Origin of the sequence: Streptomyces sp. NPDC090499, from assembly GCF_044769305.1 — a bacterium.
Taxonomy (GTDB): domain Bacteria; phylum Actinomycetota; class Actinomycetes; order Streptomycetales; family Streptomycetaceae; genus Streptomyces.
In genome coordinates this window covers 1-55841 of record NZ_JBIVXP010000021.1, presented here as the reverse complement: position 1 = coordinate 55841, position 55841 = coordinate 1, and the positions used below count along the sequence as shown (strand labels likewise).

49 protein-coding genes, 2 tRNA genes and 2 pseudogenes (1 of these 53 running past the window's edge) are annotated in these 55841 nt (G+C 73.3%); 34 read left to right on the top strand and 19 right to left on the bottom strand.

Translation table 11 applies throughout. The features are described from left to right. A protein-coding gene (locus ACIQVL_RS43570; protein WP_403478252.1) for an AAA family ATPase crosses the window boundary here: on the top strand, nt 1-1565 show its 3' portion. Its footprint begins 250 nt before the window's first position; 1565 of the gene's 1815 nt are visible here — the last part of the coding sequence; its start codon lies off the left edge, out of view; the stop codon is at nt 1563-1565. A 4-nt stretch (nt 1566-1569) separates the two neighbouring features. On the opposite strand, the gene ACIQVL_RS43565 is transcribed toward ACIQVL_RS43570, so the two are convergent. From ACIQVL_RS43565 to ACIQVL_RS43545, 5 genes are all read right to left on the bottom strand, one after another. Next, nucleotides 1570-2757, bottom strand: coding sequence for a ribonuclease inhibitor (locus ACIQVL_RS43565; RefSeq protein ID WP_403478251.1), 1188 nt, complete (start codon nt 2755-2757; stop codon nt 1570-1572). Further along, the gene (locus ACIQVL_RS43560; protein ID WP_403435568.1) at nt 2754-4082 is read right to left on the bottom strand and encodes an SDR family NAD(P)-dependent oxidoreductase; all 1329 of its coding nucleotides are present in this window, start codon (nt 4080-4082) and stop codon (nt 2754-2756) included. Before ACIQVL_RS43560 ends, ACIQVL_RS43565 begins: the two co-directional genes overlap by 4 nt. 27 nt (nt 4083-4109) lie before the next feature. Next, nucleotides 4110-4181 (bottom strand) — tRNA-Ala (locus ACIQVL_RS43555). An 11-nt stretch (nt 4182-4192) separates the two neighbouring features. Continuing rightward, nucleotides 4193-4264, bottom strand: a tRNA-Gly gene (locus tag ACIQVL_RS43550). 66 nt (nt 4265-4330) lie between these two features. Then, nucleotides 4331-4585 carry a WhiB family transcriptional regulator gene (locus ACIQVL_RS43545; protein ID WP_403478250.1) on the bottom strand — a complete coding sequence of 85 codons (255 nt, stop codon included), beginning with the start codon at nt 4583-4585 and terminating at the stop codon, nt 4331-4333. A gap of 259 nt (nt 4586-4844) precedes the next feature. Here ACIQVL_RS43545 and ACIQVL_RS43540 point away from each other — a divergent pair, with 259 nt between their 5' ends. Further along, nucleotides 4845-5636, top strand: coding sequence for a VOC family protein (locus ACIQVL_RS43540; protein WP_403436024.1), 792 nt, complete (start codon nt 4845-4847; stop codon nt 5634-5636). Nucleotides 5637-5654: 18 nt separating this feature from the next. On the opposite strand, the gene ACIQVL_RS43535 is transcribed toward ACIQVL_RS43540, so the two are convergent. From ACIQVL_RS43535 to ACIQVL_RS43525, 3 genes are all read right to left on the bottom strand, one after another. Further along, complete coding sequence (locus tag ACIQVL_RS43535) at nt 5655-6683, bottom strand: LacI family DNA-binding transcriptional regulator (protein WP_403435566.1); 1029 nt, start codon at nt 6681-6683, stop codon at nt 5655-5657. A gap of 121 nt (nt 6684-6804) precedes the next feature. Next, nucleotides 6805-7824 carry a non-homologous end-joining DNA ligase gene (ligD, locus tag ACIQVL_RS43530; RefSeq protein ID WP_403435564.1) on the bottom strand — a complete coding sequence of 340 codons (1020 nt, stop codon included), beginning with the start codon at nt 7822-7824 and terminating at the stop codon, nt 6805-6807. A gap of 482 nt (nt 7825-8306) precedes the next feature. Next, on the bottom strand, nt 8307-8801 hold the full coding sequence (locus ACIQVL_RS43525; protein ID WP_403478249.1) for a transposase: 495 nt from the start codon (nt 8799-8801) through the stop codon (nt 8307-8309). An 18-nt stretch (nt 8802-8819) separates the two neighbouring features. On the opposite strand from ACIQVL_RS43525, the gene ACIQVL_RS43520 reads away from it, so the two are divergent. From ACIQVL_RS43520 to ACIQVL_RS43485, 8 genes are all read left to right on the top strand, one after another. After that, entirely contained in the window at nt 8820-9380 is a 561-nt protein-coding gene (locus tag ACIQVL_RS43520; protein WP_403435560.1) for an RNA polymerase sigma factor, read from the top strand. Further along, nucleotides 9377-10219, top strand: coding sequence for a zf-HC2 domain-containing protein (locus ACIQVL_RS43515; protein ID WP_403435558.1), 843 nt, complete (start codon nt 9377-9379; stop codon nt 10217-10219). Before ACIQVL_RS43520 ends, ACIQVL_RS43515 begins: the two co-directional genes overlap by 4 nt. Nucleotides 10220-10239: 20 nt before the next feature. Beyond that, nucleotides 10240-11049 carry an ABC transporter ATP-binding protein gene (locus ACIQVL_RS43510; RefSeq protein WP_403436022.1) on the top strand — a complete coding sequence of 270 codons (810 nt, stop codon included), beginning with the start codon at nt 10240-10242 and terminating at the stop codon, nt 11047-11049. Continuing rightward, nucleotides 11046-12443 carry a hypothetical protein gene (locus ACIQVL_RS43505; protein WP_403435556.1) on the top strand — a complete coding sequence of 466 codons (1398 nt, stop codon included), beginning with the start codon at nt 11046-11048 and terminating at the stop codon, nt 12441-12443. The genes ACIQVL_RS43510 and ACIQVL_RS43505 overlap by 4 nt, the downstream gene beginning before the upstream one ends. Beyond that, on the top strand, nt 12440-13015 hold the full coding sequence (locus tag ACIQVL_RS43500) for a hypothetical protein (protein WP_403478248.1): 576 nt from the start codon (nt 12440-12442) through the stop codon (nt 13013-13015). Before ACIQVL_RS43505 ends, ACIQVL_RS43500 begins: the two co-directional genes overlap by 4 nt. A gap of 240 nt (nt 13016-13255) precedes the next feature. Further along, nucleotides 13256-13744 carry a transposase gene (locus ACIQVL_RS43495; protein WP_403478247.1) on the top strand — a complete coding sequence of 163 codons (489 nt, stop codon included), beginning with the start codon at nt 13256-13258 and terminating at the stop codon, nt 13742-13744. 9 nt (nt 13745-13753) lie between these two features. Continuing rightward, complete coding sequence (locus ACIQVL_RS43490; protein WP_403478246.1) at nt 13754-14818, top strand: ATP-dependent DNA ligase; 1065 nt, start codon at nt 13754-13756, stop codon at nt 14816-14818. 100 nt (nt 14819-14918) lie between these two features. After that, on the top strand, nt 14919-15920 hold the full coding sequence (locus ACIQVL_RS43485; protein ID WP_403435550.1) for a DUF3048 domain-containing protein: 1002 nt from the start codon (nt 14919-14921) through the stop codon (nt 15918-15920). 87 nt (nt 15921-16007) lie between these two features. Here the strand turns inward: ACIQVL_RS43485 and ACIQVL_RS43480 are convergent, their stop codons facing one another. Continuing rightward, nucleotides 16008-16472, bottom strand: a complete 465-nt coding sequence (locus ACIQVL_RS43480; protein WP_403435549.1) for a MarR family winged helix-turn-helix transcriptional regulator — start codon at nt 16470-16472, stop codon at nt 16008-16010. Between the two features lie 184 nt (nt 16473-16656). Between ACIQVL_RS43480 and ACIQVL_RS43475 the strand changes: the two are divergent. The 6 genes and pseudogenes from ACIQVL_RS43475 to ACIQVL_RS43450 form a co-directional block, all read left to right on the top strand. Further along, nucleotides 16657-16746, top strand: a pseudogene (locus ACIQVL_RS43475) (succinyl-CoA--3-ketoacid-CoA transferase); the annotation flags it as partial. 197 nt (nt 16747-16943) lie between these two features. Beyond that, nucleotides 16944-17717, top strand: a complete 774-nt coding sequence (gene pcaH, locus ACIQVL_RS43470; RefSeq protein ID WP_403435547.1) for a protocatechuate 3,4-dioxygenase subunit beta — start codon at nt 16944-16946, stop codon at nt 17715-17717. Nucleotides 17718-17723: 6 nt separating this feature from the next. Beyond that, complete coding sequence (pcaG, locus tag ACIQVL_RS43465; RefSeq protein WP_403435545.1) at nt 17724-18326, top strand: protocatechuate 3,4-dioxygenase subunit alpha; 603 nt, start codon at nt 17724-17726, stop codon at nt 18324-18326. Next, nucleotides 18323-19666 carry a 3-carboxy-cis,cis-muconate cycloisomerase gene (pcaB, locus tag ACIQVL_RS43460; protein WP_403478245.1) on the top strand — a complete coding sequence of 448 codons (1344 nt, stop codon included), beginning with the start codon at nt 18323-18325 and terminating at the stop codon, nt 19664-19666. Before pcaG ends, pcaB begins: the two co-directional genes overlap by 4 nt. Beyond that, nucleotides 19663-20781: a 3-oxoadipate enol-lactonase gene (gene pcaD, locus ACIQVL_RS43455; RefSeq protein ID WP_403478244.1), complete on the top strand. Its 1119-nt coding sequence runs from the start codon at nt 19663-19665 to the stop codon at nt 20779-20781. Before pcaB ends, pcaD begins: the two co-directional genes overlap by 4 nt. Before the next feature lie 49 nt (nt 20782-20830). Continuing rightward, the gene (locus ACIQVL_RS43450) at nt 20831-21622 is read left to right on the top strand and encodes an SDR family NAD(P)-dependent oxidoreductase (RefSeq protein WP_403478243.1); all 792 of its coding nucleotides are present in this window, start codon (nt 20831-20833) and stop codon (nt 21620-21622) included. 58 nt (nt 21623-21680) lie between these two features. Here the strand turns inward: ACIQVL_RS43450 and ACIQVL_RS43445 are convergent, their stop codons facing one another. Next, nucleotides 21681-24362 (bottom strand): ATP-binding protein, encoded by a 2682-nt coding sequence (locus tag ACIQVL_RS43445; protein ID WP_403435538.1) that lies wholly within the window; start codon nt 24360-24362, stop codon nt 21681-21683. Nucleotides 24363-24543: 181 nt separating this feature from the next. Here ACIQVL_RS43445 and ACIQVL_RS43440 point away from each other — a divergent pair, with 181 nt between their 5' ends. From ACIQVL_RS43440 to ACIQVL_RS43430, 3 genes are all read left to right on the top strand, one after another. Further along, a complete protein-coding gene (locus tag ACIQVL_RS43440; protein WP_403478242.1) occupies nt 24544-25824 on the top strand; it encodes an MFS transporter in 1281 nt (426 codons plus the stop codon). Nucleotides 25825-25840: 16 nt separating this feature from the next. Further along, the gene (locus tag ACIQVL_RS43435; protein ID WP_403478241.1) at nt 25841-26983 is read left to right on the top strand and encodes an anhydro-N-acetylmuramic acid kinase; all 1143 of its coding nucleotides are present in this window, start codon (nt 25841-25843) and stop codon (nt 26981-26983) included. A gap of 126 nt (nt 26984-27109) precedes the next feature. Further along, nucleotides 27110-28186 (top strand): DUF2510 domain-containing protein, encoded by a 1077-nt coding sequence (locus ACIQVL_RS43430; RefSeq protein ID WP_403435533.1) that lies wholly within the window; start codon nt 27110-27112, stop codon nt 28184-28186. Nucleotides 28187-28338: 152 nt separating this feature from the next. On the opposite strand, the gene ACIQVL_RS43425 is transcribed toward ACIQVL_RS43430, so the two are convergent. Next, nucleotides 28339-28953 carry a TetR/AcrR family transcriptional regulator C-terminal ligand-binding domain-containing protein gene (locus ACIQVL_RS43425; RefSeq protein ID WP_403435532.1) on the bottom strand — a complete coding sequence of 205 codons (615 nt, stop codon included), beginning with the start codon at nt 28951-28953 and terminating at the stop codon, nt 28339-28341. Nucleotides 28954-29177: 224 nt separating this feature from the next. On the opposite strand from ACIQVL_RS43425, the gene ACIQVL_RS43420 reads away from it, so the two are divergent. Further along, nucleotides 29178-30011: a phosphatase PAP2 family protein gene (locus ACIQVL_RS43420; protein ID WP_403478240.1), complete on the top strand. Its 834-nt coding sequence runs from the start codon at nt 29178-29180 to the stop codon at nt 30009-30011. After that, complete coding sequence (locus tag ACIQVL_RS43415) at nt 30008-30940, top strand: hypothetical protein (RefSeq protein WP_403435528.1); 933 nt, start codon at nt 30008-30010, stop codon at nt 30938-30940. Before ACIQVL_RS43420 ends, ACIQVL_RS43415 begins: the two co-directional genes overlap by 4 nt. 92 nt (nt 30941-31032) lie before the next feature. Here the strand turns inward: ACIQVL_RS43415 and ACIQVL_RS43410 are convergent, their stop codons facing one another. The 3 genes from ACIQVL_RS43410 to ACIQVL_RS43400 all read right to left on the bottom strand — a co-directional run bounded on the left by ACIQVL_RS43410 (nt 31033) and on the right by ACIQVL_RS43400 (nt 34764). Continuing rightward, a complete protein-coding gene (locus tag ACIQVL_RS43410) occupies nt 31033-33081 on the bottom strand; it encodes a phosphocholine-specific phospholipase C (protein WP_403435526.1) in 2049 nt (682 codons plus the stop codon). A gap of 204 nt (nt 33082-33285) precedes the next feature. Further along, complete coding sequence (locus ACIQVL_RS43405) at nt 33286-33741, bottom strand: hypothetical protein (protein ID WP_403435524.1); 456 nt, start codon at nt 33739-33741, stop codon at nt 33286-33288. Between the two features lie 87 nt (nt 33742-33828). Then, the gene (locus tag ACIQVL_RS43400; protein WP_403478239.1) at nt 33829-34764 is read right to left on the bottom strand and encodes a hypothetical protein; all 936 of its coding nucleotides are present in this window, start codon (nt 34762-34764) and stop codon (nt 33829-33831) included. 397 nt (nt 34765-35161) lie between these two features. Between ACIQVL_RS43400 and ACIQVL_RS43395 the strand changes: the two genes are divergently transcribed. From ACIQVL_RS43395 to ACIQVL_RS43380, 4 genes are all read left to right on the top strand, one after another. Next, nucleotides 35162-38200 carry a BTAD domain-containing putative transcriptional regulator gene (locus ACIQVL_RS43395; protein ID WP_403478238.1) on the top strand — a complete coding sequence of 1013 codons (3039 nt, stop codon included), beginning with the start codon at nt 35162-35164 and terminating at the stop codon, nt 38198-38200. 85 nt (nt 38201-38285) lie between these two features. After that, the gene (locus ACIQVL_RS43390; protein WP_403478237.1) at nt 38286-38951 is read left to right on the top strand and encodes a M15 family metallopeptidase; all 666 of its coding nucleotides are present in this window, start codon (nt 38286-38288) and stop codon (nt 38949-38951) included. Between the two features lie 50 nt (nt 38952-39001). After that, entirely contained in the window at nt 39002-39550 is a 549-nt protein-coding gene (locus ACIQVL_RS43385) for an RNA polymerase sigma factor (RefSeq protein ID WP_403478236.1), read from the top strand. A gap of 147 nt (nt 39551-39697) precedes the next feature. Then, nucleotides 39698-40774, top strand: coding sequence for a C40 family peptidase (locus tag ACIQVL_RS43380; protein WP_403436019.1), 1077 nt, complete (start codon nt 39698-39700; stop codon nt 40772-40774). 51 nt (nt 40775-40825) lie between these two features. Here ACIQVL_RS43380 and ACIQVL_RS43375 read toward each other — a convergent pair whose 3' ends face one another. Beyond that, on the bottom strand, nt 40826-41404 hold the full coding sequence (locus ACIQVL_RS43375) for a PadR family transcriptional regulator (RefSeq protein ID WP_403435516.1): 579 nt from the start codon (nt 41402-41404) through the stop codon (nt 40826-40828). A 71-nt stretch (nt 41405-41475) separates the two neighbouring features. On the opposite strand from ACIQVL_RS43375, the gene ACIQVL_RS43370 reads away from it, so the two are divergent. After that, nucleotides 41476-41871, top strand: a complete 396-nt coding sequence (locus ACIQVL_RS43370; RefSeq protein ID WP_403478289.1) for a nuclear transport factor 2 family protein — start codon at nt 41476-41478, stop codon at nt 41869-41871. A 138-nt stretch (nt 41872-42009) separates the two neighbouring features. Here ACIQVL_RS43370 and ACIQVL_RS43365 read toward each other — a convergent pair whose 3' ends face one another. Together ACIQVL_RS43365 and ACIQVL_RS43360 are read right to left on the bottom strand one after the other, a co-directional pair. Next, nucleotides 42010-43740 carry a GAF domain-containing protein gene (locus ACIQVL_RS43365; RefSeq protein ID WP_403435514.1) on the bottom strand — a complete coding sequence of 577 codons (1731 nt, stop codon included), beginning with the start codon at nt 43738-43740 and terminating at the stop codon, nt 42010-42012. Between the two features lie 322 nt (nt 43741-44062). After that, nucleotides 44063-44503 carry a pyridoxamine 5'-phosphate oxidase family protein gene (locus ACIQVL_RS43360; protein ID WP_403478235.1) on the bottom strand — a complete coding sequence of 147 codons (441 nt, stop codon included), beginning with the start codon at nt 44501-44503 and terminating at the stop codon, nt 44063-44065. 312 nt (nt 44504-44815) lie between these two features. Here ACIQVL_RS43360 and ACIQVL_RS43355 point away from each other — a divergent pair, with 312 nt between their 5' ends. Continuing rightward, entirely contained in the window at nt 44816-45196 is a 381-nt protein-coding gene (locus ACIQVL_RS43355; protein ID WP_403435510.1) for an STAS domain-containing protein, read from the top strand. Between the two features lie 22 nt (nt 45197-45218). On the opposite strand, the gene ACIQVL_RS43350 is transcribed toward ACIQVL_RS43355, so the two are convergent. Continuing rightward, nucleotides 45219-47603 carry a phosphoketolase gene (locus ACIQVL_RS43350; protein WP_403478234.1) on the bottom strand — a complete coding sequence of 795 codons (2385 nt, stop codon included), beginning with the start codon at nt 47601-47603 and terminating at the stop codon, nt 45219-45221. A 42-nt stretch (nt 47604-47645) separates the two neighbouring features. On the opposite strand from ACIQVL_RS43350, the gene ppk2 reads away from it, so the two are divergent. From ppk2 to ACIQVL_RS43315, 7 genes and pseudogenes are all read left to right on the top strand, one after another. Continuing rightward, nucleotides 47646-48449 (top strand): polyphosphate kinase 2, encoded by an 804-nt coding sequence (ppk2, locus tag ACIQVL_RS43345; protein ID WP_403440545.1) that lies wholly within the window; start codon nt 47646-47648, stop codon nt 48447-48449. A 321-nt stretch (nt 48450-48770) separates the two neighbouring features. Continuing rightward, entirely contained in the window at nt 48771-50492 is a 1722-nt protein-coding gene (locus ACIQVL_RS43340) for a SulP family inorganic anion transporter (RefSeq protein ID WP_403478233.1), read from the top strand. Nucleotides 50493-50652: 160 nt separating this feature from the next. Then, nucleotides 50653-51117, top strand: a complete 465-nt coding sequence (locus ACIQVL_RS43335; RefSeq protein ID WP_403440539.1) for a cyclic nucleotide-binding domain-containing protein — start codon at nt 50653-50655, stop codon at nt 51115-51117. Nucleotides 51118-51268: 151 nt separating this feature from the next. After that, the gene (locus ACIQVL_RS43330) at nt 51269-51973 is read left to right on the top strand and encodes a response regulator (RefSeq protein ID WP_403478232.1); all 705 of its coding nucleotides are present in this window, start codon (nt 51269-51271) and stop codon (nt 51971-51973) included. Between the two features lie 64 nt (nt 51974-52037). Beyond that, on the top strand, nt 52038-53771 hold the full coding sequence (locus tag ACIQVL_RS43325; protein ID WP_403478231.1) for a xylosidase: 1734 nt from the start codon (nt 52038-52040) through the stop codon (nt 53769-53771). A gap of 89 nt (nt 53772-53860) precedes the next feature. Next, a pseudogene (locus tag ACIQVL_RS43320) lies at nt 53861-53983 on the top strand (IS110 family transposase); the annotation flags it as partial. Between the two features lie 58 nt (nt 53984-54041). Next, nucleotides 54042-54200: a DUF4279 domain-containing protein gene (locus tag ACIQVL_RS43315; RefSeq protein ID WP_403440532.1), complete on the top strand. Its 159-nt coding sequence runs from the start codon at nt 54042-54044 to the stop codon at nt 54198-54200. A 20-nt stretch (nt 54201-54220) separates the two neighbouring features. On the opposite strand, the gene ACIQVL_RS43310 is transcribed toward ACIQVL_RS43315, so the two are convergent. Then, nucleotides 54221-55072 (bottom strand): alpha/beta fold hydrolase, encoded by an 852-nt coding sequence (locus tag ACIQVL_RS43310; protein WP_403478230.1) that lies wholly within the window; start codon nt 55070-55072, stop codon nt 54221-54223. Nucleotides 55073-55841: the final 769 nt, after the last annotated feature.

Below are 55841 nucleotides of genomic sequence, written 5' to 3'. Positions count from 1 at the left end.
CGGGAGAGCTGGTGCTGCGCCAGCTGGTGATGGGCCGGCTCCGGCCGGGCCGGCCGTTCGTGCTGCTCGTCGACGACTCGCTGCAGGCGGGCGACACGATCCAGTCGCAGCTCATGCAGGTCGCCTGCAACTGGACGCTGGGCGAGCACGACCTGCGCGCCCTGGGCTGCGTGGGCGTGTTCCTCACGGACAACGAGTCGCTGTCGGAGACCTCGGCACGCCGTGGTGACCTGGCGCTGCTGGACCGCATGGTGACGATCCGGATCACGGCGAACGACACGTCCTGGCGCCGGCATCTCGCCGCCAAGTACCGCCCCTGGGACCTGCGTCCGGTCTTCTCCCTGTGGACGTCCCTCTCCCCCGCCCTGCGCGAGCTGCTCTCCCCGCGCACCCTGGACCATGTGCTGGCCAACGCGCGCGAGGGCTTCCCGCTGCGCTGGGGCCTGCCGCTGGTCGACGGCGAGCGGCTGCGGCTGGCCGAGCCGGGCCCGGACGGACGGCCGGGGCAGGACCGCACGGCCGAGATCCTCGACCGGATCGCCGCGAGCGTCGGCGTCGCCAACCCCGCGACGGTCGCCGACCCGGTGCGGCAGGTGGTGCGGGCGGCGCTGCGCAACCGCTGGACGGTGCTGCTCCAGGGGCCGCCGGGCTGCGGCAAGACGGAGCTGGTCCGGGAGACCCTGCGCGCCGGGCTCGGCCGCGACGCCCTGTACTTCTCGCTGCCGGTGACGAACGTCGAGGACCTGTGCGCGCCGGTGCCGTCCCCGGACGGCACGCTCGACAACCTCCTCGCCGCGCCCTTCACGGGGCCGGAGCCGAAGGCGATCGTGTGGGACGAGTACAACCGGCCCAAGGACCGGGCCGCGTTCGCCAAGCTGATGGAGGTCACCCAGGAGTGGTCGCTGGCGGGACAGCGGATCGAGAACCTGCGGGCCCAGATAGCCGTGCAGAACCCGCCGTACCACCTGGGGCGCAAGCTGCTGGTGTCGCGGAACAACATCGCCCAGGCGACCCGGTTCACGGCGTCGCTCCTGGTCGAGCCCGAGGACATCCCGGCCAACGAGTGGCTGCTGGCCCGGTACGGCCGGGATGCCGAGACGGTCCTGGAGTGGTGGAAGCACGACATCGACGACGAGGGCCGGGCCTGGATCACCAAGCGGACCCTGGAGCGCCTCGTCAAGCTGCACCGCAAGGGGCTGCCGCTGGAGATGGCCACGGTCTACCTCGGCGACGGCGAGTACGCGCCGGTGCCGCTGACGGCCCTCGTGGACCGTTTCCGGGGCCGCCCGGTCACGGGCCTGCGCGAGCTGGCCCGTGACGTCGACGCCTGGGAGGACCGGCTGCGCAGGGCCGCCGCGCACTCCGGGGAGGGCGGTGACGACAGCGACGTGGTGCACCAGATCCTCGCCAACGCGGAGCTGTCCCAGCTGAAGAGGCACCGGGCGGTGGTGGGCCGCCTGGTGGCCCTGCTTCCGGCCAAGCTGCGCGCGACCTACCTGGTGGGGGCGTCCGAGCGGCAGCAGCGGTACTGGACGGAGGTCTTCACGGACCTGCGCGGGAGCTGACGGGTCAGGCCTGCGGCGGTGCGCTCCGGTGCACGCTGCGTACGGCGGCCACGTCGGCCGGGACCGCGGGGGCCGGGATGCCGGCGCTGAGGCCGGCCAGGCGGCGCTTGACGCTCGCGGCGATGCCGGCGCCGAGGCGGTAGCGGGTGGCGGTGCCGGCGTGGGCCGCGTGGTCGAGGAGGCGGTGGGCCTCGCGGCTGCGCATCCCGGTGTGGGTCAGCACCAGGTGGGCGAGGCGGTGTTCGGAGGCGGACAGGGTCCGGCCGATCGTGTCGGCGGCGGCCAGGTCGATCCGGTTGTCGCCCGCGGCGAGGACGGCCGCCGCGCGTACCCGCCCCAGGTCGAGCAGGGTCACCCCGGCGCCGGCCGCTGCCGTCACCAGGCGGGCGGCGGCCGAGGGTCCGATGCCGTTGCTGGCGACCGCGAGCCGGGTGAGCCGCCCGTACGGCGCCCGGTCCAGGGCGCCGGCCAGCTCCAGCGCGCCCGCATCCCCCAACCGGGCGGCGGACACGTACAGTTCGCCGAGCCCACCGCCGGCGACGACGGCGGCCAGGGCCCGCGCCCCGGCCGCGCCCAGCGGGTTGCCGCCGGCGAAGAGCCGCTCGATCCGGCGTCCGTTGCCGGCCGCCGCGAGCAGCGCGTCGGCGAGCACGGCCGCTCCGTCCGGGTCGAGTCCGGTCTGGACGAGGTCGAGGGTGCGCAGGGAGCGGGCGGATTCGATCAGTTCGGCGGCGGCCCGACCGCCTCCGCCGCCCAGCGGGTTGCGCTTGAGCCACACCCCGGTGACGACCTGCGGCGAGGCCCGCAGCTGGTCGGCGATCCGGCAGGCGCCGCCCGCCGTGATGCCGTTGCAGCCGAGGTAGAGCGTCTCCACCTCGGCACCGGAACCGGCCACGGCTTCGGCGCCCGCGTCGCCGAGGGCGTCCGTGCCGAGCAGCAGGTGCCGTACCGGAGTGGGTCCTTCGCCGAGGGCCTCGGCGATCAGGGCGGCGCCCGCCGGGCCGACGTCCTGCTTGCACAGGTCGAGGCGGCCGTCCGGCAGCGCGGTGCCGGCGGTGAAGTCCAGCCGCTCCCCCGCCGGGCGGCCGGCCCTCAGCCAGTCGAGCAGCGGGGCGAGTTCGGCGGCCGGGCGCGGCACGACGTGCGGGACACCGGCGAAGGTCTGCCGCCGGTCCTGTGGGTCCTCGTTCACCACTCCGCCTCCCGGTAGTCCTTCAGGAACACCCCGGACACCGGGTCCCCGGCCTCGCCGCGCACGATCGGGTCGTAGACACGGGCCGCGCCGTCGACGACGTCCAGGGGCGTGCGAAAGCCGGCGCCGGCCATCCGGGCCTTCTTCGGTGCCGGGTTCTCGTCGGTGATCCAGCCGGTGTCGACGGCGCACATGTGGACGCCCCGCTCCGCGAGTTCGGCGGCGCTGGTGCGGGTGAGCATGTTGAGGGCGGCTTTGGCCATGTTGGTGTGCGGATGGCCGGCCATCTTGTTGCGGACGGCGAACCGGCCCTCGACGGCGGTCACGTTCACCACGTAGCGGCGCGGCCGGGGCGAGGCCAGCAGCAGCGGCAGCAGCCGGTCGCACAGCAGTGCCGGCGCCAGGGCGTTGACGAGCTGGGTCTCCAGGACCTCGGCCGGGTCGAGGGCACCGAGCCGGGCCGACCAGGAGTTCTCGGGCGACGGATCGGGCAGCAGTCCGGCCTCGTCGGCCTCGCGCAGGGCGACGGGCAGGGCCGCGGCCGAGCCCGCCAGTCTGCGCATCGGGGTGAATCCGGGGGCCTGCCGGGCCCCCGGGGGCAGCGCGTCGGGTTCGCCGGCGGCCAGCAGGGCGTACGACTCGGGCGGCCTGCGCACGGTCTGCGCCGCGTTGTTGACGAGGATGTCCAGCGGCTCGCCCTCCTGCCGCAACTCCTCGCACAGGCCGAGCACCTGGCGCGGGTCGCGCAGGTCGACGGCGAGGACGGTGAGCCGGTCCAGCCACTTCGCGCTGCCGGGGGCGGCCTCGAAGCGGCGCACGGTGTCCTGCGGGAACCGGGAGGTGACGAGGACCTCGGCGCCGTCGCGGAGCATCATCAGCGCCAGCTGGAAGCCGATCTTCACCCTGCCCCCGGTGAGCAGCGCGCGGCGGCCGCCGAGGTCGGTGGTCAGGGCGCGGCGCGCGGTGTTGTCGGCGGCGCAGTCGGGGCAGAGCCGGTGGTAGAAGGTGTCGACCTGTCGATAGGGCGACTTGCAGACGTAGCAGGTGCGCGGCTTCCGGAAGACGCCGCCGGTGCCCGGCACGGCCAGCGGCGCGTCCTCGCGGCGGTCCGGGGCGCCGGTCGCGGTCGCGGCCATCACGGCGGCGTCGGCCTGCGAGGTCTCGGTGCCGCGTGTCCGGCGGCGGCGCAGCCGTCCGTCACGGGCGAAGGAGGCGGCGACCTGCTCGGCACGCAGCCGCACCGGGTCGTCGGCGGGCAGCGCCCGCAGCTTCCCCACGGCCTCGTGGAAGGCGGCCAGTTCCGCCTCGGTGATCGCCTTGCTCATCCGCCCCGCCCCGTGTCCGCCGTAGCGTGGTCCCGGCCGGATTCGAACCGGCGTATCCGTCATGCGATGACGGCGAGTCTGCCTCTGCTCTACAGGACCTCGTCACGCGGCCCGGACGACCGGATTCGAACCGGCGTGTCCGCCTTGGCAAGGCGGTGCGTCTGCCTCTGCGCTACGTCCGGCCGCGTCCCCGGATGGTATCCGGGCCCGGACGTACGGTCGTACCGCATGGTCCCGGCGGCCCGGGTTCAGCGGGAGGCGCGGCGCAGATCCAGGCGTTCCTTCTCGGACAGGCCGCCCCAGACACCGAAGCGTTCGTCGTTGTCGAGCGCGTACTCCAGGCAGGCCGAACGCATCTCGCACATGCCGCAGATGCGCTTGGCCTCGCGTACCGAGCTGCCGGGCTCGGGAAAGAAGAAGTCCGCCCCGGTCTGCGCGCACAACGCCTGTGCCTGCCAGGCCGGGACGGGCGTGCGGGGCGGGGTGATGGTGTCGAAGTGCATGGCCAGGATCGTGCCGGGCGGCGAAAAACGTTCGCTCAACGCCCGCTCAACGCCCCGGCGGCAGAGCACTTCAGCCTCGATCATGCTCCCGTGCGCCACGCCTGCGCACGGCGGCGCGCGGAACGGATCCGAAACTCGGCGATGGCATCGGGTGACCCACGGTAACCGGGACGCGGTGGGCGTGGGCGGGCAGCGATTGTCAGTGGGCGGTGGAAGACTCGGCGCAGCAGAGAACAGGACCCTTCCGAGGAGGGCGATGATGCTCACCACCCGTTTCGTCAACGGCGCTCCCAACTGGATCGACCTCGGCACGCCCGAGATCGACGGCGCCGTCTCCTTCTACCACGGCCTCTTCGGCTGGCAGTTCCGGTCGGCGGGTCCCGAGGCCGGTGGTTACGGCTTCTTCCAGCTGGACGGCCGGACCGTCGCCGGCGGTATGCAGACCGGCCCGGAGCAGGGCCCGCCGTCCTGGACGGTGTACTTCCGGAGCGAGGACGCGCAGGCCACCGCGAAGGCGGCCGAGCAGGCGCACGGCAGTGTCCTGGCGCAGCCGATGGACGTGCTGGGCCAGGGCCACCTGGCGGTCCTCACCGACCAGGCCGGGGTGCCCTTCGGCATCTGGCAGCCGGCGCTGACCAAGGGCGTCGACGTGGCGGGGGATCCGGGTTCGCTGTGCTGGGTCGAGCTGTACACCCCGGACATCGCGGCTGCCGCGGCCTACTACCACAAGGTGCTCGGTCTGGAGACCTCCGGCGTGCCCTTCCCCGGCGGCACCTACACCTGTGTCAACCCGGCGGGCGGCGACGACGCGTCGGTGTTCGGCGGGATGGTGCCGCTGGCCGAGGACCCGGCGGAGGCGCAGGCCGGTGCGTACTGGCTGCCGTACTTCGAGGTCGAGGACCCGGACGCGGTGGTCGAGAAGGCCCAGCAGACGGGCGGCCGGGTGCGGATGCCGGCGACCACGCTGGAGGGGGTCGGCCGGATGGCGAAGCTGGCCGACCCGTACGGCGCCCGCTTCGCGGTGATCAGGAGCGAACCGCAGCAGACCTGAGGCCGGAGCCGGGACCCGTCACGCGGTCGCGCGTCGTATCAGCGTCGTGGGCAGGACGACGCTGGACGGCGCGCCGGTCGCCGGCCCGCCGCGGGTCAGCGTGGACAGCAGCAGGCGGGCCATCAGCCGGCCCATCTCCTCGATGTCCTGACGGACCGTCGTCAGCGGCGGCTCGGTCTGTTCGGCGACGGGCAGCACGTCGTCGAAGCCGATCACGGCGACGTCCTCGGGCACCCGGCGGCCGCGCTCGCGCAGGACGCGCAGGGCACCGAGCGCGGTGAGGTCGTTGGCGGCGAACACGGCGTCCACGTCCGGGCAGCGGTCGAGGAGTTCGCCCATGGCGCGCTCGCCGCCGGTGGGGGTGAAGTCGCTGGCGACGACCAGCCGGGGATCGGTCTCCCCCATCACGTCCCGGTATCCCTGCAGCCGGTCGGCCGCCGACGTCTGGTCCAGCGGCCCGGTGATGTGCGCGATCCGGGTCCGGCCGAGGCCGACGAGATGGCGCACCGCGTCCTCGGCGCCGCCCCGGTTGTCGCAGTCGACGTACACGGCGCTGTCCGTGCCGTCGCCCCAGCCGGGCCGGCCGCCGAACACGGTGGGGACACCGGCGCCCTCGATCAGGCCGGGCAGCGGGTCGTCGAGGTGGAGCGAGAAGACCAGCGCGCCGTCGACATGGCCGCCGGCGAGATAGCGGGCCACCCGGGCGTGGTCGTCCCGGCCCTCGGTGAGCAGCAGGACGAGCTGGTTGTCCTGGGCGGTCAGTTCCTTGCTGATGCCGCGCAGCTGCAGGGCGAAGAAGGGGTCGGTGAAGATCCGGGTCTCCGGCTCGGCGATGACGACGGCGACGGCGTCGTGCCGTCTGGTGACGAGGCTGCGGGCCGCCTGGTTGGGGACGTAACCGAGTTCCTCGACGGCCCGCCGCACCCGTTCGACGAGCGGCTCGCGCACGCCGTCCCCGCCGTTGACGACCCGTGACACGGTGGCCCGGGAGACCCCGGCCCGCGCGGCCACGGCCTCCAGCGTGGGGCGCGACACTGCCTCGGACACCTCGGCCCTCCTCCTCGGCGGCTGGCGATCAGCATAGTCCCGGGCACCGGGAGGCGGCCGGAGCGCCCGCGCCGGGCGCCGCACCTGCCGACCGCGGCCGGGACGTCACCGACTCCCGTCGTCAGGAGGGCTGTTCGGGCCGTGCCCGGCTCGGCTGGACGCGCTTGGGCTCGCCCGGCATCTTCGGGTACTCCGGCGGATAGGGCAGGTCGCCGAGGCCGTGCTCGTCCTCGTCGCGGCGGGCGAGTTCCAGGAGGGTGTCGAGGGAGTAGGCGTGGTCGTCCATGTCGGCGTGCACATCGCCGAGTTCGGCGAACCGGGCGGGCATCGTGACCAGGTCGAAGTCCGCGGGCTGCACGTCGTCGACCTCCTCCCAGCGCAGCGGCGCCGACACGGGGGCGTTCGGGCGGGGCCGCAGCGAGTAGGCGGAGGCGATGGTGCGGTCGCGGGCGGTCTGGTTGTAGTCGACGAAGATGCGCTCGCCGCGTTCCTCCTTCCACCACTTGATGGTCACCCGGTCCGGCATCCGGCGTTCCAGTTCGCGGCCCACGGCGATGGCGGCGCGCCGGACCTGGGTGAAGGTCCAGCGGGGTTCGATGGGCACGAAGACGTGCAGCCCGCGGCCGCCGGAGGTCTTGGGCCAGCCCCGCAGTCCGCCGAACTCGTCCAGGACGGCGCGCAGTTCGTGGGCGGCGCGGACCGCGTCGGCGAAGTCGGTGCCGGGCTGCGGGTCGAGGTCGATGCGGAGCTCGTCGGGACGGTCGACGTCACCGCGCCGCACCGGCCAGGGGTGGAAGGTGAGCGTGCCGTACTGCGCGGCCCACACCACCGCGGCCTCCTCGGTGGGGCACATCTCGTCGGCGGTGCGGCCGCTGGGGAAGGTGATGTGGGCGGTGGGGATCCAGTCGGGCATGCCCTTGGGGGCGCGCTTCTGGTAGAACCACTCCCCCTCGACGCCGTCCGGGTAGCGCTGCAGGGTGGTGGGGCGGTCGCGCAGGGCGCGCAGGATGCCGGGGGCGACGGCCGCGTAGTAGCGGGCGACGTCCAGCTTGGTGAAACCGCGCTCCGGGAAGAAGACCTTGTCGGGGCTGGACAGCCGTACGGACCGGCCCGCCACCTCCAGTTGCACCGCATCGCCCATGCGGCCACGGTAGGCGCACCACCCCCGCCCCGCATATCGGCTCGACACGGCCGCCGCTCCGGTACCGGAGTGTGCGACGTGACGAGCGGACGCCCGGGAGCGCTCGTACAGTCGTGGGGCGGTGCTACGCCGTCACGGATACCTGCTGGTCAGATACGGTTTCAGCGGAACCACAAGAGATCGTTTCCCACAATCCTCCCTCAAGGTGAAGCGCCTCCCGGACGGCAGGGTGAAGGTGACGGCCGCTGCGGGCGGCGCGCTCAGCACGATCGGGTTCGGCGGCCGGCCGGTCGGCGAACGGTGGTCTGCTGCGCCGGGCGAGCGGTGGCCCGGTGCAGCACTTCGACCAGGGCGGCTACATCCAGGGCCCGGGCACCGGCACTTCGGACAGCATCCCGCGGGCTGGTCCAGGGCGAGCCCGGTCCCCGACATGCATCCGTCGACCACGTCCGGGTGGTGCTGGAGCCCTTTGAGCCAGCGCTTCACGGCGCGGGTGACGTCTTCGAGGCGGCCGCCGCGAGGTTGCCGATGTCGCGCTTGACCAGCGACCAGACCCCTACGGTCGGGTTCAGGCCGGGCGCGTAGGTGGGCAGCTGGATGGCCGTGAGCCACTCGGCGTTCGCGTCGATGAACTTGCGAAGCGGCTTGGTCAGGTGCAGGCGAACGTTGTCCCAGACCAGCACGATCGGGCCGCCGAGCTGGATGCGGGCGCGGACGATCAGGTCGCGGAAGTCACGCCAGCCGAAACTCTTCGGCTGGTCCTTTCGCCCCGTGTACTCCCGAACCGCGGAAAACAGCCGGGACGGCCGGGCCTGTAGCAGGTCATGCCGACCGTCGACACCCTCCGTTTGGTGGGTTCCGACACGTTGGTGGGTTCCGACACGCTGATCGACCTCCCGCTGCGTGCTGTACCGCCGTCGTCGACGCCGTACGGCAATGTGACCGCTATCACGGCCAGGGGAAAACCTGCCGTCCATGGGCGGCGTCTAGCGGGTGTGAGATCAGTCAGGAAGGCACCGGGCGAGCTGGACGAGGAGCATCTCGTGCGGCTGGTGGCCAAGGGTGACCGTGCCGCGTTCGAGGAGCTGTACCGGCGTACGTCGCCGTGGATGGCGGTGCGGCTGCGCCGCCGCTGTGCGGACGAGCAGATCGTCGCCGAGGTCATGCAGGAGACGTACTTGGCCGTGTGGCGCGCGGCGGGCGCGTTCGTCGGGACCGCGGCCGGGGGAAGCGCCGTCGGCTGGCTGTGGACGATCGCGGCGCGCCGGCTCGTCGACGCGTTCCGGCGCCGGGCCCACCACGCGGAGCCGCCTCCCGCGGCCGCACCGCGCCCCATGGCGCCCGCCGCCGAGGAGGAGGCGCTCGCGGCGACCGTCGGCGGTGAGGTCGGGGACGCGCTGCGGCGCCTCGCGCCGGAACTCAGAGAGGTGCTGCAGGCCCTGGTGCTCGACGGGCTGTCCGTCCGGGAGGCCTCGGTGCTGCTGGGACTGCCCGAGGGCACGGTCAAGACCCGTGCCCGCAGGGCCCGGATCGAGATGCGGAAGGCGCTGGCATGAGTGGGGAACACGCGTCGATTCGGATCATCGACGGGTACGCGCGCGGCGACACGGAGCTCGCCGCCGACGAGGTGTGGGCCCTGGAGGCCCATCTGGAGGCGTGCCGGGTGTGCCGTGAGCGGCTGTCGGACTCGGTCACGGCGCAGGCGCCTGCCGTCGCGGCGCTGGTCGGCTCCGTGTGGTCCGACCTCGAACCCCGGCTGGCCGACATCGCGCCGATGCCGCGGCGACGGCGCTGGTCGGCGCGGATGTCGAGATGGCTGACGCCGACGATGGTGCCGTGGGTGGCCATGGTCGTGGCCGTGACGCTGCTCGCGCTGCTGCTCGACCTGACCGGCACCGTCCCGGACACCGGCTCCGGCTCCGGCGTGTCGTTGGTGTTGCTGTTCGCCCCGGTCCTGCCCGTGCTCGGCGTCGCGGCGTCGTGGTCGCGCGGCCTGGACCCGGCGTACGAGCTGACGGCCTCCGCGCCACGGGCGGGACTGTATCTCGTGCTGCGGCGCACCGCGGCCGTGCTCGCCGTGGTCGTCCCCGCGCTGCTGCTCGGCGGATGGGCGACCGGGGTGACCGGGGTGACGGCCGCGCAATGGCTGCTGCCCTGTCTGGCCTTCACCTCGACGACCCTGGCGCTCGGCGGTGTCGTCGGTGTGACCCGCGCCGCGGGCTGGCTGGTGGCCGGGTGGGCCGCCGTGGTGGTGGCGCCGAGCCTGTCCACCGGCCGTACGACCTTCGCGCTGCGGACGGTCGGCCTGCCCGTGTGGGCGCTGATCCTCGCACTCGGCATCGGTGTCGTGATCGCCCGCAGGGGCGCGTACTCCGTGCTGGGAGCCCATCGTTGACCATCGGAGAGGAACACCACATGATGCCCGCGGTGAGCGCGGCCGACCTCGCACCGACGCCCTACGCCTGGGAGATCCGGGCCACCGGGCTGAAGGTCAGGGTCGGCAGGAACCGGATGGCCGTCTGCGGCCTCGACCTGTCACTGGGCACCGGCGTACACGGCCTCCTCGGACCCAACGGGGCGGGCAAGACCACCCTCATCCGGGCGCTGGCCACCGTGCTGCGCCCCGCCGAGGGCACCCTGGAGCTGCTCGGGGAGTCCGCGGGCGGCATGGGCGAACGCCGTGCGCTGCGCCGCCGGATCGGCTATCTGCCGCAGGAGTTCGGCTACTACAAGCGCTTCACGGTCCGCGAGTTCGTCGAGTACATGGCGTGGCTGAAGGAGGTACCCAAGGCGGACATCCCCGCGGCGGTGCAGCACGCCGTGGAGCGGGTGGGCCTGGCCGACCGCGCCGACAAGCGGATGAAGACCCTGTCCGGCGGCATGGTGCGGCGGGTGGGCATCGCCCAGGCCATCGTCAACAACCCGACGATCCTGCTGCTGGACGAGCCGACGGTCGGCCTGGACCCGGCGCAGCGGCTGCGCTTTCGCGAGCTGCTGCAGGAGCTGGGCAGGGACACCTGCGTGGTCGTCTCGACCCACCTGGTGGAGGACGTGGCCGCCGCCTGCACCGACGTGGTGCTCTTCGCCGAGGGCCGGCTGGTCTTCCAGGGCACCCCGGACGAGCTGGCCGCGGTGGGCGGACCGGAGCAGGTGGGCGACAGTCCGCTGGAGCGCGGCTACTCGGCACTGCTGCAGAGCCCCGAGCAGGAGAGGGGCACCTGGTGAACAGCCGTGTCCTGCGCATCGAGTTGAAGCGCTCCGTCGCCCCCTGGGCCGGCGCCGTGGTCCTGACAAGCGCGCTGGCGTTCCTGTACCTGCTGGACGGCGGATGGTGGACGGGCACCACGGCGTGGACGGCCCAGTGGACGTCCTTGGCCCTGTGGACCCGCGGCGTGCTGTTCTACCTGTGGCCGCTGGCCGTGGGGCTCGGCGCCCTGCAGGGTCTGCGCGACCACCGCTCGAAGATGTCCGAGCTGCTGACGACGGCCTCGCGACCCGCCTGGCACCGCGCCGCCGCGCTCGCGGGAGCCGTGGCGATCAGCCTGGCTTCGGCGTTCGCGTTCCTCGTCCTCGTGGGCGGGGCCCAGGTGCTCGCCCACACCGACTACATGCACCTCGGATGGCTGCCGATCTCGCTGGTCGGGGCGCTCTCCCTCGTCGCGGCAGCCGTGCTGGGCATGGGGGCCGGGCGCACTCTGCCGTCCCCGCTCACCCCGCCGCTGCTGACCATGGTCGCCTTCGCGTTCACGGCGCTCATGAACGCGTCCCTGGGCCAGACGCAGACGACCACGGCGGACGGTTTCCCGGTCACGGAGCCGAAGCAGATCTCGCTGCTCTCACCCGTGGTGGCCGACGTGAGCAACGTGTTCGTCACCCTCTCCGCCTCCGTGCACGTCGGACAGACGATCTGGCTGCTCGGCCTGGCCGCGACGGGCTTCGCCCTGCTCGTCGCCGCGACCCCGCGCACCCGGCTGCTCGCCCTGTCGCCCGTCCTGGCGGGCGCGGCGATCGCCCTGCTCGTCCTCCCCTCCGACCCGAGCCGGATCTACGTCCGCGACGAGGCTGCCGCCGCTCTGGTGTGCGACGGCCCGGTGTGCGTGACCAGGACGCACCAGGGGCGGCTCGCCGACCTGGCGGGTCCCGGCAAGGAGGCGCTGGGTCTGTTGCACCGCGCCCTGGGCGGCCAGGCGCCGGTCTCGGTCCGGGAGAACACCGCCATACAGCCGGAGGGCACCACGCCGCGGTGGTCCCGTAGGACCGTGCTCTTCGACTTCGACGACGACATCATCACCGCCGCGAAGGGCAAGGAGCTGGCCTGGGCGCTGATCGCCAAGGGCATGGTGCCGGGGTGCGGCCCCGTCGGCTGGTCCAGCACGGGCGAGGACGACGTCGCGCAGACCGTCGCGGTGGGCTGGGTCCTCGGCGACCTCGAGTCGCTGCCCAGCACACAGTCGGCGGGCATGCGCCGCGAGTTCGACACCCAGGCCCGCGCCGTGTGGAAGGACCTGGAGGCGCTGCCCCGAACCGAGCAGGTGTCGCGGATCAGCGCGATGCGCGCCGCCGCGCTCTCCTGCCGGGGAGACACGCTCAAGACGCTGACCGGCGGTGCGTCCCGATGAGGTGGGTGACGCTGTACGCGCGCTCGCGTCAGGTGCCCGCGTCGCTCGCCGTGCTGGTGATCAGCACGGTGGCGGCGTGGGCGCTCGCCCGGGACGGCAGCGGGGAGCCGGGGGATCTCCGGCTGCCCGTGCTCGTCCTCGCCGCGGGAGCGATGGCGGTCTCGGTCGGGCTCGGCGGGCAGGACCTCGCGCTGGACCGGACGGCCGCGATCCGCTGGGTGCCCCGCAGGGCGGCGCATGTGCTGCTCGGCGGTGCGCTCGTCGCCGCGATCCTGCTGGCGGTACAGACAGCCGGCGCCGACCTCGCCACCACCGCGTTCATCGTCCGGGACAGCGCGGGCCTGATGGGGCTCGCCGCCGTCGGCGCGGCGGGGTGCGGGGGGCCGTACGCGTGGACGCTGCCGTTCGCCTGGCTCTCCTGTTCGTTCTTCGCCCCTCCCCCGACGAGTGCGCCGACGCAGGTGGCGTCCTGGATGCTGCTGCCACCCGGCACGGCCGCCGGCACCTGGACAGCCGTGGTCCTCACAGCCGTCGGCACCACGGCCTACGCCGTCGCGGGACCGAGACGGTAGCGGGGCGCGGGCTGCTGGACCGGGGCGCGGTGGTGACCCATTACGGATGCCCCCCGACCAACGGGCTGACCTTCTTCGACCTCGGTCGAACTCCGGTGGTTTTGGCGGTGATGGATGGCGTCCACGTCCGGATCACCGCCAGGTCCGCACGCGGGTAGGCCGGACGGCGATCGAGGCAATGGCGGGCGCCGCCAGGCCGTGTGCCGAAAGTGGATCTTGGGCCGTGAATGATCACGGTCCATGGGGCGGGGAGATCTCACGCACGAGCAGTGGGCTGTGCTGGAGCCGTTGTTGCCGAAGGGGACGGAGGCGGGGCGACCGCCTGTCTGGCCTCGGCGGCAGCTGATCGACGGCATACGGTTTCGGGTCCGGACCGGTGTTCCATGGCCGGGCGTTCCCGTCGGATACGGGCCGCGGGGCCGGGCCTACGACCTCTTCCGTCGGTGGCAGCGGGACGGCATCCGGCACCGCATACCGACTCGGCTCCAGACCTTGGCCGACGCGAGAGACGCGATCGTCCGGGACCTGAGCGTCGACTCCACGGTGTGCCGTGCCCATCAGCATGCGGCCGGGGCCCGCAAGCAGGGCCACCTGCAGAAGCAGCCACCGGGCGGCATCTGCACCGAGCCCCGTCTCACAGACCCCACGGAAGAGCGCAGGTCGGAGTGCATCCGACCTGCACTCCCCGGATTGTGTGGACGTTTCGGCGGCCTTCTGGACGCCGGGTAAATTGGTGGTATGGATCTGCCGGTGATGCCGCCCGTGAAGCCGATGCTCGCCAAGTCGGTGGCGACGATCCCCCCGGACATGCAGTACGAGGCGAAGTGGGACGGCTTCCGCGCGATCGTGTTCCGGGACGGTGCCGAGGTGGAGCTGGGCAGTCGTACCGGGAAGCCGCTGACCAGGTACTTCCCCGAGCTGGTCGCGGCGCTGCGGGAGCGGGTGCCCGAGCGGTGCGTGCTGGACGGGGAGATCGTGATCGCGCGGGAGGGCCGGCTGGACTTCGACGCGCTGACCGAGCGGATCCATCCGGCGGACTCCAGGGTGCGCACGCTGGCGGAGCGGACGCCCGCCTCGTTCGTCGCCTTCGACCTGCTGGCGCTGGACGACGAGTCCCTCCTCGACGTCCCGCTCACCGACCGGCGCGCCCTGCTCACCAGGGCCCTGGCCGGCGTGACCCCGCCCGTGCATCTGGCGCCGGCCACGACCGATGTCCAGGTGGCCAGGCAGTGGTTCGAGCAGTACGAGGGGGCCGGCCTCGACGGGGTCATCGCCAAGCCGCTCACCCTGCGCTACCGCCAGGACGAGCGTGCCATGTTCAAGGTCAAGCACGAGCGGACGGCCGACGTCGTGGTCGCCGGCTACCGCTTCCACAAGAGCGGCCCCGTGGTGGGTTCGCTGCTGCTGGGCCTGTACGACGACCGGGGAGCCCTCCAGCACGTTGGCGTGTCGGCCGCGTTCCCGATGAAGCGCCGGGCCGAGCTGGTCGAGGAGCTGGAGCCGCTGCGCATGGCCGACGTCTCCGGGCACCCGTGGGCGGCCTGGGCGGAGGAGGCCGCGCACGAGTCGGCGCGGCTGCCCGGCGCGCCGAGCCGGTGGTCGGGCAAGAAGGACCTGTCCTGGGTGCCGGTGCGGCCGGAACGGGTGGCCGAGGTGGCGTACGACCACATGGAGAACGGGGCCCGCTTCCGGCACACGGCCCGGTTCCGCCGCTGGCGCCCCGACCGCACACCGGAGAGCTGCACCTACGCCCAGCTAGAGGAGCCGGTGCGCTACGACCTCACGGAGATCCTGGGGTCCTGACCGTCCCGGATCTGGTTCGACCGGGTATGGCCCTAGCTGACCTGTTGAGCACACAATCAGTCAAGAGCGTGAACGGGGTGGGACGAGCGGGGGGGCAGCGGTGGACACGCGACGACACGAGGCGCCGACCCGCCGGACCGTGCTGACGGCAGCACTGGCGGCGGCCGCGACGGCCGTCACCCTCACGACGGGCTGCACCCGGCACGGCACGGCGGACGACGGCCGCGCACCGCAGGCCACCCCGACACCGAGCGAGGGCACCCCGGCACCCGGCGGACGGCCCGCCACCGGCTCCGTCCTGGCCGTGAAGATCGACAACGTGGCCGCAGCCCGCCCGCAGACCGGGCTGGAGTCGGCGGACGTGGTGTACGCGGAGCAGGTGGAGGGCGGCCTCAGCCGGCTGATGGCGGTGTACGCCGCCAAGCTCCCCGAGGTCGTCGGCCCGGTCCGCAGCGCCCGCGAGTCCGACCTGGAGCTGCTGCGCCAGTTCGCCCGGCCTACGCTCGCCTTCTCCGGCGCCCAGAAGAAACTGCTCCCCCTGATCGGCCGGGCGCCGTTGCGGCCGGAGTCACCCGCGGAGGCGTCCGGGGCCTACCACCGGGGCAGCGGCCGGCCGGCCCCGCACAACCTGTACCTGCGTCCGGCCGAGGTGATGCCGGACGGGGCGCCCGGCAGGGCGGCGCTCACCACCGGTTTCCGCCACGGCCCGGCCCCGGCCGGCGGCACGGTCACCGCGTCCCGCACCGTGCGGTACCCGGCGGCCCGCTTCACCTTCACCTGGTCCGGCGACCGGAACCGCTGGCTGGTGTCGATGGACGGCACGCCGGCGACGACGACGACAGGCAACCGGCTGGTGGCGGCGACGGTCGTGGTGCAGCACGTACGGGTGCGGCCCTCTGCGTACCACGACGTCCTCGGCAACAACACACCGTTCACCGTGACGGTGGGGTCGGGGAAGGCGGAGGTGCTGCGGGACGGGCGGTCGTTCGAAGCCACCTGGTCCCGCCCGGACGCCACCGGCGGAACGACGTTCACGAACGCGGACGGCAGCCCGGTGAACTTCGCCGACGGTCAGGTGTGGGTGGTGTTCGCGAAGGCCTGAGCAACCCGCCGGAGCTGCCGCGGCAGGCCGTCCGCGGCGCCGTCCTGGCCGGTCGGGCAGTTCCCCGCGCCCCTTGCGTGGCGCCGCTCACGCCCGGGAGGCGAGCGGCTCCGTGGGATTGCGCAGGCCCTCCGCCGCATCGGAGACCCGGCGGATCAGGTCGAAGAACTGGGTCTGCTCCGCGGCCGAGAGCGGGGCCAGGAAGACCTGGTTCATCCGGGCGGTGCGCACCGCGAGCTTGCGGTGGACCCGTACCCCCTCGTCGGTGAGGCGCAGCAGGAAGCGGCGGCCGTCCTGCGGGTCGCGCACCTTGTCGAGGAGCGCGCGCCGGCCCAGCCGGCTGACGACCTCGGCGATGGTCGACCGGTCCAGGCCCACCCGCTCCCCCACGGTCCGCTGGTCCAGTCCCGGCTCGGCCACGAGCGCGTTCAGTACGGCGAACTGCGGCGAGGTGATCTCCTCGGAGACCATCGTGTTCCACAGCAGGTAGTGGGCCTGCTGGAGCCGCCGGGCCAGGTGCCCGGGGTGGGTGGTGAGGTCCACCGCGGCCATATGCGCTCCCATGGTCCGAATTCGTTGGTGCACTGAACGATACCCGCGGTCATCCGTCCTGTCTGTACACCCGACTGCCATCAGGCAAGGCCTTGACTGGTGCGGACGCCAGTGGCAGCGTTGCAGACATCTCGCTGAAATACTCAGTGCCCTGATTAATTCGCTGAGAGATGAGGCTGCACGGATGGACAGGGTGGTCGCCATGGCCGCGGAGGCGGTGGCCGACGTGACGGAGGGCGCGTCGCTCGCGGTGGGCGGGATCGACCCGGACGGTGAGCAGCCGACGGCCCGGACGCGCCAGGAGACGGCCGCGCGGGCGGCCCGTCGGGCAAGGGCTCGCGCTTGTTCTTGAGCGGTAGGTCGTGGGGCACCTGCGGGTGCGTTGCGGCTGGTCGCGCAGTTCCTCCCCCGGCCTTCGGCCGGGGGACCCCCAGCGCCCCCGAAAGCAGGGCGCTTCACCGAGGACTCCCTATGACACTCACCCAAGCCGATATCGACGTCGAAATCGCCGCCGAGCGCGCCGCGTACGAGAAGGGGGTGGCCGAAGGCGCCCCCGTCGAGCATCACCCCCGCCGGGACTACGCCCCCTACCGGTCCTCCGTGCTGCGGCATCCGAAGCAGCCCCTGGTCGCCATCGACACGGCCCAGGACCCGGAACTGGTGGAGCTGCACTCCCCCGCGTTCGGGGAGCGGGACATCACCGGGATAGACAATGACCTGACCCGGCAGCACAGCGGGGAGCCCGTCGGTGAGCGGATCACCGTCTCCGGGCGGCTGCTCGACCGGGACGGCCGGCCGGTGCGAGGGCAGCTGATCGAGATCTGGCAGGCCAACTCGGCGGGCCGCTACGCGCACCAGCGCGAGCAGCACGACGCCCCGCTGGACCCGAACTTCACCGGAGTCGGCCGCACGATCACCGACGCCGACGGCGGCTACCACTTCACCACCGTCCAGCCGGGCCCCTACCCCTGGCGCAACCACCTCAACGCGTGGCGCCCGGCCCACATCCACTTCTCGATGTTCGGTACGGCGTTCACACAGCGGCTGGTGACGCAGATGTACTTCCCGAGCGACCCGCTGTTCCCGTACGACCCGATCATCCAGTCGGTGACGGACGACGCGGCCCGGCAGCGCCTCGTCGCGACGTACGACCACGGCCTGTCCGTGCCGGAGTTCTCGATGGGCTACCACTGGGACATCGTGCTGGACGGCCCGACCGCCACCTGGATCGAAGAAGGACGCTGACCCGCCATGACGAAGATCGACACGAGCAGCCCCGGGCACGTGCTGCCCACCCCGTCGCACACGGTCGGCCCGTTCTACGGCTACGCGCTGCCCTTCCGCGGCGGCGAGGACATCGCACCCCTCGGGCACCCGGACACCGTCACGGTCCACGGGTACGTCTACGACGGGGAGGGCAACCCGCTGCCCGACGCGCTCCTGGAGCTGTGGGGCGCCGACCCGGACGGCAACGTCTCCACGACCGACGGTTCGATCCGCCGCGACCCGGCGACCGGTGACTACCTCGGCCGCAACGGCGTGGAGTTCACCGGCTGGGGCCGGATCCAGACGGACACCAATGGGCACTGGTACGCGCGGACGCTGCGGCCCGGCGCCCGTGGCGGCAGCGCGCCCTACCTCAGCGTGTGCGTGTTCGCGCGCGGGCTGCTGGTGCACCTGTTCACCCGGATCTACCTGCCGGGCGACGACGCGGCACTCGCCGCCGACCCGCTGCTCACCCGGGTGGGCGAGCGACGCGACACGCTGATCGCCGCCGAGGAGGGGCGGGGGACCTACCGTTTCGACATCCGCCTTCAGGGCGAGGGCGAGACGGTCTTCCTGGAGTTCCAGTGAGTTCGGTGGATCACGGCGGCGGTGACGCCGGGCTGCTCGGTCCTGGGTGGTCGGGTTCGGCCGCCGCGGCCGCGACGGGCGACGGCGCCTTTCTGCAGGCGCTGCTCGACGCGGAGGCGGCCCTCACCCGCGCCCAGGCCGCCGTGGGCCTGGCACCGGCCGGGGCCGCGACGGCCGTGACCGAGGCGGCGGCCGACCCCGCTCGTTACGACGTGGGCGCCCTCGCGGCGCGTGCCCGCGGCGGCGGCAACCCGGTGATCCCGCTGGTCGCCGACCTGACGAAGGCGGTCGGCGCGGAGTACGGGCCGTACGTGCACCGGGGTGCGACCAGCCAGGACGTCATGGACACGGCGACGATGCTGGTCGCGTCCCGCACCCTGGAGCTCGTGGTCGCCGACCTCGGGCGGACCGGGCGGGCGCTGGCCCTGCTGGCCGCCGAGCACCGCGACACGCCGATGCCGGGCCGCACGCTCACCCAGCACGCCGTACCGACGACGTTCGGGCTGAAGGCGGCCGGCTGGCGTTCGCTGGTGCTGGACGCCCGGGACCGCGTGACCCCGGTCCGGGAGTCGCTGCCCGCTCAACTGGGCGGCGCGGCAGGCACGCTGGCCGCCCTCGGGGCGTACGGCGCGGCGCACGCCGAGGAACTGCCGACGGCGTACGCCCGTGAACTGGGCCTGGCCGCACCCCTGTTGCCGTGGCACACCCTGCGCACGCCGGTCGCCGACCTCGCCGGCTGCCTCGCCTTCACGGCCGGGGCGCTGGGGAAGATCGCCGCGGACGTGCTGGTCCTGTCCCGCACCGAGATCGCAGAGGTCTCGGAGGGCAGTGGCGGCGGTTCCTCGGCGATGCCCCACAAGGCCAACCCCGTACGGTCCACGCTGATCGCGGCGGCCGCGCGGCGGGTCCCGCAGCTCGCGGCCGTCCTGTACGGCTCGATGGCCGCGGAGGACGAGCGGCCGGCCGGTGCCTGGCACGCCGAGTGGGAACCGCTGCGGGATCTGCTGCGGACCGTCGGGGGCGCGGCCCGGGACGCGGCGGAGCTGGCGGAGGGGCTGCGGGTGCACCCGGAGGCGATGCGCCGGAACCTCGACCTCACGAACGGGCTGATCGTCTCGGAGCGGCTCTCCGCCGAACTGGCCCCCGTGCTCGGCCGGGCCCGCGCCAAGGCACTGCTCACCGAGCTGGCCCGCCGCACCCACACCGAGCACCGGACCCTGCGCGAACTCCTCGCCGAGGAACCCGACCTGACGGATCTCGACCTCGACGGCCCGACCGATCCCGCCCGCTACACCGGGTCCGCCGGTGTGCTCACCGACCGTGCTCTGGAGCGACGTTGACCGAGAACATCCTCAACCACCGTGTCGAGGGCCCCGCTTCTGCTCCCCCGCTGCTCCTCGGGCCCTCGCTCGGCACCTCGTACGCCCTGTGGGACGCCGTGGCGCCCGAGCTGTCCACCGCCCACCGGGTGGTGCGCTGGGACCTGCCGGGCCACGGCGGTTCGGCGCCCGGCCTGATCAGGGCGGGGGCGACCGTCGGCGACCTCGCCGGGCTGGTGCTCGCGCTCGCCGACTCGCTCGGCATCGGACGGTTCGCGTACGCGGGGGTGTCGCTGGGCGGTGCCGTCGGGCTGCATCTGGCCGTGCACCACCCGGACCGGCTGGAGAACCTGGCGGTGATCTGCTCCTCGGCCCACTTCGGCGGGTCCGGGCCGTGGGAGGAGCGGGCCGGGCGGGTGCGCCGGGAGGGCGTGGAGTGGCTGGCGGAGAACGCCCCCGGCCGCTGGTTCACCCCCGGCTTCACCGTGCCCCGGCTGGTCGAGGACCAGCGGACGGCCGACCCGGAGGCGTATGCCGCCTGCTGCGACGCGCTGGCCGCCTTCGACCTGCGGGACCGGCTCGGCGAGATCGCCGTCCGCACCCTGCTGATCGCCGGCCGTCAGGACGCCGCGACCCCGCCGCCGCACCTGCGGGAGATCGCGGACGCGGTCGCCGCGGCCACCCTGGTCGAGCTGCCGGGTGCCGCTCATCTGGCGCCCGCACAGTGCCCCGAGGCGGTCCTGACCGCGCTCCGCTCCCACCTCGACGGGAGCGCCCGGCGTGGAATGGCAGTACGCCGCGAGGTGCTCGGCGACGCGCACGTCGACGGCGCCCAGGCCCGGCAGACCCTCTTCACGGCCCGCTTCCAGGACTTCATCTCGCGCTACGCGTGGGGCGAGATCTGGACCGACCCCACGCTCTCCCGGCGTGAACGCAGCATGATCACCCTGACCGCGCTGGTCGCCCACGGCCACTACGACGAGCTGGCCATGCATGTCCGGGCGGCCCGGCGCAACGGGCTGACCCCGGAGGAGATCGGCGCGGTGCTGCTGCAGACTGCCGTGTACTGCGGGGTCCCGGCGGCCAACTCGGCGTTCGCGACGGCCCAGCGGGTGCTGGCGGAAGAGGAAGGGTGACCCTGCCGGGGACAGGCACAGGAGCGGTCGCTGTGCCTACGGTGGGGGCATGTCGACCATCCTGATCACGGGTGCCACCTCCGGGCTCGGCCGGTACGTCGCCTTCGAACTGGTCCGCTCGGGCCATGCCGTCCTCGTGCACGGCCGCGACCCCGGCCGTACCGAGCGACTGGTCGAGGAGCTGCGCACCGAGGGCGAAGCCGAGGCGTTCGTCGCGGACCTGGCCTCGCTGGCGCAGGTCCGCGAGCTGGGCGCGCGGGTCGCCGACGCCCGTCCCGACCTGGACGTACTGATCAACAACGCGGGCATCGGCGCCGGCCCGCCCGGCTCGGGCCGCGAACTGAGCACGGACGGGCACGAGTTGCGCCTGGCCGTCAACTACCTGGCCCCGGTGGCCCTGACCCGCGCCCTGCTGCCGGTGCTGCGCGCGGGCGCCCCGGGCCGGATCGTGAACGTGGGCTCGGCGGGCCAGGAACCGCTGGACTTCGACGACCCCGAATTCACGCGGGGCTACCAGGGCTTCGCAGCGTACTGCCGGTCCAAGTTCGCCCTGGCGGCCCACACGTTCGCTCTCGCGGAGGAGCTGGCCGACACGGACGTGGCGGTGAACGTCCTGCACCCCGCGACCTTCATGGACACCGCGATGGTGCGGGAGGGCGGGGTAGCCCCCTGGAGCACGGTGGCGGACGGCGCCCCGGGCGTCCTGGCCCTGGCGACACGGGACCTGGGCACGGGCGGCTACTTCGACGGCACGAGCAAGGCGCGAGCGCACGAGGCGACCTACGACCGAGAGGTACAAAAACGCCTCTCAGCGGTAACCGACCAACTCCTCGCGCTCTGACGCCCTGCTTTCAGGGGCGCGGGGAACTGCGCGAGCAACCACATACAACCCGCACCCGTCAGCGCAACCCCCGCCCCGTGTCCAGCACCTCCCGGGCCTGGGCGACCAACCCGTCCGCCCCACAGGACCGAGCCAACGCGAGCCCCCTGTTGAGCTCGGCCACCGACCGCGCGGCGATCCCGTACTCCACCCGGGCCGCCGCATGCTCGTACTGGCAGGGCGACGCCTCCAGGTAGGCAACCGCCTGCGACGCCAGCCGCACCTGTCGCTGTCCGGTCTCCAGCGCGGCGGCGCACCGCAGCGCCTCGCCGATCGCCGTGTCCGTGCCGAACCGCTCGGCCTGCCGCCGCGCGTCGCTCGCGAGGTGCGCCGCCCGCGCCGGGTCCTCGTTCGCGAGGGCCCGCGCGAGGTCGAGCGCCCAGGGCACGACCACGGGGTTGAAGTGGCCGCGCGCGGCGGCCGCCTTCTCCGCCGCCTCCAGTTCGTTCACGGCCTCCTCCGTGCGGCCGACGGCGAGCAGCAGCCGGCCGCGCACCGACCGCGGGTCGGGCATGACGATGGTGGAGGGGTACGGCGGGGCGAAGCCGTACTGTTCGGCGGTCTCCCAGGCCTGCTGGACATGGCCGCGGGCGAGCAGCGTGTCGACGAGGTTGCAGGTGGCGGTCCAGTACAGCGGCAGCCGGCGGCCGACCCGCTCGGCGATCCGCAGGGACTCCCGCAGCGAGGTCTCCGCGTCCCGGAGCCGGCCGCGCCTGCGGTGGCCGAGGCCGACGTAGGCATGGGCGAGGGCCAGATGGCCGCCGCTCCAGCCGGAGGACTCGTAGGCGCGCAGGGCCTCGTTGTACAGGCTCTCCGCGCGGTCGAGCCGGTCGGTGTAGACGTAGGAGTTGGCGAGCATCAGCAGGAGTTCGATGCCCCACTCGGTGTCGGTCCAGCCGAGGCCGGGTGCGAGCCGGCCGTTGACGAGGGCGCGGTCGCACAGTTCGACGACCTCCTCGGCGTTCTCGCCCTGGATCAGCAGGTCGAAGCCGCGCAGCATCAGCAGGGCGCGCTCGGAGTTGTCGCGGCCGGTGCAGGTGGCGGCGAGGTCGGCGAGCCGTTCGGAGCGGCGTGCGGAGACGGCCTCGCCGGCGATGCCCTCCCACATGAACTGGACGGCATGGAGCCGGAGCTTCGCGGGTCCCGCCTCGTGCCGGGCGGCCTCCGCCTCGACCGTGCGGACGGCTTCCTCCAGCTGGTCGTTGTGGAGCAGTGCCTGGGAGAGCCGGAAGACGGCGTCGACGCGTTCGGGGCCGGAGAGGCCGGGCATGCCGAGAGCGCTCTGCAGATGGCCGATGGTGACGGCCGGGTTGGTGAGCAGGGTCGCGCAGCCGAGCTCGTAGAGCACGCGTGCGTGGACCTCGGGGAGCGGCGGTTCGCGCAGGGCGCGTTCGAGGCAGCGGCGGGCCGCGTCCGGGGCGCCGACGGCGAGGTGTTCCTTGGCCGCGTCCCGCAGCTGTTCGACGAGTTCCTCGTCGTCGTCCGGGTGCACCTTCAGCAGGTGGCGGGAGGCCTCGGCGATGCCGCGGCCGTCGTCCAGGACGATCTGGGCGGCGATGCCGTGCATGGCGGTGCACATCGCGGGCGGGATGGAGTTGTAGACGGCGGTGGCGATCAGTGGGTGGACGAACTCCAGGTCACCGGCACGGGGCCGGGAGCCGGCCGGATCGGGCGCGGTGAGGATACGGGCGGTGCGCAGGAGTTCGGCGCAGCGCTGGGCGTCGTCCAGGGCCATGCTGGCGAGCTGGGCGACGAGGTCGACGGAGATGCCGGTGCCGAGAATGGCGGCGGCCCAGGCGAACCGGGTGGCGTCGACGCCGAGTCCTTCGAGGCGGGTGACGAGTCCGCCGCCTCTGGCCGACCGGTTGAGGGCGCGCAGTTCACCGGCACGGGCCTCGACGGGTTCGAGCTCGCTGTCCTGGACCTTGGCGAGGAGTTCGACGGTCTCGTAGGGGTTGCCGCCGGTGACGGCCCAGACCTCGCGGCAGAACGGGGCGTCGGCGTGCTCGCCGAGGGTGGCGCGGGTGAGGCCGGCGGTGGCGTCCGGGGTGAGGGCGCTGACGGTGCGGACGGGGCGGCCGGCCGCGGCGGCCACGGCATCGAGGTGCCGGGCGCTGTCGCCGCTGACCTCGCCGGGCCGGCGGGCCACCAGGACCAGGACGGACAGGTCGTCGAGGCGTTCGACGAAGGCGGCCAGCCAGGCCAGCGTCTCCTGGTCGGCCCAGTGCGCGTCGTCGACCAGCAGGACCAGCGGCCAGTCGCGTTTGGCGAGCCGGCGGACGGCGGCGACCAGGCCGTCGCAGACACCCTGCGGGTCGGCCCGGCGGTCTCCGGGGTCGGTGATGCCGAGGGCGGGGCCGGCGATCTCGTACCAGTCGCCGAGGTACTCCCTGGCCTCTTCGGGCAGCAGGGAGACCAGCGCGGGCTGGAGCAGTTGCCGTACCACGTGGAAGGGGACGCTGCGCAGCGTCTCCACGCCGCGGGTGGACCAGACGGTGCAGCCCCGGCGTTCGGCGATGCGGCGGGTCTCGGCCAGCAGCGCGGTCTTGCCGAGCCCGGCCTCGCCGCGGATCACGAGCAGGTTCCCGGCGGTGGAACGGTCGGCGCACAGGAGATCGAGGGCCTCGGTGACGGCGGCGATCTCCTCCTCGCGCTCCCAGAGGGGAGCCGGGGCGCCTCCCGGGGGCTGCTCCTCCGTCATCCTGCTACCTCCCCAAGTCGCCCGAACGACGTACAGACCACGAGCGTAGCCGTCCTGTTGGCTGTCCGGAGGCGGGTCCGGGCAGCTGTGGCCGTGACGGGTGAAAGCGGGTACGGCCGGACGACGCGGGACGGCCCCGACCTGCCGCTGTGCAGCGAACGGACCGTCAACGGGCAGGAACATGAGGCTGACTTTCGAAGACCGGGCAGTACGCGAGCGGAACCGGCCCCTCCGGGCGCTGGCGGCCGGCTCGGTGGGGAACTTCATCGAGTGGTACGAGTTCGGCGTCTACGGCTATGTCGCGACCGTCGTCGCCGAGCGCTTCTTCACCCCGGCGGGCGGCAGCGCGGCCGAGGGCCTGGTGCGCACCTATGCCTCCTTCGGGCTGGCGTTCTTCTTCCGTCCGCTGGGCGCGGCCCTGTTCGGCCGGCTGGCCGACCGGCTCGGCCGGCGCCCGGTGCTGATCGTGGTGGTGGCGCTGATGACGGGCGCGACGGCACTGATCGGCGTGCTGCCGACGTATGCACAGGCGGGTGCGCTCGCGCCCTGGCTGCTGACGTTCCTGAGGGTGGTTCAGGGTCTCTCGGCGGGCGGGGAGTTCGGCGGGGCGGTGGCGATGCTGACCGAGTTCGCACCCCCGGGGCGGCGGGGGCTGTACGGGGCGTGGCAGTCGTTCACCGTGGCGCTGGGACTGCTGGGCGGGGCGGGCGTGGCCGTGGGGCTGTCCGTACTCCTGACGGCCGATCAGTTCGGCTCCTGGGGGTGGCGGTTGCCGTTCCTGCTGGCGTTGCCGCTGGGCGCGCTGGCGCTGTGGCTGCGGATCGGTCTCGACGAGACTCCGGAGTTCCGGGAGCCGGACGCGGGCGCGGTGCGTGCCGTGCGGGTGCCGGTCGGGGCGATCGGGTTGGCCGTCGCCCGGGTGATGGGCTGGTCGGCCGCCGGGTACACCTTCCTGGTGGTGCTGCCGTCGTACCTCCAGGCGGCCCTGCACACCGGCTTCCGCACGGCACTGCTGGCGACCGTGGTGGCGAACCTGGGGTTCGCGGCGGCGATCCTGCCGGCGGGGCTGCTCAGCGACCGGGTGGGGCGGCGGCCCGTGATGCTGGCGGGCGCCGGGCTCGTGGTGCTGCTGGCGCTGCCCCTGCTGCACCTCCTCCGGGACCCGGGGACCCCGGCCGCTATGAAGGGCGCGGCCCTGTGCGGTGCGGGCGCGGTGGTGGGGCTGATGGCCGGGCCGGGGCCCGCGCTGCTGGCCGAGATGTTCCCGGCGCGGGCCCGCTGCACGGGCCTCGGACTCGCCTACGCCCTGTCCAATGCCGTGTTCTCGGGCTGTGCGGGCCTCATCATCACGGAGGCGGTACAGCGCACCGGGAACCTCGACGTGCCCGGCTACTACGCGGCGGCGACCTGCGCGGTCAGCGTGCTCGCGCTGCTCGGGCGGCCGCGGACGAAGGCGGGTTGAGAGGCGGGTCGGGACGATGCTGGTGATCGGTCTGATGTCCGGGACGTCGTACGACGCGGTGGACGCGGCGGCGGCCGAGCTGCGGCTGCTGGACGGCACACTGCTGCTGAAGCCGCTGGGGATGGTGAGCACGCCGTACGACGAGGAGTTGCGGGAGGCGCTCGCGGGGGCGCTGCCGCCGGCCGCGGTGCCGATGGCGCGGGTGTGTCTGCTGGACACCCGGATCGGACAGGCGTTCGCGGCGGCGGCGGTCCGGGCGAATCGCGAACTGTGCGGCGGGCGTGCCGAGTTGGTGTCCTCGCACGGGCAGACGGTCTACCACTGGGTGGACGGGGGCCGGGTGCACGGCACCTTGCAGCTCGGGCAGCCGGCGTGGATCGCGGAGGCGACGGGGCTGCCGGTCGTGGCCGACCTGCGGTCGCGGGACGTGGCGGCAGGCGGGCAGGGTGCGCCGCTGGTCAGCCTGGTCGACCTGCTGTGGCTGCGCGGGCGGCCGGGGACGCCGGTGGCGCTGAACCTCGGCGGGATCGCCAACCTCACCGCGCCCGACGGCACGGCCTTCGACACCGGGCCCGGGTGCGCGCTGCTGGACGCGGCGGTCCGGGAGTTCACCGGCGGCCGGCTGCCGTACGACGTGGACGGGGCGCTGGCGGGCCGCGGCCGTCCGCACGGGCCGCTGCTCGACGAGCTGCTGGCGGAGCCGTACTACGCGCAGCCCGCGCCGAAGACGACCGGCAAGGAGCTGTTCCACGCCGGGTACTGGCGGGCGCCCGACGGTCTGTCGGCCGAGGACGCGCTGGCGACCCTCACCCACCTGACCGCCCGGACGGTGGCGGACGCGGTGCGCGGCGTGGCGGCGACGGAGGTGGTCGCGTCGGGCGGCGGCACCCGCAACCCGGTGCTGATGCGGACGCTGCGCGGCCAGCTTGCGGAGATCCCGGTACGCGTCTCGGACGAACTCGGGCTGCCCGCGGCGGCGAAGGAGGCGTACGCCTTCGCGGTCCTCGGCTTCCTCACCGCACACGGCCTCACGGGCACCACCCCGGCCGCCACCGGCGCCCGGCACCCGAGCGTCCTGGGCTCGCTCACCCCGGGACGGAACGGACTGCGCCTGCCACCGCCCGCACCTGGGCCGCCGGTGCGGCTGCGGATCGAATGAGCGGTGCCGGACCGGCCCTTCCGCATCACCCCGTCAGCACACGGCCGCAAGCGCGCCGGCCCGCCTCGTCCGAACATCGCCGGATCCTCTCATCCGACTTTCACCGATGCCTCATACGGTAGGAGCATGACGCAGGTGACTCCCCCCGGGTGGTATCCCGATCCCGGGCAGACAAGTGACGGTCCGGCCACCGAACGCTGGTGGGACGGCAAGGCCTGGACGGAGCAGACCCGGCCCGCCGGGTCGGCCGCCGACTGGGGTCCCCCGCCGCAGCCGCCGGCCGACGGGGCGCAGCCGGCCTACCCGGCGTACCCGGCCGGCGAGGCCTACCCCGCGTACCCGGGGTACCCGGCGCAGCCGCCGGCCCCCGCCAGGCGCGGGCTGCGTACCGGCATCGCCGTCGGTGTCGCCGTGGCGGTCCTCGCCGCGATCGGGGTGGGCGCGTGGGCGCTGACCGGCAACGGCAGCGGCGGCGGCCAGCAGGCCTCGCAGCAGGGCTCGGGCGGTCAGGGCGGGTTCGGCCAGGGCGGCCCCGAGGGGCAGAACGGCGGACAGGGCGGCGGGCAGAACGGCGGCCAGGGTTTCCCGTTCGGCGGGTCGGGCGGCAACTCCGGTTCCGGTGGCACCGACGGAGGCGCGTCGCCGTCGCCGGGCCAGACCGAGGCGCCGGAGGTCAAGGGCGGCGGCACGGTGCCGGACTCGATCAACGCCATCAGCATCCCGGTGCCGGAGGGCTGGACCGGGCAGGCGATCAACTACGGCGCCAGCGTCAGCTCCGACGACTCCTACAAGTGCCCGGGCGACACCTCACAGACCTGTACCGCCGGCGGAGCCTACTCGGCGCCCGCGGCGCTGCTGGGCACCAAGGGGGACACGGCCGAGGAGGTCGCCAAGGCGGACATCTCGGCCAACGTCCAGGACTCGTACGGCAAGGGCTACGGCTCGATCACCTCGCACGAGGTGCTGGCCTCCAAGGCGGTCACGGTGGCCGGGCAGAAGGGGTACCTGGTGCGCTGGAAGGCGATCACCAGCAAGGGCGCCGACGGCTATGTCGAGTCGCTGGCCTTCCCGTCGCCCGCGAACGCGCAGCAGCTCGTGGTGGTGCGGTTCGGCGTCGACGTCGGCCAGAAGGAGTCGATCATCGACACGATCACCAGCGGCATCAAGGTGTCCTCGGGCAGCGGCAGCGGTTCGAACGTCTGACCCTCCCGGGCCGGAACAGCAGTCGGCCGGGTGGAGCGCCCCTCCGCTCAAAGGGGCACCCCACCCGGCCGGGGGGTGCGCGCCGCCCCCGTCCCCACGGTGCGGCGCGAGCAGGTCGCCGTCCAGTCATCCCGTGGACGGCGGCCTGGGTCCTAGGTCAGTCCGAGTGCGGGCAGCGCGACGGCCTCCACGAAACGGACGAGATAGTCGGCGTCGGCGTACTCGCCGGTGAGCACCGGCCGCACCCGCAGCACGCCGAACATCATGGCGGGCACGTAGTCCAGCGCGGGATGCCCCGCGGGCACCTCGCCCCGCTCGACCCCGCGGCGCAGGATCTCCTGGAGCGCGGCGATCTCGGGTTCCACGAGTGCCTCGCGCAGCGCCTGCGCCAGCGCCTCGTCCGAGTGCACGGCGTGCCCCAGCGCCGAGAGCAGCTTGGTGTCCTTGCGCGACCAGTCGCCCGCGGCCCGCGCGACCTCGCGCAGGTCCTGGGCGAGTGACCCGGTGTCGACGCCGGCGAAGCGCACCTCACGGTTGGCCCGCAGCGCGGCCGCGACGAACTGAGGCTTCGTCTTCCACTGCCGGTAGAGCGTGGACTTGCTGCAGCGGGTGCTGGCGGCGACCCCCTCCATGGAGACGGAGTCGTAGCCGCACTCGCGGATCTGTTCGAGCACGGCGTCGAAGAACTCCCGCTCACGCTCCGGCGTGATCTTGGAGCGGCGCGAGGCGGCGACCGTGTCCGGTCCGTCCGCGGCCTGCGACGTCATGTGCCCTGCTCCTCACTCGTTCATCACGTGCGGATCACTTCCGCCCCGCCCTCCGTTCGGCCGGCGCGGAAACCTACAACCAGTGTGGCCTACGTCTATCGATACGCCACTGTACCGGTACTCGACCGTATCGGTACAGTGGCGTATCGGTACGCTTCCGTATCGAAGAGTTCGGGCCACCGTCCGGGACTCGCACAGCACCACCGTCAGTGAGGGGGCCTGGGATGAGATCCCAGTCCGAGCCGGCAGCAGCGGAGCCGGGCGCGATAGCCCGGCCGCCGCTCGTCCGTGAGCTCCTGCTCGTCGCAGGGCTCTTCCTCGTCTACAAGTTCGGGCGCCAACTGGCCACCGGCCATACCGCCGAGGCCCTGCACAACGCCCACCGGATCTGGGACCTGGAACGGACGCTGCACCTGCCCTCGGAGGTCGACGTGCAGTCCGCACTGCTGCACGGCGACACCCTCGTACACCTGGCCAACACCTACTACGCCACGGTTCATTTCCCGGCCACGCTGGCCTTCCTGGTCTGGCTCTACCTGAAGCGGCCCGCGCACTACGTCTGGGCCCGCCGGGTCCTGGCCCTGGTGACCGCGGCCGCCCTGGTGCTGCCGTTCACGTTCCCGCTGGCCCCGCCCCGGATGCTGGCCGCGACCGGCCTGATCGACACCGCCCGCGTCTACGGCCCCTCCGTCTACGGCCCGCCGAGCAGCGACCACCTCTCCAACCAGTTCGCGGCGATGCCCTCGCTGCACTTCGGCTGGGCCCTGATGGTCGCCATCGGCCTGATCGTCGCCACCCGCTCCCGCTGGCGCTGGCTGTGGCTGCTGCACCCCGCGATCACCCTCCTCGTGATCGTCGGCACCGCGAACCACTACTGGCTGGACGCGATCATCGCCACCGCGATGCTCGGCGCCGCCCTCGCCCTGATCCGCCCCCAGACTTCGTCCGGGGGGACCCCCACCTCGCTTCGCTCGCCGCACCGCACGACCAGCACGGCCGGGCGCGGCACCCGGCACCTCGTCTCCGAGGAGCCCGCACTGGTGAGGGCGGGCCGATGAGCACCGCGGCCCTGGTCGCCGTCGTCCTCTCCCTGGTCTCGGCCGTCGCCTACGCGGCCGCCGCCGTCGCCCAGGAGCGCCTCGCCTCGAAGAACGCCGGCGCCGGCCTGCTGCGGCTGCTCGGCTCGGGCGCCTGGTGGGCGGCGGTGGGCCTGAACGCCGGCGCCGCGCTGCTGCACGTCGTCGCCCTGAAGTACGGCCCGCTCACCCTCGTCCAGCCGCTGGGCGCACTCACCCTGGTCGCGGCCGTACCGATGGGCGCCCGGGTGGCCGGCCGCCGGGTCACCGCCGCCGAGTGGCGGGGCACCGCCCTGACCCTGCTGGGCCTCGGCGCCCTCCTGGTCACGGCCTCGGGCCCCGCGCCGCACCAGGTACTGAGCCTCACCGAGGCCCTCGCCGTCGCCGGTACGACGGCCGCCCTGATCGGCGTCCTGTCCCGCCCCGGCACCCGCCCCGGCCTCCGCCACGCGACCGCGTCCGGCTTCGCCTCGGGCGTCGCCTCGGCCCTCACCCAGACGGTGACGGTGGCGGCGACCGACCGCTCGGGCCCGGCCCTGAGCGTCGAGGTGATCGTGGTCGCCCTGCTGGTCGCCGCGTTCGCGGTGGGCGGCCTGCTGCTCTCCCAGACGGCCTACCGCGGCGGCCTGGGCGCCCCGCTCGCCGTGGTCACCCTGTCGAACCCGGTCGCGGCGGCGGTCATCGGCCTGACCCTGCTGGGCCAGGGCCTCCAGGACGGCGCCTGGGGCATCCTGCTCGCCCTGACCGGCGCGGGCCTCGCCTCCTGGGGCGTGGTCCTGCTGACCCGCGTGACACCCCCGGCACCGGTCATCGAACCGGACGACGAACACCCGGTGGCAGCGGTCCTCGCCCTGGACCCGACCCTGCTCCCCCGACAATCACCCGAGCCGAAGAAACTCACCACCCTCTAGGCGCCCCAAAGGGGCGCGGGGAACTGCGCGACCAGCCACGGACAACCCGCAGCCGCCGCACAACCGCTCCCCGCACCCCCTCGGGCGCACGATCACACCGTGATGATCGCGGGGTCGCTGACCCCGGGCTCCCCGTTCTCCACGTGCCCGGCGAACCGCCGCACAAAGCTCGCGTCGGCCTCGGACGTGACCGTCACGTCGTACCACCGCTTGCTGTGGTTGAGGTGCACGATGTGCGTCACGACGGCCCCGGCCCGCACCGAGAACGTGCGCCCCCGGCCCCCGTACCCGTCGGCCACCGCCAGCTTCACCGTGCCGCTGCCCTTGTTGGTGAAGGTCAGCTCGATGTCGTCGCCGTGCGGCCGGGCGGTGACCTCGGGACCCGCCACCTTGCCGGGGCCCTGGAAGCTGCGCAGGAAACCGTTCGGGCCGTGCACGGTCAGGTCGTAGGAGCCGCCCGAGTACACCGAGTTCCAGGTGTCGGAGACGGTCTTGCCGGCCTCGGTGGTGTAGCTCCAGGGACCGTCGGCGCGGTTGTTGGAGGTGACCAGGAAGGCGGCACCCGCCTGGGCACCGGACGCGAAGGTGAGCGTGAACCTGCCTGCCGCCGCGTCCAGGGAGCCGTCCACCAGCGGGGCGTACTTGAGCGGCCGGGTGGGCCTAGAACCGCGCTCCTGCTTGGGCAGCTCCGGGTTGGCCGGCGGGGTGGGCACGTAGTCGGGGTGGCGGTTGCCGTCCGGCGGCCGGTAGCCGTCCGTGGCGGGCAGCGCGACCGGCTTGGTGTCCTTGCGGGAGAAGTCGAACGCCGCGGTCAGGTCGCCGCTGACGGTGCGCCGCCAGGGCGAGATGTTGGGCTCGTGGACGCCGAAGCGGGCCTCCATGAACCGGATGATCGAGGTGTGGTCGAGCGTCTCGGAGCAGACAAAGCCGCCCTTGCTCCACGGGGAGACGACGAGCATCGGGACGCGCTGGCCGAGGCCGTAGGCACCGGCGGGCCGGCTCGCGTCGCCCTTGTAGAGGTCCAGGCTCGGGTCGACCGTGGACTTGCCCTGTGCGGCGGAGGACGGCGGGAACGGCGGGATCAGGTGGTCGAAGAAGCCGTCGTTCTCGTCGTACGTGATGAACACGGCCGTCTTCGCCCACACCGCGGGGTCGGCGGTGAGCGCGTCGAGGACCTGGGAGACGTACCAGGCGCCGTAGTTCGCGGGCCAGTTGGGGTGCTCGGTGAAGGCCTCGGGGGCGACCACCCAGGAGATCTGCGGCAGCTTGCCGGCCTTGACGTCGGCCTTCAGCCGGTCGAAGAAGCCCTCGCCCTTGGTGGCGTCGGTGCCGGTGCGGGCCTTGTCGTACAGCGGGTCGCCGGGCTGGGCGTTCTGGTACTGCTTGAAGTAGAGCAGCGAGTTGTCGCCGTAGTTGCCGCGGTAGGCGTCCTGGATCCAGCCCCAGCCGCCGGCCGCGTCCAGGCCGTCGCCGACGTCCTGGTAGATCTTCCAGGAGACGCCCGCCTTCTCCAGGCGCTCCGGGTACGTCGTCCAGCTGTAGCCGGCCTCGTCGTTGCCGAGGACCGGGCCGCCGCCCTGGCCGTCGTTGCCGGTGTAACCCGTCCACATGTAGTAGCGGTTCGGGTCGGTGGAGCCCATGAACGAGCAGTGGTAGGCGTCGCAGATGGTGAACGCGTCGGCGAGCGCGTAGTGGAACGGTATGTCGTCGCGGTTCAGGTACGCCATGGTGGTGCTGCCCTTGGCCGGCACCCACTTGTCGTACTTGCCGCCGTCGACGGCGGTGTGCGTGTCGTTCCAGCCGTGCGGCAGGTCCTGGATGAAGGCGAGGCCCAGGTCGTCGGCGTCCGGGTGGAACGGCAGGATGTCCTTCGTGCCGTTGGACTGCTTCCACACGGACTTGTTGTTCTGGGTGACCGAGCGGGGGTCGCCGAAGCCGCGGACGCCGTTGAGGGTGCCGAAGTAGTGGTCGAACGACCGGTTCTCCTGCATCAGGACGACGATGTGCTCGACGTCCTCGATCGACCCGGTGCGGTGGTTCGCGGGCAGTGCGGCGGCGCGCTGGATGCTGCTGGACAGCGCGGTGAACGCCGTGGTGGCGCCCGCCAGTTGGAGGAATCGGCGCCGGTTGACTTCGGGCATGGGTGAGCGACCTCTCATCCTGACGCACGGGCTGGCCGGAACTGGGCGGATTGTGCGCGGGTGCGAGTGTTCCAAGGGCATCGAACGTCAGGGAAGGGTCCGGTGGCGCGGATGTGAAACTCGGCGGTACGTGAGGTGGGTAATCGGTAAGGGGGACGGAACCGGCCGCGGTCGGGAGGGACGACCGCGGCCGGCCGCCCGGCGTCAGCTGATGAAGGAGCCCGCGGCGCAGGCGCTCGCCGTCACCCACTGGTGGGACATGATGTTGTCGTTCATGGGGTGGCCGTCGGTGAAGTGGTCGCGGGTGAGGTCGTCCACGTAGAGCTCGCCCGGCTTCAGGCAGCCGTAGCCGCCCGAGTAGTTGGCGTAGTAGTAGAAGGCGACGACGTCCTTGCCGCCGACGTAGCCGCTGTTCATGACGGAGGAGGCGACGTTGGCGACGCCCTGGAAGCCGCCGGCGTTGTCGGCCCAGCTGGTGTCGTTGCCCGCGGTGACGCCGAGCAGGCCGCCCGCGCAGTCCCAGTCCCGCCAGGCCCGCACGTTGCCGTCGCGGCCCGGCCAGGCCGCGTTGCAGCCGGCGGAGGCGTGGGCGTTGACGGGCACGGCGAAGCCGACGGCCGCGAGGGCCAGGGTGGTGAGGGCGAGGGTCATTTTGCGCATGATGAATCCCGTTCTGCCTCGTCGGAGGCGGTCGGTGTGGGAGAGGGCCGCGGCGGGCGCCGCGGAGTCATGGGGTCGGGGCAGGTGTCAGGTGCGGGCGGGCACGATCGGCTCGGCACGCTGCAGCGCCTTCAGGCGCACCTGCCGGTAGGCGTCGAGACCGGCGCCGTACTCGCCGTCCAGCTGGGCCAGGTAGTGGGCCTCGCGGTCCTGGCCCACGGACCTGAGGGAGACCTGGCGGGCGCAGGTGGCGTCGGCGACCGCGATCCGGGTCTCGGCGGCGAAGCTCCGGGCCTCCTCCGTCCGGGTCTGGTCCGCGGGGTGCTCGCGGGTGGCCTGCCGGGCCGCGTCCGGGTCCGGGTAGGGGTGGCCGGCCCGCTTCATGCAGGCCGACCACGCGTGCACGGCGGCGGTGAACCGCCGGTCGTGCAGCAGCTTGCCGACGTAGAGCGGGCGCAGGTTGCTCGCCGTGGTGTCGAGCCGGAACCAGGTCTGCGGGTCGCCGTACAGCTGCCGCTCCGCCTCGGCGTCGCAGCCGCCGGTCTGCTTGCTGACCTTGCCCCCGCCGGGGACGTCGGTGCGCAGCACTTCGGCGTGCCGGCCGCCGTCGAGAGCGGTGTCGTACGCGGCCTTCCGGGCGGCGGTGAGACCCTTGCGGTAGGCGCTGTTGGGGTTGCGGAGCCGGGCGCGGTCCTCCTTCGCCGTGATCCGGCTGCCGTATCCGTAGGTGCGGGCCCAGTTCACGTCGTCCTGGACGTAGCCGAGCGGCCTGCTCTCGGCCAGGCTCAGCGGGCGGTCGGTCCAGTAGCGGAACCCGTGGCGGGCCATGCACCGGGCGACCAGGCGCTGTTCGGCGTCCGAGACCCGCAGGTCCTCCGCGTAGGTGAGGTCGCGGACCCGGTGCGCGGCGGCGGGGGCCGGGCCGTCGCCGGACGTCCGGGAGCAGCCGGTGAGGGCGAGCGCCGCCACGGCGGCGACGGCGCTCAGCCGCGCGGTCCTTCGGCGGAAGGCGGTGCGCTTCATGGGTCGGCTCCCTGGGCGTACGGCGAACGGCTCGGTGCTTACGGGCCGTTGACGCCGCCGACGGGGCGTTCGTATGACATGCGGCCGCGAGAACTTCCGGCCTCGCGGATTTCGCCGCGGATCCGGCCGCGCGGTCATACGCGGACGGGCCGCCGGCCGTCTCCCGCACAGGGGACTCTGTGCCCACCCACAGAAACCAGCCAACTGCGGGCAGGAGGGAGTACGGCTTCCGCAGCGCCGAGAGGCCCCGTCCCGGTTCGGTGCACCGGGCGTCGCGGCGGTTCCGGCCGGCCGGTGGGACGGTACGGTTCCGGACACGGCGGCCCGGCTGTCGGGCTGCCCCGACGGTGGCCGCCGATATCGTTGTCGGCATCCGCGGGGCGGCGATCGGGGACCGATGTTCGAAGTACGTCTGCTCGGCCCGGTGGAGGTCTGGGAAGGGGGCAGACGGGCCCCGCTCGGTGGCTCCCGGCCGCAGGCCGTCCTTGCCGCGCTCGTCGTCCACCTGGGCGAGGTGATCTCCACCGAGCGCCTGGTGGACTACGTCTGGGACGAGGAGGCGCCGGCCACCGCGGGCGCCCTGGTCGCCACCCATGTCTCCGCCGTACGCCGGGCCCTGGCCCGGATCGGCACGGCCGAGCTGGTCCGCACCCGGCCCCCGGGCTACGTCGCCGACCTCGCCGCGGACCGGGTCGACGCCCGCCGTTTCGAGGAACTACTCGCGGCCGGACGGTCCCTGGGCCGTACCGGGGAAGCGGCCGAGGCGCTCACCGAGGCGCTGGGGCTGTGGCGGGGCCGGGAGGCCCTGGAGGGACTCGGCCAGTCGTTCGCCCGGATCGAGGCGTCCCGGCTCGGGGAGCTGCGGCTGGTGGCCCAGGAGGAGTCCTTCGCACTGGCCCTGGAACTGGACCGCGCGGACGGCGCCATCGCGCCGCTGCTCGCCCATGTCGCCGCGCATCCGCTGCGGGAGCGGCCGCGCGGCCAGCTGATGACCGCCCTGTTCCGCACCGGCCGGGTCTCCGACGCCCTGCGCATCTACCAGGAGGGCCGGTCGCTGCTCCGCGACGAGCTGGGCATCGACCCGGGACCGGAGCTGCGTGCGGTGCACCAGGCCGTCCTCACCCATGACACCGGCGTGCTGGGGAGCGGGCGGGCCACCCGGCCGGTGCCGGCTCCCCGGAGCGGGCGGCCCCGCCCCGCGCCCTCCCATCTGCCGCCCGACATCGCCGACTTCGTGGGCCGGGCGGAGCAGGTCGAGTGGGCGACCGGGCTGGTGCGGGGCGTCGGCGACCCCGGCCGGACCGCACCGCCGATCGGGGTGATCTCCGGGCGCTCCGGCATCGGCAAGACCGCCCTCGCGGTGCATGTCGGCCACCGCACCGCCGACCTCTTCCCGGACGGCCGCCTGTTCGTGGACCTGCGGGCCGCCGACGCCACCCCGCTGGAACCCGCCGACGCGCTGGCCCGGCTGCTGCGGGCGATGGGCGTCGACCCCGACACGCTGCCCTCCGGCGTCGAGGAGCTGACCGGCCTCTACCGCACCCACATCGGGCACCGGCGGACCCTGATCGTCCTGGACAACGCGGCCGGGGAGGCGCACCTGCGGCCCCTGCTGCCACCCGGCCCGGGTGCCGCGGTGCTGATCACCAGCCGCCGCCGGCTGGTGGCGCTGGAGGGCGCCGCCCATCTGGACCTCGCCGTTCCGGACGAGGCCGAGGCCCTCGGCCTGCTCCGCCGGGTGGCCGGTGCGGGGCGGACCTGGGCGGAGCCGGAGCAGGCCGCCGAGATCGTCGCCCTGTGCGGGCGGCTGCCGCTCGCGGTGCGGATCGCCGGTGCCCGCCTGGCCGCCCGCCCGCACTGGGCACCCGGCCGGCTCGTCGGCCGGCTGCGCGACGAGCGCCGGCGCCTCAGCGAACTCAGTGCCGGGGACCTGGAGTTGCGCGCCAGCCTGGAACTCGGCTACGCGGACCTCGATCCGCAGGAACGCCGGGCCCTGCGCCGCCTCGCCCTGCTGGACCTGCCCGACTTCGCGGCGTGGATCGCCGCTCCCCTGCTGGACATAGCGACGGAGGAGGCCGAGGAGGCCGTCGAGCGGCTGGTGGACTGCCACTTCATCGACGTGGTCGGCGTGGACGGCACCGGCCTCGCCCGCTACCGCATCCACGACCTCGCCCGTGAACACGCCCGCGAGCGCTGCCTCGTCGAGGAGAGCACCGCGGACCGGGCAGCCGCGGTGCTGCGGCTGGCGGCGAGCTGGCTGGACCTGGCCCGGAAGGCCGCCGCCCGGGGCCCCGGCGGCGCGACCCGCCACTTCCCCGAACCGGCCGCCGTCCGCCCGCTCGCCCCGGAGACCGAGGCGGCGGTCCTCGCCCGGCCCGCGGCCTGGTTCGCCGCCGAGCAGGCCGGGCTGCTGGCCGCCGTGACACACTGCGCCGACCACGGCATGGCCCGTACCGCCCGCGATCTCGCCGGGGCGCTGATCGCGAGTTCCGCCGCGCTGTACAACCAGTTCGACGCCTGGTCCCGCGCGCACACGGCGGCGATGGCGGCGGTGCGGCGCGGCGGTGACGTGGAGGGCGAGGCCTGGCTCCTCGCCGGCCTCGGCCAACTCCGCTACGAGCAGGACCGGTTCGAGGATTCCTACGCCTATTTCGCGGACGCGCTGCGGCTGTTCGGGGAGAAGCTGCCGGACGGGGCGGCCGTGGCCCTCGCCGGGATGGGCACCGCCCGCCGCGAACAGGCCCGTTACACCGAGGCGTTGGAGCTGCTGGAGGCCGCGCTGGAGCGGTACGGCGACGCCGGGGCGCGGGCGGGCGTGCTGTACGGCATCGGCTATGTGCACCGCGAGCAGGGGCGCGGCCCGCAGGCCCGGGCGGCGCTGTCCGGGGCGCTCGCGCTGTACCGGGCTGCGGCCGACCTGCACGGCGAGGGGCTCACCCTGCGCTCGCTGGCCCTGTGCGACCGGGCCGAGGGCCGGTACGAGGATGCCGAACGGCTCTTCCTCGACGCGCTGCGGATCTTCACCGGCCTGCACGACACCTTCGGCGTGATGTACACCGAACAGGCGCTGGCCAAGGCGGAGTTGCGCACCGGCCGGCCGGCGGAGGCGGGACGGCGGCTGCTGCGCTGCCTGGCCGTGGCCCAGGAGCGCCAGGACCGGTTCGGCGAGGCGCTGGTCCTGCGCACGCTCGGGGAGCTGCGGCTGGCAGCCGGCGACACCGACGCGGCCCGGGAGCCGCTGGAGCGGGCGGTGGCCCTCTGGGCGGAGTTGGGGCTGCCGCTGTGGCGGGCCCGCACGGTGTGGGACCTGGCCGGGGTGTGGTCCGCGGACGGCGAAGGGGACCGGGCGCGGGCGGCGCGGGCGGAGGCGCTGGAGGTGTTCCGGTCGGTGGGCGTGCGGGAGGCGTGGGAGCGGGCGGGCGACGGGACGCCGTAGCCGGAAACCGGCTGCAGAAGGCCTGGTGACGTGCTTGCAGGGAAGCTGCAGAGCAATTACAGGGGCCCCGGGCACGCTGTTCTGCGTGACGGACATCATCACGCTCTCCGACTCCCGGGTCGCCGAGGTCGCCGAGCAGGAGTGCGGTGAACCGCTGGTCGACCTGCGGGAGACACCCGGTCTGCGGATCGACCTCCGGCAGGCCGACGACGACGGCAGCTTCGCGCACCTGCGGCTCGGGGCGCTGTGCCGGCTGCTCCAGGCGCAGTCGCTGCTGCCCGCCGGGATCCGGTTCCTGGTGGTCGAGGGGTACCGGCCGCCCGACCTGCAGCGCCGCTACTTCGAGCAGTACGCGGCGACCCTGCGCGCGGCCCACCCCGACGCCGGTCCGGACCGGATCCGCGAGCTGGCCAGCGCCTACATCTCCCCGCCGGAGGTGGCCCCGCACGTGAGCGGCGGGGCGGTGGACCTGACTCTGTGCGCCGCCGACGGCACCGAGCTGCCGCTGGGCACGGAGGTCAACGCCACCCCGGAGGAGAGCGCGGGCGCCTGCCGTACCCGGGCACCGAACGTGGCCGCCGAGGCGCGCGCGAACCGCGTGGCGATGAGCCGGGCGCTGACCTCGGCCGGCTTCGTCAACTACCCCACGGAGTGGTGGCACTGGTCCTACGGCGACCGGTACTGGGCCCTGCTGAGCGGGGCACCGGCCGCCCGCTACGGGCCCGCCGCCGCACCCGTCCGGCCCGCGTGACCGGCGGACCGGACACCTCTCTCAGCACCGACGACCAACGGGGGACGACCATGGAAAGCCACGGCGGCACGTGTACGCAGGACCCGCGCGAGGATGCGGACCACGTCCTGGAGTCCATGAGTCCGGGCGAGTTCGACGCCCGCTTCACCGCCGACATGCCCAGACTGCGCAGACGGCTGCTCGCCCTGACCGGCAATCCGCACGACGCCGACGACCTCCTCCAGGAGACGTACCTGCGGCTCTCCCGGCGGGCCCGCGCCCGGAACCTGACGCCGCAGCAGCACCCGTACGCCTACGCCTGCACGGTCGCGCTGAACCTGCTGCGCGACTCCTGGCTGCACCCCTCCCGCCGGGAACGGACCACCGACCGGCTGCCCGAGGCCGGCTGGGACGGCGGACTCGGCACGTACGAGGCCTCGGCCACGGCGCTCGCGCTGCTGAGCGTGCTCTCGCCGAAGGAGGCGGCCGCGGTGATCCTCGTCGACCTGGAGGGGCTCACCCACGACACGGCCGGGGAACGGCTCGGCGCCCATCGCGGCACCGTCCAGCGCAACCGCATGCGGGCGCTGGCCAAGATGCGCGCGGCGCTGGCCGGCTGAACTCCGGGTGCCGTGCCCTCACGGGGGTGGGGCGCGGCGCCCGGTGGATCCGCCCGACCCCCGTACCCGGTTCCACGTCGACGAAGGACGGACACCTTGAACCTCACCACGTCTGCCAGGACGCTCACGGTGGTCGCGGCGCTGGCCATGGCCCCGCTGCTGCCCGTCACCGCGCATGCCGCGGCCCAGGACACCTCGTGCGGGGTGCTGGCCTCCGGCGCCTCGGCCACCGCGCAGGCCGCCGTCCAGGCGGCCTGCTCCCAGATCGGCGTCTGGTACAGCTGGGGCGGCGGGCACGGCGCCACGCCCGGTGCCACGTACGGCTACTACGACGGCTCCGACCCGGACAGCCTGCACGACAACGAGCGCATGGGCTTCGACTGTTCGGGCCTGATGCGGTACGCGTACTACCGGGCGACCGGCTCCGACCTGCTCAACGGCACCGCCGACGACCAGTTCCACAGCCCGCAGGCCTCGGCCCGGTTCTCGGCCGGCCAGGGCACCGCTCCGCTCGTGCCGGGTGACCTGATGTTCTGGGGCAGCGGGTACATCCACCACGTCGCCATGTACCTGGGCGCGGGCCAGATGGTCGAGGCGTACGAGTCGGGCACCCACATCCGGGTGACCCCGGTCCGCACGGGCGGCGACTACGCGGGCGCGATCCGCATCAACCCGTCCGGCACGCCGGTGCCCCCGCCCGCGAACGGCGGTTCGACGTTCCAGACCTGGGGCACGGGGGTGCACACGCACTCCACGCCGAGCGTGCACGCCTCGGTCGTCGACACCTTCGCCGGTCCCACGCAGGTCTCCGTCCAGTGCCAGGAGCACGCGGAGGAGGTGAGCGCCGAGGGCTACACCAACGACATCTGGGCCAAGCTGGCCGACGGGTCGTGGATGACCAACATCTACATCAAGGGCCCGGCCGAACTGCCCGGCATCCCGGACTGCGGCGGCGACAACCCGCCGCCGCCCGGCGGGGGCAGCACGGCGTTCCAGACCTGGGGCACGGGCGTGCGCACGCACAGCGAGCCGAACGTGAACGCCGGTGTCGTCGACTACTTCCCGCAGCCGACGACGGTCAACGTGGTCTGCCAGGCGCACGCCGAGAAGGTCACCGCCGAGGGGTACACCAACGACGCGTGGTCCAAGCTGACCAACGGCGCGTGGATGACCAACATCTACATCAAGGGCCCGGCCTGGCTGCCGGGGGTCGCCACCTGCTGATCCGGGCCCGGCTGCGGGGCGCCCCACGAGCCGGGCGCCCCGCAGGCACACCTATTCACTTTGTTGTGTATGCCGAGCCGCCCGCTGCTCCAGTCTGCGCAGGGCCAGGTCCCCCCACTGGAGGTTCTCCCGCTCGAAGGACATCCCGCGCAGCAGGGTGAGGTACGGGCCGATGCGGGCCGCCTCGGCGAAGTACGCCTCCTCGGACCGGCCGGCGAGGAGACGCTGCCGGATCCGTTCGTAGCGGGCGAGTTTGGCGGTGGCCCACTCCATCCGCTCGGCGACGGCCGTCCGGACCGTCTCGATGTCACCGGCGTCCGCGCACTGCACCTTGACCAGCAGTTCGTCGCGGACCACCGCGGGCCGGCCGGGGGGCTCGGACGTATAGGCGCGAACCGCCTCGCGGCCGGCGTCCGTCAGCGAGAACAGTCGCTTGTTGGGCCTGCGTTCCTGCTCGACGACGCGGGCGACGACCAGTCCGTCCGCCTCCATGCGCTCCAGTTCCCGGTAGAGCTGCTGGGGCGTCGCCGTCCAGAAGTTGGCGACCGTCGCGTCGAATCCCTTGGCGAGGTCGTACCCGGAGGCCTCGCCCTCCAGGAGGGCGGCCATCACCGCATTCCGCAGAGCCATGGGTGCACGCTAGCATGCAGCTACTCAACTTTTTGACTAGGTGAGGTGGACCCATGCATTCCGCGCACCCCGTGCACCCCTTCCGCAAGGCCGTCGAGAACGGCGACATGGCCGCCGTGGCCGCCCTGCTCGCCGACGACGTCGTCTTCACCAGCCCGGTCGCCTTCAAGCCGTACCCGGGCAAGCCGATCACGGCCGCGATCCTGCGCGCGGTGTCGCAGGTGTTCGAGGACTTCACCTACGTACGGGAGATCGCGAACCCGGACGGCCGCGACCACGCCTTCGTGTTCACGGCCACGGTCGCCGGCAAGCAGCTCCAGGGCTGCGACTTCCTGCACTTCGACGAGGACGGGAAGATCGACGAGTTCACCGTGATGGTGCGTCCGCTCTCGGCCGCGCAGGCGCTGTCCGAGGCGATGGGCGCCCGCTTCGAGCAGATCGCCCAGGAGGCGTCCGCCGCGGGGTGACCGGGGCCGTGTCGTCCGCCCGACGCGCAGCACCCGCGCGGGAGAGGCCTCGTCGGGACGGTGCGGCGGGACGGGTGCACCTGTCGGGCCCGCACCGCGGACGGCCGCCGGGTGCGGCGGCGGGTATCCGCCCCGCCGCTACGGCTTCCCCACGACCGGCACCCGCCACACCAGCGCCGTTCCCCCGCCCTCGGGCCCCCGGGGGCAGTCCCACTCCAGCCGGCCGCCGAGTTCCGCAGCCCGCTCCGCCATGTTCCGCAGCCCGCTGCGGCGGCCGTCGGGCGGGATACCCACGCCGTTGTCCGTGATCTTCAGCAACAGCTCGTGCCCGTCGGTCGCCAGGACGACCTCCGTGCGGTCGGCGTGGGCGTGCCGGGCGATGTTGGTCAGGGCCTCGGAGAGGACCGCGACCGCGTGATCGGCGATCTCCTTGGGCACGTCGGTGTCGAGCAGCCCCTCCATGCGCACGCTCGGCGCGAACCCGAGCGCCGGGGCCGCCTCACCGGCCACCTGCACCGCGCGGGCCCGCAGCCCGCTGCCGGCACCGCCCTCCCGGGTCCGCAGCCCGAAGATCGTCGACCTGATGATCTTGATGGTCTCGTCCAGGTCGTCCACGGCCCGCAGCACCCGCTCCGCGGCCTCCGAGTGCTCGATGAAACGCCCGGCGCTCTGCAGGGTCATCCCGGTGGCGAACAGCCGCTGGATCGCCAGGTCGTGCAGGTCCCGGGCGATCCGGTCGCGGTCCTTGAGCACCGCGATCTCCTCGGCGTCCCGCCGCCGCTCCGCCAGCTCCATCGCGAGGGCCGCCTGCGCCGCGAAGACCTGAAGCGGCTCGGTCTCCTTCACGGTGAACGGCGGCCGGCCCGTCTCACGCGCCAGCAGCACCACGCCCCGCACACCCGCCTCACCGGTGCCGATCGGGCTGGCCACGGCAGGCCCCAGGCCGGCGAACCGCGGAGGCTCGGGCGAGACCCGCTCGTCGTTGACCACGTCCGTGCTGGTCACCAGGGCGCCCCGGGCGAACGCGAGGCCCATGAGCGTCCTGTCCAGCGACAGCACCAGCCCCCGGTGGGCGTCCGCGTCCAGGCCGACGGCGATCTCCACCGTGAGCGAGTCGGTGTCCGCCATCGGGGTCGCCACCGCGGCCAGCGCCGAACCGGTGATCTCCCTGGCCTGCTCGGCGATCAGCCCGAGGGCCTCGGCGCTCGGGCTGCCGGACATCAGACTGTTCGTGATCTCCGCGCTCGCCCGCAGCCAGCGCTCGCGCAGCCGCGACTCCTCGTACAGCCGGGCGTTGTCGATCGCCACCCCGGCCGCCACGGCCAGCGTCGACGTCACCGACACGTCCTCCTCGTCGAACTGGCCGCCGCCCCGCTTCTCGGTCAGGTAGAGGTTGCCGAAGACCTGGTCGCGGACCCGGATCGGGACACCGAGAAAGGAGTTCATGGGCGGGTGGTTCGGCGGGAAGCCGTACGAGGCCGGATGCTCGGAGAGCTTGGCCAGGCGCAGCGGCTCGGGATCGCGGATCAGCTCGCCGAGGATCCCGTGGCCCTCCGGGAAGGGGCCGATCCGGGCGATCTCCTCCTCGGTGACCCCGACCGTGTGGAACGCCGACAGCCGCCTGCCGTCCGGCCCGATCACGCCCAGGGCCGCGTACTCGGCGTCGACCAGCACCGCCGCCGCCTCCACGATGCTGCGCAGAGCCTGCTCCAGGTCCAGTTCCCGGCCGACCGAGAGCACCGCCTCCAGCAGGCTGTGCACCCGGTCCCGGGTGCCACGCGCCGCGTCCAGCCGGGCCTGCAGTTCCCCCAGCAGCTCGTCCAGCCTGAGCTGCGGCAGCCGTACCCGGGCCGCCTCATGGCTCTCCACCGCACTCCTCCCGACCCCGTCGACTCGTACACCGGCAGGTCCGGTCCATGCCCACCGTAGTGCGGGCCGGCCACGCCGGGCACCTGGATCGGGCAAGTCGGACGGGTGTCCGCGTGGCGCGGCGGAGACCACCGCAACGGAGCCTCCGTAACGGGTGCGCCGCCCGGGGCGTAAGGGCCGACCGGTCCCGAACCGGTGACCATCGGCACCTGCCGCGGGGCACGGGCCGGGGGAGACTGGGACCAGGAGCGGCACCGGTCCCCCGCGGTGTCGCTCCGTGCCGCCCGGTCCGACGGGGAGTGCCACGGGAGCGGGGCGGGGATCAGGGGATGGGGTCCAGGCCGTACCGGGTGCGGCCGCCGGTCAGTTCCCGTCCGGTGACGAGTTCCGGCTCGATGCGGACGAAGACCTCCCGTGGGGACGGAACCCAGGACCTGGGGCCGTCCAGGACGAGCCTCGCGTGTTCGCCGGGGTCCCTCACCACGGCCGCGCGGCCGGTCACGACGACGCTCCAGCCGGCCTGCGCGACGGCGTCGACCTCGTCGGCCTCGAAGGCGACGACCGAACCGTCGACGGCCCGTACCAGCTCCGAGGCCTCGGAGGTGCGCAGGACCACCGCCCCGTCCCGGTCCAGGCCGAAGTTGACGGGCAGCACGGCCGGCAGCGCCCCACGCGTGTGGACGATACGGCCGACCGGCACCGCGCCGAGCAGCCGCAGGCACTCCCACCGGTCGAGTTCACGGAATCCGTCGTTGGCGTACATCGGCCGTCCCGTCTCCCAACCTCTCGCACGGCAGCTCTCTCACGACACCTCTCGCACGGCGCCTCTCTCACGGCGGCTGTCCCGCGTACGACGGCGCCGGGACCTCGTCGGTGTCGTCCCGCGGATCCAGCCTGGCCCGGCCCGGCGGGGTCCGCTTGGGCCGGTCGGTCCCCGCCGGCCGCCGGACGGGCACTTCCGTGCCGGAGCACGCGGGACGGGGACGCCCGCAGCACCGCAGGACGGGACGTCCGGAGCGCCGAGGGGGCCGAACGGCCCTTCCGCGCGGCCCGCCGGCTGGACTTCGCTCTTTCCATGGCCGACAACCACACGAGGTCCGCGACGTACCGCACGACCCGGACCGACGGGAGCACCACCGTCGTGACCCTGCACGGCGACCTCGATCTCCTGGCGGTTCCGGTCCTCTCCGTGGCCCTCGACGACCTGACCTCCGGTGCGGAGCCCGACCTGGTGGTCGACCTGGGTCCCGTGTCGTTCATCGACTGCTCCGGCCTCGGTCTCCTGTGCCGGGCCCGCAACCGGGTCCGGTACCGCGGCGGCAGACTGCGCCTGGTGGCGCCGGACGACGACTTCCGCCGGCTGCTGCGCCGTACGGGGCTGGATGACGTGTTCGAGCTGTATCCCGGCCTGCCCGAGGCCCTCGCCGGCGGAGACGCCCCCGTCCCGGTCGCCTGACCGGGACGGGGGACGGGGACGTTCAGCCGGTCCAGGTCCAGTCGGCGACCTCGGGCAGGTCGGTGCCGTGCTCCCGGATCCAGGCCCGGTGGCGGGTGCGGGCGTCGGCCATCTGCTGGCGTACGGCGGCAGCCCTGACCCCGAGGCCGGGAACGCGGTCGATGACGTCCATGACCAGCCGGTAGCGGTCCAGGTCGTTGCGGACGACCATGTCGAACGGCGTGGTCGTGGTCCCGGACTCCTTGTAGCCGCGCACGTGCAGGTGCTGGTGGCCGGTGCGCCGGTAGGCGAGGCGGTGGATCAGCCAGGGGTAGCCGTGGTAGGCGAAGATCACCGGCTTGTCGGCGGTGAACAGGCCGTCGTACTCGAAGTCGGTCATCCCGTGCGGGTGTTCGTCCTTGGGCATGAGGCGGGTCATGTCGACGACGTTCACCACCCGGACGGCCAGCTGCGGCAGCTGCCGGCGCAGCAGCTGGGCGGCGGCGAGCACCTCCTGGGTGGGCACGTCACCGGCGCAGGCCAGCACGACGTCGGGCTCGCCGGTGCCGTCCTCGGTGCCGGCCCACTCCCAGATCCCGGCGCCGCGCGCGCAGTGCACGCGGGCCTGGTCCATGGAGAGCCAGTCGAAGCAGGGCTGCTTGCCGGCGACGATGACGTTGACGTAGTCGCGGCTGCGCAGCGCGTGGTCGGCGACGGAGAGAAGCGTGTTGGCGTCCGGCGGGAGGTAGACGCGGACGACCTCGGGGCTCTTGTTGAGGACGTGGTCGACGAAGCCGGGGTCCTGGTGCGAGAAGCCGTTGTGGTCCTGGCGCCACACGTGCGAGGTGAGCAGGTAGTTGAGGGAGGCGACGGGCGCCCGCCACGCCAGCTCCCGCGATGTCTTGAGCCACTTGATGTGCTGGTTGACCATCGAGTCGACGATGTGCACGAACGCCTCGTAGCAGGAGAACAGCCCGTGCCGGCCGGTCAGGAGATAGCCCTCCAGCCAGCCCTGACAGGTGTGCTCGGAGAGGATCTCCATGACCCGGCCGTGCCGGTCCAGGTGCTCGTCGACCGGCAGCAGCCCGGCCTGCCAGGCCTTCCCGCTGGCGTCGTAGACGGCCTGCAGCCGGTTGGACGCGGTCTCGTCCGGGCCGACCACGCGGAAGTCCCGGCGCGCCCCGGTGTCCTTCATGACCTGGGCAAGGAGGTCGCCGAGCACCCGCGTGGGTTCGTGCAGGGCCGTACCGGGCTTGTCGACGGGGACGGCGAACTCGTCGAGGTCGGCCAGGGGCAGGTCGCGGACGAGCAGCCCGCCGTTGGCGTACGGCGACGCGCCCAGCCGCCGTGCTCCCTCGGGGACGCAGGCGAGCACGTCGGCGACCGGACGACCGTCGGGGGCGAAGAGCTCCTCGGGCCGGTACGACCGCAGCCACGCCTCCAACTGCCGCAGGTGCTCCGGGTTCTCACGGACCCCGGCCAGCGGCACCTGATGAGCCCGCCAGGTGCCCTCGACCGGTACGCCGTCCACCTCGGCCGGACCGGTCCAGCCCTTCGGTGTCCGCAGCACGATCACCGGCCAGTGCACGCGCTCGGTGATCCCCTCCTCGCGCGCAGAGCGCTGCATCACGGCGATCCGGTCCAGCGCGTCGTCCATCGCCGCCGCCATGGCCCGGTGGACCTCGTGCGGGTCGTCGCCCGTGACGTGGATCGGCTCGTGGCCGTAGCCGCGCAGCAGCTCGTCCAGCTCGGACTCGGGGATGCGGGCCAGGACGGTCGGGTTGGCGATCTTGTAGCCGTTGAGGTGCAGGATCGGCAGGACGGCCCCGTCGCGGACGGGGTCGAGGAACTTGTTGGAGTGCCAGGACGCGGCCAGCGGCCCGGTCTCCGCCTCACCGTCCCCGATCACGCAGGCGACCAGCAGGTCCGGGTGGTCCAGGGCGGCACCGTAGGCGTGGGAGAGGGAGTAGCCGAGCTCGCCGCCCTCGTGGATCGAGCCGGGCGTCTCGGGGGCCACGTGGCTGGGCACGCCCCCGGGGAAGGAGAACTGCTTGAACAGCCGGCCCATCCCCTCCGCGTCCCGCGGGACGTCGGGATACGTCTCGCTGTAGCTGCCCTCCAGCCAGGAGTTGGCCAGCACGGACGGACCGCCGTGGCCCGGCCCCCACACGCACAGCGCGTCCAGGCCGCGGGCCCCGATCACCCGGTTGAGGTGGGTGTACACGAGGTTCAGGCCGGGCGAGGTACCCCAGTGGCCCAGCAGCCGGGGCTTGATGTGCTCGGGGCGCAGCGGTTCGGTGAGCAGCGGGTTGGACATCAGGTAGATCTGGCCCGCCGCGAGGTAGTTGGCGGCACGCCAGTGCGCGTCCAGGGTGCGCAGTTCCTCGTCGGACAGTACGGTGGCGTCCTGGTGTTCGGCCTTGGACATCGGGATGGCTCCATGGGTAGGTCATCGGGCGGCGGAGGCGGCATGGCCGGCAAGCAGGCGGCGGAGCTGCCGCGCAAGGTGTACGAGGCGGAACTGCTCCGGTTGCAGACCGAGTTGGTGAAACTGCAGGAGTGGGTGCGGGCCACGGGTGCACGTCTTGTAGTGATCTTCGAGGGACGGGACGCGGCCGGCAAAGGCGGGACGATCAAACGGGTGACCGAGCACCTCAATCCGCGGATCGCCCGGATCGCGGCGCTGCCGAAACCCACCGAGCGCGAGCGCACCCAGTGGTACTTCCAGCGGTACGTGGAGCAGCTCCCGGCGGCCGGGGAGATCGTGCTGTTCGACCGGTCCTGGTACAACCGGGCCGGCGTCGAACGCGTGATGGGTTTCTGTACGAAGGAGGAGTACCAGCTCTTCCTGCGGCACTGCCCGATCTTCGAGCGGATGCTGGTGGAGTCCGGGATCCTGCTGCGCAAGTACTGGTTCTCGGTGAGCGACACCGAGCAGCAGGACCGGTTCCGCAAGCGCCTCGAGGATCCGCTGCGGCGCTGGAAGCTCTCCCCGATGGACCTGGAGTCGATCACCCACTGGGAGGCGTACTCCCGGGCGAAGGACGAGATGCTGGTCCACACGGACGTCTCCGACGCGCCCTGGTACGTCGTGGAGAGCGACGACAAGCGCCGGGCCCGGCTGAACATGATGGCCCACCTGCTGTCGACCGTGCCGTACCACGACGTGCCGCCGCCGGTGCTGGAGCTCCCGAAGCGGCCGCCGTCGACCGGCTACGAGCGCCCGCCGCGGGATCTGCAGACCTACGTCCCCGACCACGCGGCGAGCCTCTGAGCGAGCGGGCCGCCGGACGGTGCCGCCGGGTGGGTCCGGCCGGGCCGGCGACTGCCGCGGTGGCGGTGCGAGACATGAGCTTCACCTCCTGGGCTGCTGCGCCGAGGGACCGCGCGGGGGCTCCTTTGGCGGATCCGGTTCCAGCGTCGGGTCCGGGAGGTCCGGCGGGCAGGGGCCACTGGTCCCGGACCGGGGCCGCCCGGCCCACGCCCGGGGCCGGACGGTGCGGCCGACGGCACCGGGGCGGCCCCGGGCGCCCCGGACCCCGCAGCAGGTGACGACGGACCACGGATGCCGGGATCACCGGACGGAAGGCGGCGCATGACCCACGGCAGCGGCGGACCCCCGGGGTGGCACCGGCTCGTTCCCGGACTCGTCTCGCTGCTCGGCTACCGGCGCTCCTGGCTGAGGGGCGACCTGCTGGCCGGGGTGACCGTCGCCGCGTACCTGGTGCCGCAGGTCATGGCGTACGCCGGGGTGGCCGGGCTGCCACCGGTCGCCGGTCTGTGGGCGATCCTGCCCGCCCTGGCCCTGTACACGGTGTTCGGATCCTCGCGGCTGCTGTCGGTCGGCCCGGAGTCGACGACCGCCCTGATGACGGCCACCGTGGTCGCCCCGCTCGCCACCGGCGACCCCGGCCGGTACGCCGTCCTGGCGGCCGGCCTCGCCGCCACGGTCGGTCTGCTCTGCCTGGTCGCGCGGACCGTCCGCCTGGGTTTCCTGGCGGACCTGCTCTCCCGTCCGGTCCTGATCGGCTACCTGGCCGGCGTCGCCCTGATCATGGTCGTGGACCAGCTGCCCAAACTCACCGGAGTTCCGGTGGCGGGGACCGAGTTCCTCCCCCAACTCTGGTCGTTCTTCACCCACCTGGGCGAAGCCCATGCGGCGACCGTGGTCTTCTCGGCGGCGACGCTGTTCTTCCTCCTCGTCGTCACGCGGTACGTGCGAGTGCTCCCAGGACCGCTGCTGGCCGTGGTCCTGGGCACGGCGGCCGTGGTGGCGTTCGACCTCGACGACCGTTACGGCATCAAGGTCATCGGCACCGTCCCGGCGGGTCTGCCCGACCTCGCCGTGCCCGACCCGGCCGAGCTGCCACGCCTGGTCCTCCCGGCGCTCGGCGTCCTCCTGGTGGCGTACACGGACTTCGTCCTCACCGCCCGCGCGTTCGCCGGCCGGGGCCCCGACGAGGGTCCCGGGCTCGACGCCGACCAGGAGTTCCTGGCGCTCGGCGCGGCCAACCTCGGCGCGAGCCTGGTGCACGGCTTCCCGGTGAGCAGCAGCGCCAGCCGCACCGCCCTGGCCACCTCGGCGGGCGCCCGCAGCCAGGCGTACTCCCTGGTCGCCGGCGCCCTCGTCCTCGCGGTCCTGCTCTTCCTCAGCCCCCTCCTCACCCGGACACCCGCGCCGGTGCTCGGTGCCCTGGTCGTCTACGCGGCCACCCGAATGACGGACTTCGCCGGCTTCCGCCGGCTGGCCGCCTTCCGCCGCCGCGAACTGCTCCTCGCGCTCGGCTGCCTGGCCGGGGTCCTCGCCCTGGACATCCTGTACGGCGTGCTGGTCGCCGTCGGCCTGTCGGTGGCCGAGCTGCTGACCCGGGTGGCCCGCCCGCACGACGCGGTCGAGGGCCTGGTGCCCGGCGTGGCCGGCATGCACGACGTCGACGACTACCCCACCGCCCGCACGATCCCCGGCCTGCTGGTCTACCGCTACGACTCGCCCCTGTTCTTCGCCAACGCCGAGAACTTCCGGCGCCGGGCCCTGGCCGCCGTGGACGAGCAGACCACGCCGGTCCGCTGGTTCGTCCTGAACACCGAGGCCAACGTGGAGGTCGACATCACCGCCCTGGACGCGGTGGACGCCCTGCGCCGCGAACTGACCGCACGCGGTGTCGTCTTCGCGCTCGCCCGGGTGAAGCAGGACCTGATGGAGAGCCTGGAGGCGTACGGCCTCGCCGACGCGGTCGGCCACGACCGCATCTTCCCGACCCTGCCGACGGCGGTGACGGCCTACCGCGCGTGGCTGGCCGCACAACCGGACGGGTGAGACGGGGGCCGGGCGCGGCCGTGCGGGGAGCGGCCGTCCGGTCCGCGGCCGCACCGAAGGTCCCGGTCCGGGGGACCGCTCGGCCCATGGCGGGCCCGGTCCCGGCACCGCACGCTGGCAGTGGCAGCCCGTACCCACGTCCCGCCCCGGGAGGCAGGCCATGAACACCCCGTCGACCCTCAGCATGCTGCGCGTCCTGCCCGCCGACCGGCAGCGGCAGCTGATGCGCCACGCCCGGGAGGTCTCCTTCCCGCAGGGCACGCGGCTCTTCGAGGAAGGCGGTCACGCCGACCGGTTCTGGATCATCCGCACCGGCCGCGTCGAACTCGACATGCACGTCCCGGGCCGCCGGGCGGCCGTCATCGAGAGCCTCGGGCACAACGAGCTCATCGGCTGGTCCTGGCTGTTCGCACCGCCCGTCTGGCACCTGGGTGCCGAGGCCACCACACCGGTACGCGCCTACGAGTTCGACGCCGCGACCGTCCTGGCCCTGTGCGGGGAGGATCCGGCGCTGGGCAACGCGGTCAGCCAGTGGGTGGGCCAGGTGCTCGCGCACCGCCTGCGCGCGGCCCGCAAACGGCTGCTGGACCTGTACGCCCCGTACGGCGCCGGCGTGAGCGTCTGACACCGCCCGCCGTCGGCGGCACCCGCCGCTGGGGCAAGTGGGGCCGGTCGGCCCTGGTGCGACCGGCCGCGGCGGACGATGATCCTCATGGGCAGTCCACGGTCTGCCCGTGGTCCGGGACAGGCCGGGATGCCGGGGACAAGGGGACGCCATGACGTCGGAGCCGCACACCTTCTCGGAACGGGACCCGATCCGCGTGTTCCTGCTGGACGACCACGAGGTCGTCCGGCGCGGCCTGACGGACCTGCTCGACGCGGAACCCGACATCACGGTCGTCGGCGACGCGGGCACCGTCCAGCACGCCCTCGCCCGCGGCCCCGCCCTGCGCCCGCACGTCGCCGTCCTCGACGTCCGGCTGCCCGACGGCGACGGCATCACGGTCTGCCGGGAACTGCGCGACCAGATGCCCGGTCTGGCCTGCCTCATGCTCACCTCCTTCGACGACGAGGAGGCCCTGCTGGACGCGATCATGGCCGGGGCCTCCGGCTACGTCCTCAAGCAGATCAGGGGCTCGGACCTGGTCTCCGCGGTCCGCACGGTCGCCTCGGGCCAGTCGATGCTGGACCCCGCGACCACGGCCCGCCTCATGCGCTCGCTGCGCGCCGACCCCGCCGAGACCCCGTCCGTGCCGCCCGAGCTGGCGGGCCTCTCGCCGCGCGAGCGGGACATCCTCGCCCTCATCGGCGACGGCCTGACCAACCGCGAGATCGGCAAGAAGCTCTACCTCTCCGAGAAGACCGTCAAGAACCACATCTCCCGCCTCCTGGCCAAGCTGGGCGTCCAGCGCCGCGTCCAGGCCGCCGTCCTCGCCACCCATCTGGAGCAGCCGGGGAGCGGGGACCGCCCGGCGAAGTAGGGCAGCCGAAAAGATCCCGCCCGGTTTCTGTTACGGCGGCACCGGTGGCGGTCCCTCCCCTCACATGGACACCTCCGCTCCCACCCCGGAGCCCCGCAAGGCCCTTTCCCACCGCGCTCCGGCCTGGTCGCGCCGCAGGCTGCTCGGCACCGCGGCGGGCGGCACCGCTGCCGCCGCGCTCGGCACGTTCGGCGTCACCCGCTTCGCCTCGGCGGCCGGCACCAGCACCACCGCGAGTGCCGTCGGCGACGTCGTGGGCAGGGTGACCGTCGGCTACCAGGGCTGGTTCGCCTGCAAGGGCGACGGCGCACCCATCAACGCCTGGTGGCACTGGGCCCCCAACAGCGCCTCCACCCCCTCCCCCACCAACAACGGCATCAAGGCCTGGCCCGACATCCGCGACTACACCCACACCTACCCCACCGCCTTCGCGGCCTTCGGCAACGGCCACGCCCCCGCCCTCTTCTCCTCCTACGACCAGCAGACCGTCGACACCCACTTCCTGTGGATGCAGCAGTACGGCATCGACACCGCCGCCCTCCAGCGCTTCAACCCCACCGGCGGCGAGGGCCCGACACGGGACGGCATGGCCGCCAAGGTGCGCAGCGCGGCCGAGGCGTACGGCCGGAAGTTCTACGTCATGTACGACGTCAGCGGCTGGACGAACATGCAGTCCGAGATCAAGACCGACTGGGCGAACAAGATGTCGGCACACACGGCGAGTTCGGCCTACGCGACCCAGGACGGCAGACCCGTCGTGTGCATCTGGGGCTTCGGCTTCAACGACGACAAGCACGCCTTCACCGCCGACGCCTGCCTCGACGTCGTCAACTGGTTCAAGAACCAGGGCTGTTACGTCATCGGGGGCGTCCCCACCTGGTGGCGCACCGGCACCGGCGACTCCCGCTCCGGCTTCGCGGACGTCTACCACGCCCTCGACATGATCTCCCCCTGGATGGTCGGCCGGATCAGCACCGCCTCCGACGCCGACAACTTCTACACCAACGCCACCGTCCCCGACGTCGCCGACTGCGCCGCACACGGCATCGACTACCAGCCCTGCGTCCTGCCCGGCGACGTCGCCGAACACCAGCGCGCCCACGGCGACTTCATGTGGCGCCAGTTCTACAACATGGTCCGCGCCGGCGTGCAGGGCATCTACATCTCCATGTACGACGAGTACAACGAGGGCAACCAGATCGCCAAGACCGCCGAATCACAGGCCTGGGTCCCCACCGACTCCGGTCTGCTCGCCCTCGACGAGGACGGCACCGCCTGCTCCGCCGACTACTACCTGCGCCTCACCGGCGACGGAGCCCGCATGCTCAACGGCACCCTCGCCCTCACCGCCACCCGCCCCACAGCCCCCTACGTCAACGGCACGTCCGCCGGCACCCCCGCCATCGCCACCGTCACCCTCAAAGCCCGCGCCAACGGCAAGTACGTCACCACCGAGAACGCAGGCACCGACCCCCTCGTCGCCAACCGCGACTCCGCCGGCACCTGGGAGAAGTTCGACCAGATCGACCTCGGCAGCGGCAACATCGCCCTGCGCTCCCGCGCCAACGGCCGGATCGTCTGCGCCGACAACGCCGGCGCCTCCGCCCTCATCGCCAACCGCACCGCCATCGGCAGCTACGAGACCTTCCAGCTGGTGAAGAACTCCAACGGCACCGTCAGCCTGCTGGCCGCCGCCAACGGCAAGTACGTCACCGCCGAGAACGCAGGCGCCGTCCCTCTCATCGCCAACCGCGCCGCCATCGGCACCTGGGAGCAGTTCGACATGGCCACGGTCTAGCAGTGGAGATCGGAGGCAGCCATACGAGGGGCTCCTGGACAACACTCCTGGGGCCTTGCCGCGCCCGGTGAACGGTGCGGTACCCCCGCGAAGGCAAGAAGCAGGTCCAGGCCGTGCTCGCCCTCGCCCGCCGACGTGTCAACGTCATCTGGGCCCTGATCCGTGACCGGCGGTGCTACGAGGTCGCACCTCCGGTCACCGAGGCTGCCTGACTGCCGGGCACGCAAAGAACACGGTCGGCCCACTTCCCGCGCGGCTGACCTCCACGGGATGCCACTTCGCCAGTACGCCTACTTCGCGCTGTTCAGCCGGCACACCTCGGCCGACGACATGACCTCCCAGCTGGGCATCACCCCTGACGAGGTGACTGTTCGCGGCAGCCGCTTCGCGAGCCGACGGTGGTTCCGGTCCCCTCTGCGTGGCTGGTGACGGTCACGGGCCGGGCCGCGTCAGGCCGAAGCCACCTGGGCGTACGCGCCGCCGATCCAGTCGGCGATGACCGCGCCGTACTCGGCCGCGCTCTGTTCCCAGGGGAAGTGGCCGGAGTCGAAGCCCGTCAGGCGGCTGTGCGGCAGCCTTCCGTGCAGGTACCTGCCGTTGGAGGGCGGCACGAGTTCGTCGTGTTCGGCGTTCATCACCTGTACCGGGGTGACGATGGACGGCAGCAGTCGGCCCAGTGCGGGCAACTCCGCGGGGTAGGCGCGCACGTAACGCGCGGACTCGGCGAACCTGCCGTCCTCGTACGCGGTGACGTAGTCCTCCCAGACCTCGGGTTCCTCGGCCCGCGGTGCCACCGCCTCGACGGTGGCACCCACCGAGGTCCGGCTGTCGAAGTCTTTGAGGAAGCCGGTGTCGGGAGCCGCGATGATTTCGGCAAGGGCGCCGGCCACCTCCAGCGGGTACGCCGCCCCACCGCTGCCGACGATGAGCGAGGCCACCGTGCCGGGGTGGCGGGCGGCCAGGAACAGCGCCGCGCCCGTACCCACGTCCGGGGCCAGCAGGTGCGGTGTGTCCAGGCCCCACTCGCCGATGAGCCGGTACAGGAAGTCCGCCATGGCAGACGGCGCGAACAACTCGTCCCGGCCTTCGGAGTGCCCGAACCCCGGCAGGTCGACGGCGATCAGCCGGGCCGTCGGCGCCAGCCCGCCCCAGAGGCGGCGGAAGGCGAAGAGGCTCTCCGGCCACGGGCTCGTCATGAGCAACGTCGGGCCCGGCTGCTCACCGGTGTCGACGAAGCGGATCGCCAGACCGTCGGTCGGCCTCGTCCGGAGGTCACGGCCGGTGAATCCGGTACTCGTCATACGGTTCATCCCCTTTTCCAGCACGAGGTGTGGTCTCGACGGGTCACTCGGACGACCGCGGTCAGCGCCTGGACGACGCACCGCGCGACGGCGACCGGTCGGGCGATGGACGCGGTGCGGGACCCGTCCGCGGTCAGGACGGGCGCACTCGTGCGCCCGGCCATGAACGACCGGGCCTCCGCCACGATGGCCCGGTCGTTCTCGCACAGCGGGTACCAGGACGGCCTGTGCACAGCTCGCGGCCGTCAGGGGCACCCGGTGCGTCGTGGCCGGTGCGGTACGAGGTCTTCGCCGGCAGTGCGGGCGGGACGGGCTCCTGCCCGCCACGCGCGGTCGCACGGAGCCTTTGCAGAGCCGTCGTCATTTCCTCGGTACGACCCCGCAGAACGCCGGGAGCAGCGGCGCGCCGTGGACCTGTTTCCCTCTGCCAGGGCTGCTCGGCCGGCTTGCCTCGGAAGGCCGTGGCGCGACCGCTCTCCGTACGCGCCGCCGCGCCGCTCACAGCGCTGCCCACGGAGACGGCGGCGCTCCCTGCCGACGAGACGATCGACGATGCGTTCACGCTGTCAGCGTCCCTGCCGTCCGCGGCGGGGGGGGGGCCCCGCCGGCCGGGGGGGCCCCCCCCCCCCCCCCCCCCCCCCCCCCCCCCCCCCCCCCACACCCCCCACCCCCCCCCCCCCCCCCCCCCCCCCACCCCCCCCCCCCCCCCACCCCAACAACAACACCAAAAACCCCCCCCCCAACCCACCCCCCACTCCCCCCCCCCCCC

Excerpts from the sequence above, each read along its gene's own strand:
- ACIQVL_RS43525 (WP_403478249.1), bottom strand. The coding sequence starts at position 8,801 with ATGGACGGCAGGTTTTCCCCTGGCCGTGATAGCGGTCACATTGCCGTA.
- pcaG (WP_403435545.1), top strand. The coding sequence starts at position 17,724 with ATGACGAAGATCGACACGAGCAGCCCCGGGCACGTGCTGCCCACCCCG.
- ACIQVL_RS43350 (WP_403478234.1), bottom strand. The coding sequence starts at position 47,603 with ATGTCCAAGGCCGAACACCAGGACGCCACCGTACTGTCCGACGAGGAA.
- ACIQVL_RS43450 (WP_403478243.1), top strand. The coding sequence starts at position 20,831 with ATGTCGACCATCCTGATCACGGGTGCCACCTCCGGGCTCGGCCGGTAC.
- ACIQVL_RS43380 (WP_403436019.1), top strand. The coding sequence starts at position 39,698 with ATGGCCCCGCTGCTGCCCGTCACCGCGCATGCCGCGGCCCAGGACACC.
- ACIQVL_RS43340 (WP_403478233.1), top strand. The coding sequence starts at position 48,771 with ATGACCCACGGCAGCGGCGGACCCCCGGGGTGGCACCGGCTCGTTCCC.
- ACIQVL_RS43510 (WP_403436022.1), top strand. The coding sequence starts at position 10,240 with ATGATGCCCGCGGTGAGCGCGGCCGACCTCGCACCGACGCCCTACGCC.
- ACIQVL_RS43395 (WP_403478238.1), top strand. The coding sequence starts at position 35,162 with ATGTTCGAAGTACGTCTGCTCGGCCCGGTGGAGGTCTGGGAAGGGGGC.
- ligD (WP_403435564.1), bottom strand. The coding sequence starts at position 7,824 with ATGGGCGATGCGGTGCAACTGGAGGTGGCGGGCCGGTCCGTACGGCTG.
- pcaH (WP_403435547.1), top strand. The coding sequence starts at position 16,944 with ATGACACTCACCCAAGCCGATATCGACGTCGAAATCGCCGCCGAGCGC.
- ACIQVL_RS43325 (WP_403478231.1), top strand. The coding sequence starts at position 52,038 with ATGGACACCTCCGCTCCCACCCCGGAGCCCCGCAAGGCCCTTTCCCAC.
- ACIQVL_RS43560 (WP_403435568.1), bottom strand. The coding sequence starts at position 4,082 with ATGAGCAAGGCGATCACCGAGGCGGAACTGGCCGCCTTCCACGAGGCC.
- ACIQVL_RS43310 (WP_403478230.1), bottom strand. The coding sequence starts at position 55,072 with ATGACGAGTACCGGATTCACCGGCCGTGACCTCCGGACGAGGCCGACC.
- ACIQVL_RS43375 (WP_403435516.1), bottom strand. The coding sequence starts at position 41,404 with ATGGCTCTGCGGAATGCGGTGATGGCCGCCCTCCTGGAGGGCGAGGCC.
- ACIQVL_RS43420 (WP_403478240.1), top strand. The coding sequence starts at position 29,178 with ATGAGATCCCAGTCCGAGCCGGCAGCAGCGGAGCCGGGCGCGATAGCC.
- ACIQVL_RS43545 (WP_403478250.1), bottom strand. The coding sequence starts at position 4,585 with ATGCACTTCGACACCATCACCCCGCCCCGCACGCCCGTCCCGGCCTGG.
- ACIQVL_RS43430 (WP_403435533.1), top strand. The coding sequence starts at position 27,110 with ATGACGCAGGTGACTCCCCCCGGGTGGTATCCCGATCCCGGGCAGACA.
- ACIQVL_RS43500 (WP_403478248.1), top strand. The coding sequence starts at position 12,440 with ATGAGGTGGGTGACGCTGTACGCGCGCTCGCGTCAGGTGCCCGCGTCG.
- ppk2 (WP_403440545.1), top strand. The coding sequence starts at position 47,646 with ATGGCCGGCAAGCAGGCGGCGGAGCTGCCGCGCAAGGTGTACGAGGCG.
- ACIQVL_RS43330 (WP_403478232.1), top strand. The coding sequence starts at position 51,269 with ATGACGTCGGAGCCGCACACCTTCTCGGAACGGGACCCGATCCGCGTG.
- ACIQVL_RS43540 (WP_403436024.1), top strand. The coding sequence starts at position 4,845 with ATGCTCACCACCCGTTTCGTCAACGGCGCTCCCAACTGGATCGACCTC.
- ACIQVL_RS43410 (WP_403435526.1), bottom strand. The coding sequence starts at position 33,081 with ATGCCCGAAGTCAACCGGCGCCGATTCCTCCAACTGGCGGGCGCCACC.
- ACIQVL_RS43490 (WP_403478246.1), top strand. The coding sequence starts at position 13,754 with ATGGATCTGCCGGTGATGCCGCCCGTGAAGCCGATGCTCGCCAAGTCG.
- ACIQVL_RS43385 (WP_403478236.1), top strand. The coding sequence starts at position 39,002 with ATGGAAAGCCACGGCGGCACGTGTACGCAGGACCCGCGCGAGGATGCG.
- ACIQVL_RS43315 (WP_403440532.1), top strand. The coding sequence starts at position 54,042 with ATGCCACTTCGCCAGTACGCCTACTTCGCGCTGTTCAGCCGGCACACC.
- ACIQVL_RS43440 (WP_403478242.1), top strand. The coding sequence starts at position 24,544 with ATGAGGCTGACTTTCGAAGACCGGGCAGTACGCGAGCGGAACCGGCCC.
- ACIQVL_RS43415 (WP_403435528.1), top strand. The coding sequence starts at position 30,008 with ATGAGCACCGCGGCCCTGGTCGCCGTCGTCCTCTCCCTGGTCTCGGCC.
- ACIQVL_RS43445 (WP_403435538.1), bottom strand. The coding sequence starts at position 24,362 with ATGACGGAGGAGCAGCCCCCGGGAGGCGCCCCGGCTCCCCTCTGGGAG.
- ACIQVL_RS43435 (WP_403478241.1), top strand. The coding sequence starts at position 25,841 with ATGCTGGTGATCGGTCTGATGTCCGGGACGTCGTACGACGCGGTGGAC.
- ACIQVL_RS43335 (WP_403440539.1), top strand. The coding sequence starts at position 50,653 with ATGAACACCCCGTCGACCCTCAGCATGCTGCGCGTCCTGCCCGCCGAC.
- ACIQVL_RS43400 (WP_403478239.1), bottom strand. The coding sequence starts at position 34,764 with ATGAAGCGCACCGCCTTCCGCCGAAGGACCGCGCGGCTGAGCGCCGTC.
- ACIQVL_RS43495 (WP_403478247.1), top strand. The coding sequence starts at position 13,256 with ATGGGGCGGGGAGATCTCACGCACGAGCAGTGGGCTGTGCTGGAGCCG.
- ACIQVL_RS43515 (WP_403435558.1), top strand. The coding sequence starts at position 9,377 with ATGAGTGGGGAACACGCGTCGATTCGGATCATCGACGGGTACGCGCGC.
- ACIQVL_RS43480 (WP_403435549.1), bottom strand. The coding sequence starts at position 16,472 with ATGGCCGCGGTGGACCTCACCACCCACCCCGGGCACCTGGCCCGGCGG.
- ACIQVL_RS43405 (WP_403435524.1), bottom strand. The coding sequence starts at position 33,741 with ATGCGCAAAATGACCCTCGCCCTCACCACCCTGGCCCTCGCGGCCGTC.
- ACIQVL_RS43355 (WP_403435510.1), top strand. The coding sequence starts at position 44,816 with ATGGCCGACAACCACACGAGGTCCGCGACGTACCGCACGACCCGGACC.
- ACIQVL_RS43360 (WP_403478235.1), bottom strand. The coding sequence starts at position 44,503 with ATGTACGCCAACGACGGATTCCGTGAACTCGACCGGTGGGAGTGCCTG.
- ACIQVL_RS43425 (WP_403435532.1), bottom strand. The coding sequence starts at position 28,953 with ATGACGTCGCAGGCCGCGGACGGACCGGACACGGTCGCCGCCTCGCGC.